At 69.3% G+C, this 56175-nt stretch carries 56 protein-coding genes and 1 rRNA gene (1 of these 57 only partly in view); 28 read left to right on the top strand and 29 right to left on the bottom strand.

Going from position 1 to position 56175, the window contains the following annotated elements; translation table 11 throughout:
* Nucleotides 1–15 precede the first annotated feature (15 nt).
* Nucleotides 16–132: ribosomal RNA gene (gene rrf, locus AB0I38_RS34375) — 5S ribosomal RNA — on the top strand.
* A gap of 47 nt (nucleotides 133–179) precedes the next feature.
* On the opposite strand, the gene AB0I38_RS34380 is transcribed toward rrf, so the two are convergent.
* The gene (locus AB0I38_RS34380; RefSeq protein ID WP_358490448.1) at nucleotides 180–632 is read right to left on the bottom strand and encodes an Lrp/AsnC family transcriptional regulator; all 453 of its coding nucleotides are present in this window, start codon (nucleotides 630–632) and stop codon (nucleotides 180–182) included.
* Between the two features lie 123 nt (nucleotides 633–755).
* On the opposite strand from AB0I38_RS34380, the gene AB0I38_RS34385 reads away from it, so the two are divergent.
* From AB0I38_RS34385 to AB0I38_RS34400, 4 genes are all read left to right on the top strand, one after another.
* Nucleotides 756–1643 (top strand): phenylalanine 4-monooxygenase, encoded by an 888-nt coding sequence (locus tag AB0I38_RS34385; protein ID WP_358490450.1) that lies wholly within the window; start codon nucleotides 756–758, stop codon nucleotides 1641–1643.
* 180 nt (nucleotides 1644–1823) lie between these two features.
* Complete coding sequence (locus tag AB0I38_RS34390) at nucleotides 1824–2603, top strand: serine hydrolase (RefSeq protein ID WP_358490454.1); 780 nt, start codon at nucleotides 1824–1826, stop codon at nucleotides 2601–2603.
* 87 nt (nucleotides 2604–2690) lie between these two features.
* Complete coding sequence (locus AB0I38_RS34395) at nucleotides 2691–3164, top strand: low molecular weight protein-tyrosine-phosphatase (RefSeq protein WP_358490458.1); 474 nt, start codon at nucleotides 2691–2693, stop codon at nucleotides 3162–3164.
* Nucleotides 3151–3936, top strand: a complete 786-nt coding sequence (locus AB0I38_RS34400) for a fructosamine kinase family protein (RefSeq protein ID WP_358490462.1) — start codon at nucleotides 3151–3153, stop codon at nucleotides 3934–3936. Before AB0I38_RS34395 ends, AB0I38_RS34400 begins: the two co-directional genes overlap by 14 nt.
* A 36-nt stretch (nucleotides 3937–3972) precedes the next feature.
* Here the strand turns inward: AB0I38_RS34400 and AB0I38_RS34405 are convergent, their stop codons facing one another.
* A complete protein-coding gene (locus tag AB0I38_RS34405) occupies nucleotides 3973–4830 on the bottom strand; it encodes a TetR/AcrR family transcriptional regulator (RefSeq protein ID WP_358490467.1) in 858 nt (285 codons plus the stop codon).
* A gap of 68 nt (nucleotides 4831–4898) precedes the next feature.
* Here AB0I38_RS34405 and AB0I38_RS34410 point away from each other — a divergent pair, with 68 nt between their 5' ends.
* Nucleotides 4899–6653, top strand: a complete 1755-nt coding sequence (locus tag AB0I38_RS34410; RefSeq protein WP_358490470.1) for a right-handed parallel beta-helix repeat-containing protein — start codon at nucleotides 4899–4901, stop codon at nucleotides 6651–6653.
* Here AB0I38_RS34410 and hisN read toward each other — a convergent pair.
* From hisN to aroA, 3 genes are all read right to left on the bottom strand, one after another.
* Nucleotides 6625–7452, bottom strand: a complete 828-nt coding sequence (gene hisN, locus AB0I38_RS34415) for a histidinol-phosphatase (protein WP_436838804.1) — start codon at nucleotides 7450–7452, stop codon at nucleotides 6625–6627. The two genes, AB0I38_RS34410 and hisN, sit on opposite strands and share 29 nt — an antisense overlap.
* Before the next feature lie 111 nt (nucleotides 7453–7563).
* On the bottom strand, nucleotides 7564–8601 hold the full coding sequence (gene rsgA / locus AB0I38_RS34420) for a ribosome small subunit-dependent GTPase A (RefSeq protein WP_358490859.1): 1038 nt from the start codon (nucleotides 8599–8601) through the stop codon (nucleotides 7564–7566).
* A gap of 105 nt (nucleotides 8602–8706) precedes the next feature.
* The gene (gene aroA, locus AB0I38_RS34425; RefSeq protein ID WP_358490472.1) at nucleotides 8707–10020 is read right to left on the bottom strand and encodes a 3-phosphoshikimate 1-carboxyvinyltransferase; all 1314 of its coding nucleotides are present in this window, start codon (nucleotides 10018–10020) and stop codon (nucleotides 8707–8709) included.
* A gap of 140 nt (nucleotides 10021–10160) precedes the next feature.
* On the opposite strand from aroA, the gene AB0I38_RS34430 reads away from it, so the two are divergent.
* Nucleotides 10161–10940: an SOS response-associated peptidase gene (locus AB0I38_RS34430; RefSeq protein WP_358490476.1), complete on the top strand. Its 780-nt coding sequence runs from the start codon at nucleotides 10161–10163 to the stop codon at nucleotides 10938–10940.
* Nucleotides 10941–11095: 155 nt separating this feature from the next.
* On the top strand, nucleotides 11096–11428 hold the full coding sequence (locus tag AB0I38_RS34435; protein WP_358490479.1) for a TraR/DksA family transcriptional regulator: 333 nt from the start codon (nucleotides 11096–11098) through the stop codon (nucleotides 11426–11428).
* On the opposite strand, the gene AB0I38_RS34440 is transcribed toward AB0I38_RS34435, so the two are convergent.
* Nucleotides 11425–12165 (bottom strand): class I SAM-dependent methyltransferase, encoded by a 741-nt coding sequence (locus AB0I38_RS34440; RefSeq protein ID WP_358490483.1) that lies wholly within the window; start codon nucleotides 12163–12165, stop codon nucleotides 11425–11427. The two genes, AB0I38_RS34435 and AB0I38_RS34440, sit on opposite strands and share 4 nt — an antisense overlap.
* A 233-nt stretch (nucleotides 12166–12398) precedes the next feature.
* Here AB0I38_RS34440 and AB0I38_RS34445 point away from each other — a divergent pair, with 233 nt between their 5' ends.
* From AB0I38_RS34445 to AB0I38_RS34475, 7 genes are all read left to right on the top strand, one after another.
* Complete coding sequence (locus AB0I38_RS34445; protein WP_189123164.1) at nucleotides 12399–13004, top strand: sigma-70 family RNA polymerase sigma factor; 606 nt, start codon at nucleotides 12399–12401, stop codon at nucleotides 13002–13004.
* Between the two features lie 35 nt (nucleotides 13005–13039).
* The gene (gene rsrA / locus AB0I38_RS34450; protein WP_436838805.1) at nucleotides 13040–13267 is read left to right on the top strand and encodes a mycothiol system anti-sigma-R factor; all 228 of its coding nucleotides are present in this window, start codon (nucleotides 13040–13042) and stop codon (nucleotides 13265–13267) included.
* Between the two features lie 10 nt (nucleotides 13268–13277).
* Complete coding sequence (locus tag AB0I38_RS34455; RefSeq protein WP_358490491.1) at nucleotides 13278–14216, top strand: NAD-dependent epimerase/dehydratase family protein; 939 nt, start codon at nucleotides 13278–13280, stop codon at nucleotides 14214–14216.
* 235 nt (nucleotides 14217–14451) lie between these two features.
* On the top strand, nucleotides 14452–15807 hold the full coding sequence (locus AB0I38_RS34460; protein ID WP_358490494.1) for an HD-GYP domain-containing protein: 1356 nt from the start codon (nucleotides 14452–14454) through the stop codon (nucleotides 15805–15807).
* Entirely contained in the window at nucleotides 15804–17069 is a 1266-nt protein-coding gene (locus AB0I38_RS34465) for an HD domain-containing phosphohydrolase (protein ID WP_358490499.1), read from the top strand. The genes AB0I38_RS34460 and AB0I38_RS34465 overlap by 4 nt, the downstream gene beginning before the upstream one ends.
* A gap of 142 nt (nucleotides 17070–17211) precedes the next feature.
* Complete coding sequence (locus tag AB0I38_RS34470) at nucleotides 17212–18579, top strand: acetyl-CoA carboxylase biotin carboxylase subunit (protein WP_358490504.1); 1368 nt, start codon at nucleotides 17212–17214, stop codon at nucleotides 18577–18579.
* A gap of 69 nt (nucleotides 18580–18648) precedes the next feature.
* Nucleotides 18649–18861: a biotin/lipoyl-binding carrier protein gene (locus AB0I38_RS34475; RefSeq protein ID WP_358490507.1), complete on the top strand. Its 213-nt coding sequence runs from the start codon at nucleotides 18649–18651 to the stop codon at nucleotides 18859–18861.
* Here AB0I38_RS34475 and AB0I38_RS34480 read toward each other — a convergent pair.
* Nucleotides 18851–19231, bottom strand: a complete 381-nt coding sequence (locus AB0I38_RS34480) for a thioesterase family protein (protein ID WP_358490510.1) — start codon at nucleotides 19229–19231, stop codon at nucleotides 18851–18853. The two genes, AB0I38_RS34475 and AB0I38_RS34480, sit on opposite strands and share 11 nt — an antisense overlap.
* A gap of 296 nt (nucleotides 19232–19527) precedes the next feature.
* Between AB0I38_RS34480 and AB0I38_RS34485 the strand changes: the two genes are divergently transcribed.
* Entirely contained in the window at nucleotides 19528–21090 is a 1563-nt protein-coding gene (locus AB0I38_RS34485; protein WP_358490512.1) for a serine/threonine protein kinase, read from the top strand.
* A 5-nt stretch (nucleotides 21091–21095) separates the two neighbouring features.
* Here AB0I38_RS34485 and AB0I38_RS34490 read toward each other — a convergent pair whose 3' ends face one another.
* The 4 genes from AB0I38_RS34490 to AB0I38_RS34505 all read right to left on the bottom strand — a co-directional run bounded on the left by AB0I38_RS34490 (nucleotide 21096) and on the right by AB0I38_RS34505 (nucleotide 25439).
* On the bottom strand, nucleotides 21096–22742 hold the full coding sequence (locus AB0I38_RS34490; RefSeq protein ID WP_358490516.1) for an acetolactate synthase: 1647 nt from the start codon (nucleotides 22740–22742) through the stop codon (nucleotides 21096–21098).
* A 122-nt stretch (nucleotides 22743–22864) separates the two neighbouring features.
* Nucleotides 22865–23638, bottom strand: coding sequence for a hypothetical protein (locus tag AB0I38_RS34495; protein ID WP_358490518.1), 774 nt, complete (start codon nucleotides 23636–23638; stop codon nucleotides 22865–22867).
* The gene (locus AB0I38_RS34500) at nucleotides 23635–24288 is read right to left on the bottom strand and encodes a response regulator transcription factor (protein ID WP_358490519.1); all 654 of its coding nucleotides are present in this window, start codon (nucleotides 24286–24288) and stop codon (nucleotides 23635–23637) included. The genes AB0I38_RS34495 and AB0I38_RS34500 overlap by 4 nt, the downstream gene beginning before the upstream one ends.
* Nucleotides 24279–25439 (bottom strand): sensor histidine kinase, encoded by a 1161-nt coding sequence (locus tag AB0I38_RS34505; RefSeq protein ID WP_358490523.1) that lies wholly within the window; start codon nucleotides 25437–25439, stop codon nucleotides 24279–24281. Before AB0I38_RS34505 ends, AB0I38_RS34500 begins: the two co-directional genes overlap by 10 nt.
* A gap of 548 nt (nucleotides 25440–25987) precedes the next feature.
* On the opposite strand from AB0I38_RS34505, the gene AB0I38_RS34510 reads away from it, so the two are divergent.
* Nucleotides 25988–26569 carry a hypothetical protein gene (locus tag AB0I38_RS34510; RefSeq protein ID WP_358490527.1) on the top strand — a complete coding sequence of 194 codons (582 nt, stop codon included), beginning with the start codon at nucleotides 25988–25990 and terminating at the stop codon, nucleotides 26567–26569.
* Nucleotides 26570–26584: 15 nt separating this feature from the next.
* On the opposite strand, the gene bioD is transcribed toward AB0I38_RS34510, so the two are convergent.
* Both bioD and AB0I38_RS34520 read right to left on the bottom strand, forming a co-directional pair.
* Nucleotides 26585–27307 carry a dethiobiotin synthase gene (gene bioD / locus AB0I38_RS34515; RefSeq protein WP_358490531.1) on the bottom strand — a complete coding sequence of 241 codons (723 nt, stop codon included), beginning with the start codon at nucleotides 27305–27307 and terminating at the stop codon, nucleotides 26585–26587.
* Between the two features lie 34 nt (nucleotides 27308–27341).
* A complete protein-coding gene (locus AB0I38_RS34520) occupies nucleotides 27342–28061 on the bottom strand; it encodes a GntR family transcriptional regulator (RefSeq protein WP_358490536.1) in 720 nt (239 codons plus the stop codon).
* 647 nt (nucleotides 28062–28708) lie between these two features.
* On the opposite strand from AB0I38_RS34520, the gene AB0I38_RS34525 reads away from it, so the two are divergent.
* Entirely contained in the window at nucleotides 28709–30217 is a 1509-nt protein-coding gene (locus AB0I38_RS34525; protein WP_358490543.1) for a histidine kinase N-terminal domain-containing protein, read from the top strand.
* A 261-nt stretch (nucleotides 30218–30478) separates the two neighbouring features.
* On the opposite strand, the gene AB0I38_RS34530 is transcribed toward AB0I38_RS34525, so the two are convergent.
* Together AB0I38_RS34530 and AB0I38_RS34535 are read right to left on the bottom strand one after the other, a co-directional pair.
* On the bottom strand, nucleotides 30479–30733 hold the full coding sequence (locus AB0I38_RS34530; protein ID WP_358490548.1) for a WhiB family transcriptional regulator: 255 nt from the start codon (nucleotides 30731–30733) through the stop codon (nucleotides 30479–30481).
* A 276-nt stretch (nucleotides 30734–31009) separates the two neighbouring features.
* Nucleotides 31010–31975, bottom strand: a complete 966-nt coding sequence (locus AB0I38_RS34535) for a diacylglycerol/lipid kinase family protein (RefSeq protein ID WP_358490554.1) — start codon at nucleotides 31973–31975, stop codon at nucleotides 31010–31012.
* A 113-nt stretch (nucleotides 31976–32088) separates the two neighbouring features.
* Here AB0I38_RS34535 and AB0I38_RS34540 point away from each other — a divergent pair, with 113 nt between their 5' ends.
* The gene (locus AB0I38_RS34540; protein WP_358490558.1) at nucleotides 32089–32472 is read left to right on the top strand and encodes a hypothetical protein; all 384 of its coding nucleotides are present in this window, start codon (nucleotides 32089–32091) and stop codon (nucleotides 32470–32472) included.
* On the opposite strand, the gene AB0I38_RS34545 is transcribed toward AB0I38_RS34540, so the two are convergent.
* The 3 genes from AB0I38_RS34545 to sodN form a co-directional block, all read right to left on the bottom strand.
* Nucleotides 32469–33248, bottom strand: a complete 780-nt coding sequence (locus AB0I38_RS34545) for an RNA polymerase sigma factor SigF (protein ID WP_189123185.1) — start codon at nucleotides 33246–33248, stop codon at nucleotides 32469–32471. The two genes, AB0I38_RS34540 and AB0I38_RS34545, sit on opposite strands and share 4 nt — an antisense overlap.
* Before the next feature lie 17 nt (nucleotides 33249–33265).
* Nucleotides 33266–33691 carry an anti-sigma factor gene (locus AB0I38_RS34550; protein ID WP_372459688.1) on the bottom strand — a complete coding sequence of 142 codons (426 nt, stop codon included), beginning with the start codon at nucleotides 33689–33691 and terminating at the stop codon, nucleotides 33266–33268.
* Between the two features lie 129 nt (nucleotides 33692–33820).
* Nucleotides 33821–34222, bottom strand: coding sequence for a superoxide dismutase, Ni (gene sodN / locus AB0I38_RS34555; RefSeq protein WP_358490566.1), 402 nt, complete (start codon nucleotides 34220–34222; stop codon nucleotides 33821–33823).
* Nucleotides 34223–34312: 90 nt separating this feature from the next.
* Here sodN and AB0I38_RS34560 point away from each other — a divergent pair, with 90 nt between their 5' ends.
* The gene (locus AB0I38_RS34560; RefSeq protein WP_436838806.1) at nucleotides 34313–34609 is read left to right on the top strand and encodes a S24 family peptidase; all 297 of its coding nucleotides are present in this window, start codon (nucleotides 34313–34315) and stop codon (nucleotides 34607–34609) included.
* Here the strand turns inward: AB0I38_RS34560 and AB0I38_RS34565 are convergent.
* From AB0I38_RS34565 to AB0I38_RS34580, 4 genes are all read right to left on the bottom strand, one after another.
* A complete protein-coding gene (locus AB0I38_RS34565) occupies nucleotides 34579–35001 on the bottom strand; it encodes a CGNR zinc finger domain-containing protein (protein ID WP_358490570.1) in 423 nt (140 codons plus the stop codon). The two genes, AB0I38_RS34560 and AB0I38_RS34565, sit on opposite strands and share 31 nt — an antisense overlap.
* 170 nt (nucleotides 35002–35171) lie before the next feature.
* The gene (locus AB0I38_RS34570; protein WP_358490578.1) at nucleotides 35172–35915 is read right to left on the bottom strand and encodes an amino acid ABC transporter ATP-binding protein; all 744 of its coding nucleotides are present in this window, start codon (nucleotides 35913–35915) and stop codon (nucleotides 35172–35174) included.
* Entirely contained in the window at nucleotides 35912–36724 is an 813-nt protein-coding gene (locus tag AB0I38_RS34575; RefSeq protein WP_358490584.1) for an amino acid ABC transporter permease, read from the bottom strand. Before AB0I38_RS34575 ends, AB0I38_RS34570 begins: the two co-directional genes overlap by 4 nt.
* Nucleotides 36725–36743: 19 nt before the next feature.
* Complete coding sequence (locus AB0I38_RS34580; protein ID WP_358490590.1) at nucleotides 36744–37598, bottom strand: ABC transporter substrate-binding protein; 855 nt, start codon at nucleotides 37596–37598, stop codon at nucleotides 36744–36746.
* A 281-nt stretch (nucleotides 37599–37879) separates the two neighbouring features.
* Here AB0I38_RS34580 and AB0I38_RS34585 point away from each other — a divergent pair, with 281 nt between their 5' ends.
* Together AB0I38_RS34585 and AB0I38_RS34590 are read left to right on the top strand one after the other, a co-directional pair.
* A complete protein-coding gene (locus AB0I38_RS34585; RefSeq protein WP_358490594.1) occupies nucleotides 37880–39070 on the top strand; it encodes an NAD(P)-dependent malic enzyme in 1191 nt (396 codons plus the stop codon).
* A gap of 275 nt (nucleotides 39071–39345) precedes the next feature.
* Entirely contained in the window at nucleotides 39346–40704 is a 1359-nt protein-coding gene (locus tag AB0I38_RS34590) for a hypothetical protein (protein WP_358490596.1), read from the top strand.
* Nucleotides 40705–40748: 44 nt separating this feature from the next.
* Here the strand turns inward: AB0I38_RS34590 and AB0I38_RS34595 are convergent, their stop codons facing one another.
* The 6 genes from AB0I38_RS34595 to AB0I38_RS34620 all read right to left on the bottom strand — a co-directional run bounded on the left by AB0I38_RS34595 (nucleotide 40749) and on the right by AB0I38_RS34620 (nucleotide 50219).
* Nucleotides 40749–42233, bottom strand: a complete 1485-nt coding sequence (locus tag AB0I38_RS34595; protein ID WP_358490600.1) for a trypsin-like serine peptidase — start codon at nucleotides 42231–42233, stop codon at nucleotides 40749–40751.
* Between the two features lie 176 nt (nucleotides 42234–42409).
* Complete coding sequence (locus AB0I38_RS34600; protein WP_358490607.1) at nucleotides 42410–43912, bottom strand: trypsin-like serine peptidase; 1503 nt, start codon at nucleotides 43910–43912, stop codon at nucleotides 42410–42412.
* 459 nt (nucleotides 43913–44371) lie between these two features.
* Nucleotides 44372–45901, bottom strand: coding sequence for a trypsin-like serine peptidase (locus tag AB0I38_RS34605; protein WP_358490612.1), 1530 nt, complete (start codon nucleotides 45899–45901; stop codon nucleotides 44372–44374).
* Between the two features lie 458 nt (nucleotides 45902–46359).
* Nucleotides 46360–47526 (bottom strand): trypsin-like serine peptidase, encoded by a 1167-nt coding sequence (locus AB0I38_RS34610; RefSeq protein WP_358490615.1) that lies wholly within the window; start codon nucleotides 47524–47526, stop codon nucleotides 46360–46362.
* 189 nt (nucleotides 47527–47715) lie between these two features.
* A complete protein-coding gene (locus AB0I38_RS34615; protein WP_358490619.1) occupies nucleotides 47716–48798 on the bottom strand; it encodes a trypsin-like serine peptidase in 1083 nt (360 codons plus the stop codon).
* Between the two features lie 308 nt (nucleotides 48799–49106).
* Nucleotides 49107–50219 carry a trypsin-like serine peptidase gene (locus AB0I38_RS34620; protein WP_358490622.1) on the bottom strand — a complete coding sequence of 371 codons (1113 nt, stop codon included), beginning with the start codon at nucleotides 50217–50219 and terminating at the stop codon, nucleotides 49107–49109.
* 319 nt (nucleotides 50220–50538) lie between these two features.
* Between AB0I38_RS34620 and AB0I38_RS34625 the strand changes: the two genes are divergently transcribed.
* The 6 genes from AB0I38_RS34625 (at nucleotide 50539) to AB0I38_RS34650 (ending at nucleotide 55578) form a co-directional block, all read left to right on the top strand.
* A complete protein-coding gene (locus tag AB0I38_RS34625; protein WP_358490626.1) occupies nucleotides 50539–51978 on the top strand; it encodes an acetyl-CoA synthetase in 1440 nt (479 codons plus the stop codon).
* Between the two features lie 97 nt (nucleotides 51979–52075).
* On the top strand, nucleotides 52076–52333 hold the full coding sequence (locus AB0I38_RS34630) for a hypothetical protein (RefSeq protein ID WP_189123199.1): 258 nt from the start codon (nucleotides 52076–52078) through the stop codon (nucleotides 52331–52333).
* Entirely contained in the window at nucleotides 52320–52745 is a 426-nt protein-coding gene (locus AB0I38_RS34635; protein ID WP_358490633.1) for a type II toxin-antitoxin system VapC family toxin, read from the top strand. The genes AB0I38_RS34630 and AB0I38_RS34635 overlap by 14 nt, the downstream gene beginning before the upstream one ends.
* A gap of 47 nt (nucleotides 52746–52792) precedes the next feature.
* Nucleotides 52793–53680, top strand: coding sequence for a hypothetical protein (locus AB0I38_RS34640; protein WP_358490636.1), 888 nt, complete (start codon nucleotides 52793–52795; stop codon nucleotides 53678–53680).
* Nucleotides 53681–53689: 9 nt separating this feature from the next.
* Nucleotides 53690–54646, top strand: coding sequence for a zinc-binding dehydrogenase (locus AB0I38_RS34645; protein ID WP_358490640.1), 957 nt, complete (start codon nucleotides 53690–53692; stop codon nucleotides 54644–54646).
* Between the two features lie 74 nt (nucleotides 54647–54720).
* The gene (locus tag AB0I38_RS34650; RefSeq protein WP_358490647.1) at nucleotides 54721–55578 is read left to right on the top strand and encodes an oxygenase MpaB family protein; all 858 of its coding nucleotides are present in this window, start codon (nucleotides 54721–54723) and stop codon (nucleotides 55576–55578) included.
* Nucleotides 55579–55752: 174 nt separating this feature from the next.
* Here AB0I38_RS34650 and AB0I38_RS34655 read toward each other — a convergent pair whose 3' ends face one another.
* Nucleotides 55753–56175 carry the 3' portion of a PadR family transcriptional regulator gene (locus AB0I38_RS34655; RefSeq protein WP_358490653.1) on the bottom strand. 315 nt of this gene lie beyond the right edge of the window, so only the last 423 of its 738 coding nucleotides appear in the window; its start codon lies off the right edge, out of view — the gene reads right to left on this strand; it ends in the stop codon at nucleotides 55753–55755.

A 56175-nucleotide genomic window follows, 5' to 3' on the forward strand; every position in this document is an offset into this window, starting at 1 on the left:
TTTGTTTCATGGGGTTACGGCGGTTATGGCGGGAAGGAAACACCCGGTTACATTCCGAACCCGGAAGTTAAGCTTCCCTGCGCCGATGGTACTGCACTCGGGAGGGTGTGGGAGAGTAGGTCACCGCCGGACAATTGTTTGAGGAGGGCTCCACCGTTTGGTGGGGCCCTTCTCGCGTTTCAGGGTGCTTGCAGAAGTGGTTCGATGCGATATGGGATCTGGGTGGACAGCGAGATCGTCGTGTCGGTGCGTTGTACGGCCGGCGAGGCCAGGATGTGGGCGATGATGTCCTGCAGGTGATCAGTGCTCCGGGCGACCACGCGGCAGAACAGGTCATGCTGACCGCTGGTCCCGTGCACCTCCAGGATCTGCGGCACGGCGTCCAGCGCCTGCACGGCCTCGACCAGCCGCCCTTGGGCGATCTGCAGCCAGACGAACGCCAGTATCGGATAGCCGGCGTGCGCGGGCGAGACCGTGGGGCCGAAGTCCTCGATCACTCCCCGGGCGGTCAGCTTCTCGACGCGAGCCTGTACGGTGCCCCGCGCGACGCCCAGCACCCGGGCGAGTTCGGTGAGACCGATCCGCGGATGCGCTCGCATGGTCACGAGCAACCGCGCGTCCAGCTCGTCCACCACTCCTCCTCGACTATGCGATGTGACCAGAAAAAGCGATCATTTGCGTACCGAATCCAGCGTATCGCGCAGTAGAACTGAGCGCTCTTGCCAGGAATCTCCGGAGTTGCTGTTATCTAGGACATGTTCGAGGAAGCACAGTATTTCGCCCCGATCGCGGCGCAGGATGACGGCTCGGTCGTGGTCGAGCTGGCGTCGTCGCATCCAGGTTTCGCCGACCCGGTCTACCGGGCGCGGCGCAACGCGATCGCCGGGCTGGCGGTGAACCATCGCAGGGGGACTCCGATTCCCGTCGCGGCGTACACCGAGCAGGAGCACGAGATCTGGGCGCTGGTCACCAAGGAGCTGGCGGCCAAGCACAGCCGGTATGCCACGGCCGAGTATCTCGCCGGCACCGCGAGGCTGGGGCTGCCAGAGGCACGGATCCCGCAGTTGGAGGAGGTCAGCCAGCTGCTGGAGCCGCTGACCGGGTTCCGCTATCTGCCGGCCGCCGGGCTGGTGCCGTTGCGGGACTTCTACGGCGTCCTGGCTGACGGATACTTTCACTCGACTCAGTACATCCGCCACCATTCCGTGCCCTTCTACACTCCGGAGCCGGACATCATCCACGAGGTCATCGGGCACGCCAACGCGCTGGCCAGTGACCGCTACGCGGCGCTCTACCGGCTGGCCGGGGCCGCCGCGCGCAGGGTGGAGAGTGTGGAGGCGCTGGAGTTCGTGTCCAAGGTGTTCTGGTTCACGCTGGAGTTCGGCGTGATGCGGGAAGGGGCGGAGCTCAAGGCGTACGGGGCGGGGATTCTGTCGTCGTACGGGGAGATCGAGGAGTTCAGAGGCATGGACATCCGGCCTTTGGATATCCAGGCGATGGGCACCACTCACTACGACATCACGAAATATCAGGATGTGCTGTTCCAGGCCGACTCGCTCCAGCACCTGGAGGACGTCGTGGGCGGCTTCTGGGACACCTGTGACGACGACTCGATCGCGAAACTGCTCGCCGTACGCGCCTAGCGGGCATTGGCGCTTTGTCGTGATAATTCATGAGTGATCGCGGGGAAGGCGACATGTTGGTTCCTGGCGCTCGCCCTCCTGTTGTCCATAGCGGCCTGGCCGCTGGCCGGGCGGGCGCCCGTGGCCCAGTCTCGGCCGCCCGCTCAGGCGAGAGCGCCGGTAAGGCTCCAGGAGCACGGCATGGAGATGGTCAAAGAGGCGCAGGCCGAGCCCAGCTCGCCCATCGCCGCCAAGGAGATCACCAAGCGCCTCGACGGCTTCCTGTCCGGCCGGTCGCTCCGAATCAGCGCCATGGTGAAGGATCTCGCCACCGGTCGGCTCTACCGCTACCACCGTGGTGAGCTTCTGATCACCGCCAGCTCCGCCAAGATCCTGATCCTGATGGCGCTCCTCCTCGAAACCCCGTGGCGCGAGCTCTCCCCCGCGATCCGGCGCGACGTCGAACTCATGATCCGCTACAGCGACAACCACGCCGCCGACCGCCTCTGGCTCCGCATCGGCGCCGCTCCCGGCTTCACCAAGGCAGGCAGAAAGTACGGCCTGCGCCACACGCGGGGGGTCGCCGGTAGCTGCGTCGACCTCTACTGCTGGGGCATCACCCCCACCTCCGCCGACGACCAGATCCGCCTGATGCGGGCGCTGGTGTCGGACGGCAGCCCGCTTCCGGCCAAGGAACGCGCGCGGGTTCTCCGGCTGATGGGCGGCGTCGTCGAGGGCCAGGACTGGGGAGTGAGCGCCGCCGCCTGCGAGGGTGACCGCGTCGCGCTGAAGAACGGCTGGCTGAAGCGCGTGTCGACCAAGCGCTGGGCCGTCGTCACCGTCGGGCTGATCCGGGGCCGGGGCCACGACTACGCCGTCGCCGTGCTCAGCGAGGGCAGCACCGACGTCGACCAGGGCATCGCGACCGTGGAGGGTGTCACCACGCGCATCATGAAGTCGTTCCGGCACTGCTCGGCGTGACCTTGGGGCCCGCCTTCGGCGTGCCGATAGATGAGCGGTGCGGGTGCGGGTGCCGACGGCGCCCGGGGGGCCCTCATGATGGAAGGTATGACCTATCGCGTATGCCTCGTGTGCATGGGGAACATCTGCCGCTCGCCGATGGCCGAGGTGGTGTTGCGCCACACGCTGACCGAGCACGGGCTGGCCAAGCGGGTGATGGTCGACAGCGCGGGCACCGGGGGGTGGCACGCGGGCGATTCGATGGATGAGCGGGCGCTGCGGACCCTGACCGACCACGGCTACGACGGCTCCGCTCACCGGGCGCGGCAGTTCACCGAGGACTGGTTCGACCGCTATGACCTGGTGCTGGCCATGGATCGGGACAATCTAGCGTTTCTGCGGAGGATGGCTCCGCTCGGCAGCGAAGTGCGGCTCTTCCGGTCGTTCGACCCCAACGCGTCGGAGGGCGCCGAGGTGCCCGATCCCTACTACGGCGGGACCGAGGGCTTTGAGGAGGTGCTTGAGCTGGTCCGGGCCGCCTCTGAGGGCATCGTCAAGCACATCGCCGATGAGATCGACTGAGGACCTCGGCTCGTCGCACGGCTGGCGGCTGAGCCGCGGCGTGACGGAGGACGGGCGTGCGGTGTTCGCCAAGACCGGGGCCGCGTCCGAGCTGTTCGCCTCCGAGGCCGCCGGGCTGCGCTGGCTGGGCGAGGCGATCGCCGTGCCGGAGGTGATCGACGTGGCCCGCGACCGGCTGGTGCTGTCGTGGGTGGAGGCCGAGCGCCCCACTCCCGAGGCCGCCGAACGGTTCGGCCGCGACCTCGCCCGGCTGCACCGTGCGGGGGCGCCCGCCTTCGGCGCGCCCTGGCCCGGCTTCATCGCCGAGCTGCCGATGGACAACACGCCCGCGGACGACTGGCCGGAGTTCTACGCGGCCCAGCGAGTTCTCCCCTTCGTACGGCAGGCGCGACTGCCCTCGGGTGATGTGCGGCTGATCGAGCAGGCGGTGAACCGGTTCGGCGAGGTCGCCGGGCCGCCGGAGCCTCCCGCTCGCATCCACGGCGACCTGTGGAGCGGCAACGTGCTCTGGTCGGGCGGCTCGGGGGTGCTGATCGACCCCGCGGCGCACGGCGGTCATCGGGAGACGGATCTGGCCATGCTGGCGCTGTTCGGCGTGGCGTACCAGGATCGGATCTTCGGCGCCTACCAGGAGGAGAGTCCGCTCGCCGGGGGCTGGCGGGACCGGGTCCCGCTGCACCAGCTTCATCCGCTGGCCGTTCACGTGGTCCTGTACGGGGAGACGTACCGGAGTGGTCTGATGGCGGCGGTCGAGCGGGTGCTGGCGCTGTAGCCGGGCGCGTTCTGAAGCCGGGTGTGAATGTTGTGGTCAGGCGGGGCCGCGTTGCCGGTAGGCGCGCTGGCGGCAGGCGTGTGAGCAGTATTTACGGGGACGTCCGGAGGCCGGGGTTTCCACCGGCTTGCCGCAGATCTGGCAGATTCCGTCACGCGTTTCGTCACGCTTCTGAATGAGCAGTTCGATGCCGTCGAGGATCCGTGCCAGGCCGAACTCGAAGGAGTCCTCGGGGTGGTCGTAGCCGCCGGCCTCCCAGAGATAGGTGAGCGTCGGGTAGCGGTCGAGGCGTTCGAAGAGGGAGTCGCGGGAGCCCCACCACTCCTCCTCGCTGACGCCGCTCTCGCGCTCCTGCCGGGCGGTCTCGACCAGCAGCAGGGCCTCGGCGTCGAGGAAGCGGCCGACCAGGCCCACGGCGGCGATCATCTCGGCGGGTGTCAGGCCGGTGTGCCGGACCGCGCTCAGCATGTGTTCATAGTGCGCGACGCCGTTCGGGCCGGGCAGGTGCCGGCTGCCACGCACCTCCGCCAGCCAGGGGTGCCGTCTGCGCAGTTCCCATGACGCCCGCGCGCAAACCTCCAGCGTCGCCCGCCAGGCACCCGGGACGGGTGCGGCCGCTGCCGGAGGCGTCAGGGGCTGTTCGGCCATGACGGCGTCCCGCATGAGGTCGACGAGCTGGTCGCGGCCGGGGACGTGGCGGTAGAGCGACATGGTGGTGAAGCCGAGCCGATCGGCGACCTTGCGCATCGACAACCCGGCCAGGCCCTCGGCGTCGGCCACCTCGACGGCGGCGCGCACGATCCGCGCCAGGCTCAGACCCGGCCGCGGCTCCGCGCCCGCGCCGCGCCACAGCAGCTCGACGCCGTGGTCGGGATCTTCGGCTCTGCCTCTCATGGACACTCCCTTCGTGTTTATGCTGTAGTACTACGTGTACGTCGTAAACAGCAAAGGCAGGGGCTTTCGTGTTCCATTTTCATGTTTCGCCTTCAGGTGACGACGCGTGGCCGGGCACGCCGGAGCGCCCGTTCGCGAGTCTCGGCCGGGCCTGGTCGGCGGCGCGCGAGGTGGCCGGCGATGTCGTCGTGCACCTGGGCGGCGGCACGTACCCGCTGACGGCCCCGCTGGAGTTCGCCGAGGCCGACTCTGGCCGGACCAGCTTCCAGGCACGCGGGTACGGCACTCCCGAGCAGGAGGAGGTCGTGCTCAGCGGCGGCCGCGAGATCACCGGTTGGCGGGAGGACGGCGGCGTCTGGGTGGCCGACGTCGGCCCGCTGGACACGCGCCAGCTCTACGTCGACGGGCGCCGGGCCGAGCGGGCCGCCATCGACGGCCTGCCCGGCACGGCCACCATGACCGAGACCGGTTACGTCACCGACAGCACCGCCCCAAGAGACTGGCACAGCCCCGGCGACGTCGAGTTCGTCCACCGCGGCGTCTACCCGTGGACCGAGGCCCGCTGCGGGGTGGCCGCCGTGTCCGGCGACGACCGGGAGACCGTGATCACCATGGCCCAGCCCGCCTTCCGCTGGGCCGCCGACCTCTACAACTCCACCTGGGAGGGGCAGACGTCGCGTGGCCCCGGCCTGCCCACCCGCGTGGAGAACGACGCGAGCTTCCTCACCGAGCTCGGTACGTTCGTCCTGGACCGTTCGCGTCCCGGCCGTCACGTCCTGCGCTACCTGCCCCTGCCCGGACAGCGTCCGGAGCGGACGCGGGTGGTCGCCCCGGTGCTGGAGACGCTGGTGCGCGCCACCGGCACGCGCGGCATCTCCTTCAGAGGGCTGGTCTTCGCCGACGCCACCTGGCTGCGGCCGAGCCGTCCGGAAGGGTTCCTGCACTATCACGGGAGTGGCTACCACGACGGCGGTGCGATCGACGTGGTGACGTTCGGGGAGGGTGCCTCGGTGACGATTCCCCTCGAATCAGTCACGATCCCTGCCTGCGTCGTCTTCGACGGCACGTCCGGCGTGGCGATCGAGGGGTGCCGGTTCGTCCGGCTGGGCGCGACGGCACTCGGTCTGTCGGGCGGCGGCGACGCCGTCGTGCGCGGGTGCGATTTCGAGACCCTGTCCGCCTCCGCCATCGCGGTCACCGGTAGCCACGGCGTGCTCGTCGAGGACAACCGGATCCACCGGGCCGGGCTCGACTACTCCGGTTCGCCCGGCATCGCCCTGCTGAGCACTCGCGACGTGACGGTCGCGCACAACCAGATCACCGACGTGCCGCACTGCGGGATCACGGCCGGGCCGGGCGCGGGCACCCGCGTGCTGCGCAACGTCGTCTCGGGCAGCATGAGCGTGCTGGCCGACGGGGGAGGCGTCTACCTGTCGGGAGTCCAGGGCGACACGTACGAGAACGGCGCCGTCGTCGAGGGCAACGTGATCAAGGACACGCGTACGCCCTACAACTTCGCCCTCTACACCGACTACGGCGCCGCCTGGGTCACGGTCGAGTCGAACGTCGTCGCAGGCGCCGACAACACGGCCGTCCTGCAGGTCAGCCCGCCGCTGGAGAACGTCGTCTACCGGGGCAACTTCTGGGACGCCGATGCGTTGGGCCACGACGCCCCGCCGCCCGGCGTCACCTACGAGGACAACACGACGATCGCCGACGAGCGCGAACTGGACGCCGCCACGGCCGCCATCCAGGCGCGGGCCGGGCTGCTGACCAGGCGGGGCGGGGCCGTCGCTAGCGAGCGGTGCCGTTCAGGCGGCTGAGCACCTCGTCGTGCAGGAGGCCGTTGGTGCAGACCAGGCTGCCGCCTTCGAGGCTCGCCACCCCGGCGACGTCGGTCCAGACGCCGCCGGCCTCCTCCACGATCACCGTGAGCGCCGCCATGTCCCACGGCGACAGCTCCGGCTCGGCCGACACGTCCACCGAGCCCTCGGCGACCATCATGTGCGACCAGAAGTCGCCATAGGCCCTGGTGCGCCAGCAGGCACGGCCCAGGTCGAGGAAGTGGTCGAGCCTGCCGGTCTTCTCCCAGCCGCCGAAGCTGGAGTAGGAGAACGACGCGTCGCCCAGGGTGCCGATCGATGACACGCGCATCCGGCTCGCCTTGGTCAGGCTCTTGCCGGTCCACGCCCCGCCGCCGGTGGCCGCCCACCAGCGTCGCCCGAGAGCGGGGGCCGACACCAGGCCGACGACGACCTTGCCGTGCTCCATCAGCGCGATCAGCGTCGCCCACACGGGCACGCCACGCACGTAGTTCTTGGTGCCGTCGATCGGGTCGATGATCCATGACCTGGCACCCCAGCCGGTGCGGCCGAACTCCTCGCCGACGACCGCGTCACGCGGCCGGGCCCGCCGGAGGGTCCCGCGGATCGCCTCCTCGGCCGCGCGGTCGGCGTCGCTGACCGGGGTCAGGTCGGGCTTGGTCTCGACCTTGAGGTCGACCGCCTTGAACCGTCGCAAGGTCAGGTCATCGGCGGCGTCCGCCATGACATGCGCGAGGCGTAGATCATCGGTGTAACCCTGCACGGTCAGCCACGCTATCGTGCCGGGGATGCCGAGCATCAGTGCGGCATCACCCCATTTCTGGTGAGCCGCTGCCAGTTCCCCGTCTGTAGCGGGTCTGGACGGGCCCTGGGATGATTTTCCGCAGGGCCGGAATGTCCAGAACGTGGATCAGGAGTCGTCGGGGGTGCCGTCGCGACTGGACAGCAGGCGGCGCAGCGACTCGAGGCGGACCCGGTCGGCGTGACCGGCCGCCACCCAGGCGTCGAGAGCGCAGCCGTCGCCCAGGTGGGTGCAGCCCTTCGGGCAGTCGACCGTGCCTTCGACCAGGTCGGGGAAGCCGGCCAGGACGGTTTCGACCGAGACGTGGGCCAGGCCGAAGCTGCGCACGCCGGGTGTGTCGATGATCCAGCCGCCCCCCGGCAGCTCCAGCGCCACCGCCGAGGTGGAGGTGTGCCGGCCGCGGCCCGTCACCGCGTTGACCTGAGACACGGCCCGGTTGGCGTCGGGGACGAGGGCGTTGACCAGAGTGGACTTGCCCACGCCCGAGTGGCCGACCAGCACGCTGATGCGCCCCTGAAGGAGCTCCCGGAGCTCGTCGAGCGAGCCGCCCTTCTGCACGGTCACGTGGGAGACCCCGAGCGGTTCGTACAGGGCCACCAGGTCGTCGGGCCGGGCCAGGTCGGGCTTCGTGAGGCAGAGCAGCGCGTCGATCTCGGCGTCGAACGCGGCCACCAGGATGCGGTCGATCATGCGCGGCCGGGGTGGCGGGTCGGCCAGCGCGGTGACGATGACGAGCTGGTCGGCGTTGGCCACGACCGGGCGCTCGATGCCGTCGGTGTCGTCGGTGTCGTCGGCCGAACGGCGCAGCATGGAGGTGCGCGGCTCCACTCGCACGACCCTGGCCAGCGTGTGCGGGTCGCCGGACACGTCGCCCACGAGGGCCACCCGGTCGCCCACCACGATGCCCTTGCGGCCCAGCTCGCGCGCCTTCATCGCGACGACCAGCCGCCGCTGCGGCTGCCTGCGTTTCTGCGCCGACCCCTTGGGCCGCTCCGGCTCGACCAGCGTGGTGTAGCGGCCGCGGTCGACGGCCACCACGAACCCCTGGACGGCGTCCTCGTGCGCAGGACGGATGCGGGTCCGGGGCCGTGATCCCTTGCCCGGCCTGACCCTTACATCGTCCTCGTCATACTCCCGCTTTCTCAGCGGCCTACTCCCATGCGATCGCTTGCCTGCCTCGCGGGCCGGACATGCCCGTGGCTCCCGCCCCCACACGTACCCGTCTCACCGGCCCCCGCACCGCCGGCCGTCTCATCGGGCTTCCAGCATGGCCGTCCACATCTGGACGAACTCCGGCAGCGTCTTGGCCGTGGTCGCGATGTCGGGCACCTTGATGCCGGGGACCCTCAGGCCGATGACCGCGCCGGCCGTGGCCATGCGGTGGTCGTCGTAGCTGTGGAAGACGCCGCTGTGCAGGGGACGCGGGCGGATGATCAGCCCGTCGCCGGTCTCCTCGGCGTCGCCGCCCAGCCGGTTGATCTCGGTGACCAGCGCGGCGAGGCGGTCGGTCTCGTGGCCGCGCAGGTGGCCCACGCCGCGGATGCGGCTCGGCGAATCGGCGAGGGCGGCCAGCGCGGCGATGGTCGGAGTCAGCTCACCCACCTCGCGCAGGTCGGCGTCGATCCCGTGGATCGGGCCCGTGCCGGTGACCGTGAGCGGGCCGGAACCCGTGGACCGGCCGGCGTCCGGCTCGGAGCCGCCGGACAGGTGGACCGTGGCGCCCATGCGGGCCAGCAGGTCGCGCAGGGTGTCGCCGGGCTGGGTGGTCTGGTGCGGCCAGCCGGGGATCGTGACGGTGCCGCCGGTGACCATGGCCGCGGCGAGGAACGGCGCGGCGTTGGACAGGTCGGGCTCGACGGTCAGGTCCATGGCCGCGATGGGGCCGGGCTCGACGCGCCACACGTCGCGGTCGCCGTCGTCGACGGTCACGCCGGCCGCCCTGAGCATCTGGACGGTCATCTCGATGTGCGGCTGGGACGGCACCGGCGGCCCCACGTGGCGGATCGTGACGCCCTTGGCGAAGCGCGGAGCGGTCAGCAGCAGGCCGGAGACGAACTGGGACGAGCCCGAGGCGTCGATCGTGACCTCGCCCCCCGTGAGCGGGCCGCGGATGGTGAAAGGCAGGGCGTCGTTGTCGACGTGGGCGCCCAGGGCGCGCAGCGCGTCGAGGATGGGGCCCATCGGGCGCTTGCGGGCGTGGGGGTCGCCGTCGAACGACACCGGCCCGTCGGCCAGCGCGGCCACCGGAGGGACGAACCGCATGACCGTGCCCGCCAGGCCCGCGTCGATGCTCGCGCCGCTCCGCACGGGGCCGGGGGTCACCCGCCAGTCGACGGCCGCGGCCGTCTCGGCCGTGGCCTCCAGGGTCGCGCCCAGGGCACGCAGGGCCGCCACCATCAGGTCGGCGTCGCGGCTGCGCAGCGCCTGACGCACGGTGCCGGGACCGTCGGCCAGCGCCGCGAGCACCAGGGCGCGGTTGGTCACCGACTTGGAGCCGGGCAGGCGGACGGACGCGACGACGGGAGCGCTCGCGGTCGGCGCGGGCCAGTGCGGTGCTGAAGCCATGGTCAAAGCCTACTGGCAGCCGGTACGCCCAGCCCCGGCCTGTGGACGACCACCCCGTCCCCCCTCGCGACCTGTGGAAAACGGCATCGGCCCGTTGTGGCGGACACGCGGGCGAAAGCCGTACGTGGCAGTGTGGGGTCATGTGCGGTAGATACGCCTCGGCGCGCAAGAAGCACGAGCTGCTGGAGGAGTTCCAGGTCGAGCTTGACGGCGACCCCGACCAGGAGCTGGGTCCCGACTACAACGTCGCGCCGACCAAGAACGTCTACGCCGTCCTCAGCCGCGTGCCCAAGGAGGCCGACCGGGCGGTGCGGCAGCTGCGGATCGTGAAGTGGGGCCTGGTCCCGGCCTGGGCGAAAGACCCGTCGATCGGGTCACGCATGATCAACGCCAGGATCGAGACGGTGGCCGAGAAGCCGGCGTACCGGCAGGCGTTCGCCAAGCGCAGGTGCCTCCTGCCCGCCGACGGATACTTCGAGTGGATGCCGATGGCCGCGGAGGGCTCGGGCAAGCAGGGGAACTCGGGCAAGCAGGGGAAGAAGAAGCAGCCGTACTTCATCCATCCCGCCGACGGCGGCGTGCTGGCGATGGCGGGCCTGTACGAGTTCTGGAAGGACCCCTCGCGCGCCGACGACGATCCGCTGAAGTGGCTGGTGACCTGCACCGTCATCACCACCGACGCCGAGGACGACCTGGGGCGCATCCACGACCGGATGCCGATGATGATCGAGCGCGAGCGCTGGGCCGAGTGGCTCGACCCCAAGCTGACCGACACCGAGGAGGCTTCGGAGCTGCTGGTGCCGGCCGACCCCGGGCGGCTGACCGCCGTTGCGGTCTCCACGGACGTCAACAACGTCCGCAACAACGGGCCGGACCTCATCAAACCCATCGCTTCCGAGCAGGAAAGCGGTCTTTTCTGAAGGTTAAAAACTGTGCCAAGTGGGCATCCGGTGAGGAAAGCGGTGCATCCGTGCACTCGGAGTCACCGCTATACACATTGCCCTCTCTCGCGCCGGGCGGGACCACCGGGGAGTTCCGTCGCGGTTCGCATTCCTTTACCCGGAGGTGCGGAGTCGTGGATGACACGTCCGCTCGTGAACGGCTGGAGACGATGCTCGCCGACCTGGACCGGTCGATCGGGGTGCTGCAGGGCGACCCCGCCGCGGTCCGCGAGTATTCCGCGGCCGACGCGGGTTCAGACCTGACCGACGCCGACCGCGCGCAGGCCATGCTGACCGTCGCGACCGCCCAGCGGCACGCGGTGGTCGCCGCCCTCAAACGGCTCGACGAGGGGTCCTACGGCAGCTGTGTCGACTGCGGCAAGCCGGTGCCGGAAGGCAGGCTCGAAGCACGTCCCGAGGCCGCCCGGTGTGTGCAGTGCCAGGGCAAGCGCGAACGCCGGCGTTAGGACTTGCGAGCGCTCGCGACGAGATGGATGCCGACCGTGTCGTCGTCGTCGGGGTGCGCCTCGAGCTCGGTGCGCACCAGCCAGGTGAGCGCTCTGCTGTCGGAGCTGAGCACGTGATCGACCGTCGACGGTGACAGCACCGTGCGCGGGCGCATCCACTCGACCTCGAGCCCCGCGCCCACCAGCAGCTCGCGCAGCTGGCCGCTGCTGAAGCACCGCGTGATGCCGCCGTCGGGCCAGGGCACCAGCATGACCTCGCCCGTCTGCCGCAGGTGCTGCCACTGACCCTGCTCGGCCAGGATCGCCATGCCCAGCACCAGCGAGTCGACGCAGACGAGGGCCCGGCCGCCCGGCCGCAGTACGCGCGCCACGTCGCTCATCACCGACTCGGACATGAGCTCGATCGACATCGCGCGTTCCTCGGCGACCACCGCGTCGACGCTCTCGTCGGGCAGGAACGACAGGTCGTCGGCGCGTACGTGGTGCACCCGGCCGGCCTCGCGCAACCGCGCCTGGGCGTCGACCGTGCGCCGGAAGTCGAGCAACTCGATCACCCGGTGGCCGGCCCGGGCGGCCTGGCCGGCCCAGCGCCCGCGTCCACCGGACAGATCGAGCACCACGGAGGGCTCGCCGGGTAGCCAGCGGCTCAACTGCTCGGCGGCGACCGCGCGGTAGAAGTTCCAGTACGGTCCGAGCGTCCCTGAGCCGTTCAGTTCCTCGGCCGGAATGGGCAGCACACGCGACTCCTGGGTTCCGGGAAATGGCTACCAGCCGGTACGTATGGTTTTCCCCGCACCGGGTCGTTCGTCACCTTCTATCTTGCGGGAACAGACAATGGCGCGGGTGTGTTGCGACGAGCATGCTCACATTGCTCGACCCCCTCCCCCATGACCGGCCGGTCACCGACAAGCGGGTATTCTCCCCTGAATACGGTGTACCGCCACAGTCGGCCACCGGTGATCTTAGGGGGGTGGGCCCGGTGCCCGCGACAGGCGCGGAGACTCTGGAACAGCGGAGTGAGCGGTTCGAGCGCGAAGCCATGCCTTTCCTCGAGCAGCTCTACTCGGCCGCGCTCCGGATGACCCGGAATCCAGCGGACGCGGAGGACCTGCTACAGGAGACCTTCGCCAAGGCGTTCGCGTCGTTCCACCAGTTCCAGGAAGGCACCAACCTCAAGGCCTGGCTCTACCGGATCCTGACCAACACCTTCATCAACAGCTACCGCAAGAAGCAGCGCGAGCCCAAGCAGTCGGGCACCGAGGAGATCGAGGACTGGCAGCTGGCGCGGGCCGAGTCGCACACGTCGAGCGGACTGAAGTCGGCCGAGGTCGAGGCGCTGGAGCATCTCCCCGACGGCGACATCAAGGAGGCGCTCGCGGCGCTTCCCGAGGACTTCCGGATCGCGGTCTACCTGGCCGATGTCGAGGGGTTCCCGTACAAAGAGATCGCCGACATCATGGGCACCCCGATCGGCACCGTGATGTCGAGGCTGCACCGTGGACGAAGGCAGTTGCGGGCACACCTTGAGGACTATGCTCGCGAGCGTGGCCTGGTCCCGACGGAGGGATCCAAATGAGTTGTGGCAACCCGCACGACACCGACTGTCGCGAAGTGCTGGACAAGGTCTACGCCTACATCGACGGCGAGCTGGCCGAGGGCGTCGTGAGCGACATCCGCGTGCATCTCGACGAGTGCGACCCCTGCCTGAAGGAATACGACCTCGACAAAGTGGTCAAGCAGTTGGTGGCCAAGCACTGTGGGTGCGACCCGGTGCCGGACGACCTGCGTTCCAAGGTTCTGGCGCGCATCGCGCAGGTAAGGGCCGAGCTCTCCGACTAGGATCTCCCCCATGCGCGTCCTTGTCACCGGTGGTGCCGGGTTCATCGGGTCCAATCTCGTCGACCGCCTGCTGGCCGAAGGCCATGAAGTGGTGGTCGTCGACGACCTGTCGTCCGGCGACCGCGCCAACCTCGCCACCGCGTCGACCCATGACCGGTTCCGGCTCGAAGTGCTCGACGTGCTCGACCCGGCGGTGATCCGGCTCGCCGCGGAGGTGCGGCCCGAGGTCATCTGCCATCTCGCCGCGCAGATCAGCGTCCGCAGGAGCGTCGCCGACCCGGCGCACGACGCCCGCGTCAACGTCGAGGGCACCGCGTCCGTGCTCACCGCGGCCCATGAGGGCGGCACGCGCAAGGTGGTCTTCGCCTCGTCGGTCGCGGTCTACGGCCGGCCGGCCACGATCCCGGTGCCGGGCGACGCGCCCACCGATCCCCGCTCGCCCTACGCCGCCTCCAAGCTGAGCGGCGAGACCTACCTCGCGACGTTCCGCGCGCTGCACGGCATCGAATACACCACGCTCGTGCTCTCCAACGTGTACGGCCCGCGCCAGTCGCCCGAGGGCGAGGCCGGGGTCGTGGCCATCTTCACCGACGGCCTGCTCGGCGGCACCCCCACGGTCCTCTACGGCGACGGCACCCAGACGCGCGACTACGTCTACGTCGACGACGTGGTCGACGGCTTCGTCAAGGCGTGCGGCGCGGGGGGCGACGGCCGTAGGTTCAACCTCGGCACCGGCATCCAGACGCCCGACCGCAGGCTCCACTCGCTGATCGCCGACGCGGCCGGCGCCCCTGACAAGCCGGGATTCGCCCAGCCCCGGCCGGGTGACCTGCCCGCCATGGCCGTCGATCCGGTGCCCGCCTACGAGGGGCTCGGCTGGGAGCCGCGCACCGACCTGTCCACCGGGCTGAAGAACACCGTCGAGTGGGCCAGGAGTCGCCGCAGGTAGTGGGTTGATTACGCTTTGCTTGCGATTCGTGACTCCGCCGGTGTGACAAGGCCGTCTTCTGTAGCGTGACCTCCAGGACTCGACCAGGAGGCAAGCGGATGTCAAAGATCATGATCGCGCGGCTGTTCACGTTCATGGTGCTGGTCGTCCCCGTCGTGATGGTGCTGGCCGGGGGTGGCACGACGGTCTTCCCTCCAGGGGTCTCGTGGACCTGAGCTACCCGTAGGGGGCCGCAATGCGTGATCTGCCGTGGCCTGCGAGGGGCTACCTGGTCGTCGTCATCGGCACGGCGACGGTGCTCCTCTGGCACAGTCTGTTCGGCTCGGCACGTCCGGTGACCACGGCGGAGCTGGGCACCCTGCTGGTGCTCGCTCTGCTGTTCCTGGTCTGCGAGTCGATGCCGACGCTGCTCAACGTGGAGCAGTTCGCGGTGTCGGTCAGCTTCTCGGCCGCGCTGGCCGCGATCGTGCTGATCGGTCCCGAGGGCGCGGCGGTGGTGGGGTTCACGGCGACGCTGAGCGTGCGGCCGGGCCTGCCACTGATCAAGCGGCTCTTCAACGGGGCGCAGTTCGCGATCTGCGGTTACGCGGCCGGGCTGGTCTACGCGTCGCTGGGCGGCGAGTCGGGGGTGCCCAAGGTCAACGCCTTCGAGGATCTGATCGGCCCCTACATCGCGGCGACCGCCGTGTTCGTGCCGCTCAACATCGTGCTCACGCTCACCATGATCCGCCTCGCGACCAGGGAGGGGGGCGTGGAGGTGCCGATGCGCGGCATGGTCCAGTTCCTGCTCTCCTACCTGGGCTACGGCACGTTCGGGCTGCTGGTGGCGGGGCTCTGGGCGACCGTCCAGTCGATCTCCGCCGTGCTGGTGCTGCTGCCGCTGTTCGTGGCGCGCTGGGCGTTCGGCCAATACCACGCCCAGCAGCGCTCGTACGACGCCACGATCGCCGCGCTGTGCCAGGCCGTGGAGACGAAGGACTACTACACCAGGGGCCACTGCACCCGGGTGTCGTCCGCCTCGACCATGATCGCTCAGGAGATCGGCATGGGCCTGGAGCGGCTGCGCGCCATCGGCTACGCGGGCATGCTGCACGACGTGGGCAAGCTCGGCGTGCCGACCAAGGTGCTGCAGAAGGACGGGCCGCTCACCGAGGAGGAGTTCGCCGCGATCCAGCTGCACCCGATGCGCGGCCTGGAGATCGTGCGCGGCATCGACTTCCTCGACGAGGCCTACGCCGGGATCATGCACCACCACGAGCGCCACGACGGCACGGGCTACCCGATGGGCCTGGCCGGTGACGAGATCCCGGAGTTCGCCCGGGTGATCGCGGTGGCCGACGCGTTCGACTCGATGACCTCCGACCGTTCCTACCGGGGCGCCCGGCCCGTCGAGGTGGCCGTCGAGGAGCTGCACAAGTGCGCGGGCACCCACTTCGACCCGGTCATGGTGACGGCCTTCGTCCGGGCGCTCGAACGCCGGCCGTGGCAGCCGCCCCGCCGGGTCGACCTGCCGCCTCCCGAGGCCGACGACAAGCCCACCAAGGACCACGACGACCCGACCATGCCGATCGAAGTGGTGAGCGGGCCGTGACCCGCGCCTTCCAGGGGCTCGACTCGGGGCAACTGCTGCTCATCTGCGCCGCCGGGCTGGTGGCCGTGGCGGGCGTAGCGCACACGGCCGCCGTCGGGCTGGACCGTCCCGAGATCGCGGTCGGGTTCGGCGCGCTGATCGCGGTCGGCGAGCTGGCCAGGCTGACCATGCCGGGCAACAGGGAGGTCGCGCCCATCGGCGCCGCCGCCGCCCTCGGCTACACGCTGCTGCTCGACCTCAGCCAGGAGCGGCTCCAGCACCCGGCGCTCCAGGTGGTGGCCGTGATCGCGGTCGGGATGATCGCGGGAGCGCTGCCGCATCTGGCCGTCGGCCGCCCGCCGCGGCTCGACGCGATGGCCCGCCGGCTGCTGACCGGGGCGCTGCTCGCGTTCGCCTTCCGGCCGCTGGTCGACCCGCTCTACCTCTACACCCAGCCGCCGGACGAGAACTGGTGGCCGGCGCTCGCCGTGATGATCGTCCTGATCGCGCTCTCGCTGCTCGTCGACGTGCTGATCGCGGCCATGCTGAGAGCCGAGCAGGTGCGCACCGCCTTCAGGGTGGCGGTCCGCGACGAGATCAACATGGCGTTCCCGCTCGGCGCCGCCGTGGGCGCGTCGGGCGTGCTGCTCGCGCTCGCCACGCACAGCATGGACCTGGTGGCGCTCCTGGTCTTCGCCGCGCCGCTGCTGGTCACGCAGGTGGCCTTCCGCAAGTACGCCGGCATCCGTGCGACCTACCTGCAGACCGTACGCGCGCTGTCGCGCGTCACCGAGGTCGGCGGCTACGTCGAGCCAGGCCACTCGCGCCGGGTGAGCCGCCTGGCGGTCGCGGTCGGCAGGGAGCTGGGCATGGCCGAGCCGGAGCTCCTGGAGCTCGAGTACGCGGCGCTGATGCACGACATCGGCCAGTTGTCGCTGCGCGACCCCATTCCCGGGGGAGCCACCGTGCTCACCGATCCGGACCAGGCCCGGCGCATCGCCGAGCTGGGCGCCGCGGTGATCAAGCAGACGGGGGTCCTCGACCGGGTGGCCGACCTGGTTCGGCGGCAGTGCGATCCGGTCGCCGCCGACCCGCCGCTGTCGAGCCGTATCATCAAGGTCGCCAACGCCTACGACGACCTCGTCGGCGGCTCGACCGACCGTGACCGGGCGGGCGCCGCGCTAGAGCGACTGCGGCTCGCGGCGGGCACGGCCTACGATCCCGCGGCGATCGAGGCGCTGGCCCGCGTGGCCGACCGCTACGCCGCCGCCCATCGCCCCTGACGTAGGGCGAATCCGCTAGAAGCAGAGGCCGTTACCGGGCTTCTCGCGGCTCACAATTGTGGGATTCCTACAGATCGCGCTCTCCGGATCGGTGGTTTAGGAGGAAAGGGGTGAGCCCCCTCGCGGCCTTAGTGTTGGCGGCGTGCCTATTGAGACGCTCGGACCCGTCCTGATCGCCAACCGAGGTGAGATCGCACGGCGGATCATCCGCACGGTCAAGCAGATGGGGCTGCGCGCCATCGCCGTTCATTCCGAGGCCGACGCCGGTCTGCCCTTCGTCCGCGAAGCCGACGAGGCGGTGCTCCTCGGCCCGGCCGACCCGGCGCAGAGCTATCTCGACGCCGGCAAGGTGCTCGAGGCCGCCCGCGCCACGGGGGCGAGGTCGATCCACCCGGGCTACGGGTTCCTCGCCGAGAACTCCGCGTTCGCCCAGGCGGTGGTCGACGCCGGGCTGGTGTGGATCGGCCCGGCGCCCGAGGCCATCGCCCGGATGGGCGACAAGATCAACGCCCGCAACCTGATGGAGGACGCGGGCGTGCCGGTGGCCGCCGGCACCCGCGAGCCCGTCACCGATCTCGAGCTGGCGGTCAAGGCGGCCTACGAGATCGGGTTCCCGGTCATGGTCAAGACCGCGGGGGGCGGTGGCGGCATCGGGATGAGCGTCGCCCATGACGAGACCGGCCTGGTCAAGGCGTACGAACAGGCGTCGAGGGCGGCGGCCAGGTTCGCGGGAGCGGCGACCGGCGAAGGGCCGGCCGGCCCGGCGATCCTGCTGGAGCGCTTCATCGAGCGGGCCCGCCACGTCGAGGTGCAGATCCTCGGCCTGCCGGACGGCCGGGTCGTGGCGCTCGGCGAGCGTGACTGCTCCGTGCAGCGCCGCCACCAGAAGGTGGTCGAGGAGTCGCCGTCACCTGGCATCACACCGGAGTTGCGCGAGAGCATGCTGGCCGCGGCGGTGCGGGCCGGTGAGACGGTCGGCTACCTGGGCGCGGGCACCGTGGAGTGCCTGGTCGACACGGACCGGCAGGACTTCGTGTTCCTTGAGATGAACACCAGGCTCCAGGTGGAGCACCCGGTCACCGAGCTCGTCACCGGGCTCGATCTGGTCGAGCTGCAGCTTCGGGTCGCGGCAGGGGAGAGCCCCGATGTGCGGCCCGTGACGGGCGGCCACGCCATCGAGTTCCGTGTCTACGCCGAGGATCCCAAGCGCTTCTTCCCCGGACCTGGCAAGATCACCGCATGGCGGGAGCCCATCGGCGAGGGGGTCCGCGTTGACTCCGGCTACGCCGAGGGCGATATGGTCACGCCGTTCTACGATCCGCTCATGGCCAAGCTCTGCGTCCATGCGGCCACCAGGGCCGAGGCGTTGGGCAGGGCGCGCAGGGCGGTCGCGGAGTTCGTCGTCGAGGGGCCGAAGAACAACCTGCCCTTCTGCGCCGAGCTGCTGGACCACCCGGAGTTCGGCTCAGGCGACTACGACACCGGCTTGGTCGGGCGGATGCGCTCGTAGCGACATGACATTCTTAATCACTGAACGTTAGTTCGCCGAACGTTAGTTCGCTGAAAGAGGGGAGTCGCGGTGGCTGAGGTGCGAGCCGAGATGGTGGCCAATGTCTGGAAGGTTGTCGTCCAGGAGGGGGACACGGTCTCCGATGGCGACACGCTGGTCATTCTCGAGTCGATGAAGATGGAGATCCCGGTCCTGACTGAGGACGACGGGGTGGTCACTCAGCTCAAGGTGAAAGAGGGCGACGTGATCCAGGAAGGCGATCTCATCGCCGTCATCGAGTAGCGCGTTCGATGAAGGCGGCCCGGTCGACGACCACGCGCTCGATCGTGCCGCGGCCGACGACCCGGTGCCGGTCGCGGGCTTCGAAGGTGAAGACCAGCCGCCTGCCGTCGGTCTCGGTGAGCTCGGTGGTGAACTCGACGTGCGTGCCGATGGGGCTCGGGGCCAGATGCTGGAGCTCGGCCCGGTTGCAGACCGAGGTCTCGCCGGGGGCCAGGTGCGGGCGCACGGCCTGGACGGTGGCCATCTCGGCGACCGCCAGCAGGCGCGGGGTGGCGAGCACCGGCACGTCGCCGCTGCCGACCTTGCGAGCCGTGTCCTCACTCTCGACCATGATGAGCAGTTGGGAGCGGAGACCCGGAGCGAGATTCATCTGGCCAGCCTACTGTGATCACTGTGAGCGCTGACGGGAGGCAGGGCCCGTGGGGTGGACGGTGTGACGTGGGAAGGATGAGCCCTGATCTTCCGGAAACGGGGGACAAGTGTCGGCAGAAGGCCGCAGGATAGAGTTTGTACGGCTTGCGGCATTTGAGTGGCATGTGGGACGGGTGGGGTCGTACACTCTCGGAGTTCCGTGACCTCTGCGTGACCTTGCCGCAACATAAGTCCGCTTTCTTGAGATCTCTGGGGTTGAAGAAGTCGGAAAGGTAGGGGGGTAACGGGGGAGTCATGGTGGCTCAAGGGACGACGCTGGCGGGACGGTATCGCCTGGATACCCGCATCGGCGCCGGTGGCATGGGCGAAGTGTGGAGAGGCGAGGACATCGTCCTGGCCCGCACCGTCGCCGTCAAAGTGTTGCTCCCGGGCCGCATGGATGATCCCGGTTTCGTCGCGCGCTTCCAGGCGGAGGCGCGGGCGATGGCGACGATCAATCATCCGGGTGTGGTCGACGTCTACGACTACGGGGTGAGTGGCGACACCGTCTACCTGGTGATGAAGTTCGTCGACGGTGAGCCGCTCGACAGGCTGCTCGCCCGGCTGGGCAGGGTCCCTCCGCAGCCCGCGATGGAGCTGATCGCGCAGGCGGCCTCGGCACTGCAGGCGGTCCACGATCGGGGGATCGTGCACCGCGACGTGAAGCCGGGCAACCTGTTAGTCCAGCGTGACGGCACGCTGGTGCTGACCGACTTCGGCATCGCCCGTTCCGACCTGGCCCACAAGCTCACCGACGCGGGCATGGTGCTCGGCACCGCCGCCTACTGCGCGCCGGAGCAGGCCGAGGGCGCGCCGGTGACACCCGCCGTCGACATCTACGCGCTCGGCGTGGTCGCGTACGAATGCCTCGTGGGCCAGCGGCCGTTCGACGGCGACAGCGCGGTCACGATCGCGCTCAAGCACATCCGCGAGGCGCCTCCGCCCCTGCCGGTGGAGATTCCGCCGCCGGTGCGCGCACTGGTCGAGTGCGCGCTGTCGAAGGACCCGGCACGGCGCTACCCGACGGCCAAGACGATGAGCGACGTGGCTCGCCAGATCGCCGCCGGCGAGGTGCCCGCCGCGTTGCCGCCGTCCACCGGAGCCACGATGGCGCCGCCGATGGCGGCCTACCAGACCGGTGCCCACCAGGCTCCCGCCGACCAGGCCACGGTGGCGGGGCCCAGGCAGGGCGGCAGGCGCGCGGCCAAGGGCTCCCGCCGGGGCGGCCTGGTCGCCGGGCTCGCCGCCGCGGTGGTGCTCGGAGTGGGAGCGGGCGCGGTGGCCCTGACGGGCATGCCCGCGGGTGAGGATCCGGCCCCCACGATGACCACGTCCGATGTCGGCGCGACCGGGAAGATCAAGACCCCCACTCCGCCACGGTCCAAGCACACCACCCCCGCCGCCAAGCCGTCCACGCGGGAGCCGATCGTCAGGCAGGAGCCCGAGCCCGAGCCTGAGGAGACCCGGGAGCCGTCCCGCACTCCAACGTCGCCGACCTCGCCGGCGCCGTCCACCGGCAAGTCGCCGTCCACGTCCCCGAGCCCTAAGCCGGTCGAGAAGAGGGAGGTGCCGCGCGTGGTCGAGCTGCCCTACCTTGAGGCGCAGAAGCTCATCAACGCCGCCGGCTTCAAGATCCTGACCGACGACCAGACGCAGGGCAAGGTGCCCCCCGAGTGCCTCAAGGTCGGCCAGTCCTTCCCCAACGGGGGCACGAAGCTGGACATCAAGCAGAAGGTCAAGCTGGTCCTCATCCCCGCCGGGGAATGCCCGTCGGTCACCCCCACCCCGACCGTCACCCAGACGGCCGGGAAGCAGTAGCCCTGTCAGACGCCCGTCGTGGTGCGGGGGTAGGCGATCTGCGGGTCGGTGGCGATGTTGACCATGTAGGGGATCCCGGAGTCGAACGCGCGGCGGAGCGCCGGCCCGATCTCCGACGGCTTGGTGACCAGCTCGCCGCCGCCGCCGAGCGCCGTCACCACCTGGTCGTAGCGGCACTGCGGCTGCAGCTCGGCGGCCACGTCGTAGCCGTACAGCATCTGCATCGGGTGCTTCTCCAGCCCCCAGATGCCGTTGTTGCCGCAGATCATGACGACCGGGAGGCGGTGGCGCACCAGCGTGTCGACGTCCATCAGCGAGAACCCCGCCGCGCCGTCGCCCAGGAGCAGCACCACCTGTGACGACGGTCTGGCCAGGCGGGCCGCGATCGAGTAGCCGAGGCCGGTGCCGAGGCAGCCGTAGGGGCCGGGGTCGAGCCAGTTGCCCGGCTGCCTGGGCTCGACGTACTTGCCCGCGTAGGAGACGAAGTCGCCGCCGTCGCCGATGACCACGGCGTCCTCGGCGAGAACCTTGCCCAGCTCGCCGTAGATGCGCATCGGGTGGATCGGGTCGCTGTCGGAGGTCAGCAGCTCGGCGTCGCCGGCGATGGCGGCAGTGGCCGTCTCGGCCAGTCTGGTCACCCAGTCGGCGTAACGCGCCGGCTTCACGCCGGCCTCGCCGCAGGCGGTGCCGAGGCCCCAGAGCACCACGGACAGGTCGCCGGCGGCGGAGGCGGCCGGCCGCATGTGCGTGGCCAGCTGCGACGGCGCGTCGGCCAGGTGCACCACCTTGGCCAGCGGGGCGCCATCCTTGCCGCCGAACCAGCCGTAGCCGAGGCGGAAGTCGAGCGGGGTGCCCACCACGATGACCAGGTCGGCCTGGGCGAAGGCGAGGCCGCGGGCGCGGGTGACGAGCAGTTCGTGGCCGGCGGGCAGAATGCCGCGGCCCTGGCCGTTGGGGATGACCGGCAGCCGAAGGCTCTCCGCGAAGTCGCGGGCGGCCTCCTCGGCACGGTCCATCCACACGTCGGAGCCGTAGACCAGCACCGGCCGCTCGGCCTCGGCGATCAGCCGGGCGATGTCGCGCAGCGCGTCGGGATCGGGCTCCAGCGGCGACGGCGACTGCGTCTGGACATCGTGTACGGCCGACGGGGCGAACAGGTGGTCCATGTAGAAGTCGAGGAAGACCGGACCCCGATGCGGCGCCACGGCCGTGCGGAAGGCCGACTCGACGTCCTGGCCGATCGACTCGGCGCCGCTGGAGGTGAACGCCAGCTTGGTGATCGGGGCGAGCAGCGGCGGGTGGTCCATCTCCTGCAGGGCGCCGCTGCCCCAGCGGGACTGCGGCGCGCGGCCGCCCATGACCACCACCGGAGAGCCGTTGAAGTGGGCCGTGGCGACGCCGCTGACCCCGTTGGTGATGCCGGGCCCGGCGGTCAGGACGGCCAGACCGGGTTTCCTGGTCAGCCGGGCGGTGGCCTCGGCGGCGAACACCGCGCTCTGCTCGTGGCGTACGTCGAGGATGCGCATCTCCTCGTGCACGGCCCCGTCGTAGAGCGGGAAGACGTGACCTCCGGAGAGGGTGAACATGGTTTCGACGCCATAGGCCTTGGACACGGCGACGGCGGCGTCACCGGCGTGCTTCGCAGACTCCATGCCGGGAACTTACCAACCAGTCACACGAGTAAACAGCCCGCCAAGCTCGCCGGCTCGTCGGCAGTCCATCAGCAGCTCTTCGACAGCCCACCCACAGCCCACCCACACAGCCCACCCACAGCTCATCGGCAGCAGAGGAAGACCTGCCCGTCCGATGTCGCCGCGGTGATCTTCCTCGGCGACTCCTTGTCGGTCAGGACGTCGGCATCGACCTGCAGGGCGTCGGTCGTCACGTCGTAGGTGAGCTCAGCGGGCACGAGGACGTGCACATCGCCCGCCGCCCTGGCGACCGCCCGCACGTCGGACGGCGACTCGCGGAACGACAGCAGCACCGCGGCCGACCCCACCTCCACGTCGACGTGGTCGCCGGTCAGCGCGTCGGCGTCGACGTCGCCGGTGCCGCTGCGGACCCAGAGGTCGCCCCGCGCGCCGGTGACGCGCACCTGGCCGGAGACCGAGGTCGCCCGCACGTCGCCCCGGAGGTCGGCCAGGTCGAGCCGGCCGTTGACGGTCGTGACCTCGAGGTCCGTCTCGGGGGGCATGAACAGGGTGTAGTCGGCCTCGCAGAGCGGCGGGTCGAACCGGTCGGAGCCGGGACAGACCGCGCTCAGCTTGAGGGTGCGTCCGTCCCAGTCCTCCGCGACCGCGGGCTTCTCGGCCGACCAGCGCAGCGAGCGTTCGAGCACGAGCTCGCCCGCCTCGCCCGGCAGGACCTGCAGGCTCACGTCGCCCCGCTCGGCGTCGAGCTTGAGCTTGGACAGGGAGAAGGGGATGGACCGGCGGGTCGACTCCTTTGGTGGCTTGGCCTTGGCGAATCCGTGCCACATGCCGATGCTGAACGCCATCAGGGTGAACGCCGTGGTCACCGCGCCCAGGACCAGCCAGACCTTCCTCACGCCAGGCTCCTGACCTTGAGGAAGCGCAGCACGGCCAGCACCCGCCGGTGGTCGCCCTCGGCTGGGGGCAGGTCGAGCTTGGTGAAGATGTTGCCGATGTGCTTGCCGACGGCTCCCTCGCTGAGCACCAGCTCCTGGCCGATGCCGGCGTTGGAACGGCCCTCGGCCATCAGCTTGAGCACCTCGCCCTCCCGAGGCGTCAGCCGGTCCAGCGGGTCGCTGTGGCCGCGCAGCAGCAGCTGTGCGACCACCTCCGGGTCGAGCGCGGTGCCGCCCGCAGCCACCCGGCGCAGCGCGTCCATGAACTCGGTCACGTCGGCCACCCGGTCCTTGAGCAGGTAGCCGACGCCGCCGGTCGCCGAGGCGAGCAACTGGGCCGCGTAGCGTTCCTCCACGTACTGCGACAGGACCAGCACGGCCAGGCCGGGGCGCTGTCGGCGCAGCACCAGCGCGGCCCGCAGCCCTTCGTCGGTGTGGGTGGGCGGCATCCGCACATCGGTGACGACCAGCTCGGGCTCGTGCTCCTCGGTGGCGCGCAGCAGCCCCTCGGCCTCGGCCACGGCCGCCACCACCTGCATGCCGGCCGCGTCGAGCAGCCTGATCAGCCCTTCGCGCAGCAGCACGGAATCCTCGGCAAGAACTACTCGCACGGCAGGTCCACCTCGATCGTCGTCGGCCCGCCGAACGGGCTGGTCAGCCGCAAGGTGCCGTCCACCGAGCGGATCCGCTGGGACAGGCCGCGCAGCCCGGTGCCGCTTTCGAGCGTGGCCCCGCCGCAGCCGTCATCGTAGACGAGCAGCCGGAGCCGATCGCCCTCGCGTCGTACGGTCACCTCGGCCCGGGTCGCCGCGGCGTGCTTGGCGATGTTGGTGAGTGCCTCGGACACGGTGAAGAACGCCACCGCCTCGATCGTGGGTGAGGTGCGGCGCTCGATGTCGACGCGCAGGCGTACCGGAAGGGGGGCGCGCGCGGCGACGCCGGAGAGCGCCGCGTCCAGGCCCTGGTCGTTGAGGACCGCCGGGTGCAGGCCGCGGACGAAGTCGCGCAGCTCCTTCAGCGCCTGCTTGGCCTCCTCGTGCGCCTGCTCGATGGCCGCGCGGGCGGGCTCGGGCAGGTCGGTCAGCGTGGCGCGGGCCAGCCCCAGGTTCATCGCCAGCGAGACCAGCCGCTGCTGGGCGCCGTCGTGCAGGTCGCGCTCGATGCGGCGGCGCTCGGCGTCGGCCGCGTCGACCATCCCGGCGCGGCTCTCGGTCAGAGTCTCGATGCGCCGGCCCAGCTCGTCGCGGCTGCGTTCGAGCATCGCGCGCGCCACCGCCAGGTCGAACGAGGCCATGGCCCTGGCCAGGATCGGCGCCAGCAGCAGCAGTGCCGCCCCGATCAGGAAATAGACGGCGGCCACGACCGGATTTCTGAGGTTGAAGGTGAACTCCAGTGGCTGCGGCTGGAACGCGGGCTGCGCGAACCCCGTCAGGCCCACCACGGACCCGCCCCACGCGCCGGCCACGATGAGCGCGCCCAAACCGCTCACCACGGGGGAGAGCAGGTGGTAGCCGATCTGCCGCCATGTGCTCGGGCTGCGCCAGGAGGCCGGTGACGGCACCGGCGGGATGCGGGCGCCGAGGAAGGCCGCGAACCGGGAGCGCTGCACCCGGGTGAACCACGGCACGCCGCGGCGCAGCATGGGCGGAGCCATGGCCAGCATGAGGGTCAGGCCGGCGAGGACCGTGGCGACCAGGGGACCGGTCATCACGTGGGCGGTGTCCTGCCAGGCCCGTGCCGACCACGGACGGGAGACTTTCATCGGGAACCTCCGAGGAGACCCCCACCTTCAGGTGGGGGGAAAATCGGATTCCTGCGGAGTAGAGCAGGGGCAGGCGATCCGCAGCCAGGCGGATCGCCGTCAGAACGCCGCACGACACCGCGCGTTTCGGTAGTGTGTTCGACGGTGGCGATGACCAAACCATCGGACGAACGATCGGAAACACCCTCGCCGCAGGGCTTGCGGAGAGGTGAAACGCCTGTGGAGCCGGTGTAAGACCTCAACGAGAGTCCTCTCGGGCGGGCGACTGGCAGTGAAGCAGGAAGACCAACCGGCGACGGTTGGAATCCCGGTCCTTCAGAGCTGGGAGGATGTCAAGTCCTCAACCGTATTGAGCGGCGGGTGATCCGCGACATGGGTCTGGTGTGCGGCTGCAGGGTGGGGCTAGCCCCACCCTCACAGCGACGGCAACGAGCAGCCGGACACCATGCCTGCATCATCACCCCATCGCACCAACAAGTCCTGATATATCCGAACGAATCCGCAGCGCCGGGCGTCCCATGTGGTGTTGCCACTATGAGGAGGTTCTGGTGTTCCAGATGGGACTGGCCGTGGTCACGGCGGCGGCGATGCTGGGCGGAGGAAGCGGGCTGCCGAAGGGCCTGTTGTTCATGGAGTCGCACCCTCCGGCCAAGGCGTGGGAGACGTACCGGACGAGCGACTCCCTCAAGCGGCAGATCCAGCTCAACCCCTGCTTCCGGAAGAAGGCGTGGGACACCGGCCGGATCGCGGCGCGGACGGTCACCTACAGCTCCGAGGACCGGATGAAGTACGAGCAGCTCGTCGTCTACAAGAACGTGCGGCAGGCGAAGAAGGCGATGAGCGGGCTGCGGGCCGAGCTGGCACGCTGCGCGGACGTGGGCAAGGGCTACCACCGCTACCGCTACTTCACCAAGCCGATCGCCGCGGGCGACGAGGGCCTGCGGGCGGGCGGCCGCTTCTTCGAGAACGGCGAGCACGCCGTGGCGGTGCGCAGAGGGGCCGCGGTCTACGTCGTCGGCGAGTCGGCCGTCCCTACCAAGAGCCTCCCCGTCAAGAAGTTCCGCGGACTGATCGCCCAGGCGGAGAAGATGACGGTCAAGGTCTGCGGCCTCCCCCGGGCGGCCTGCTGACCCGGGTGAGGGACGTCAGCGCGCGAGCCTGAGCGTCCTTCTGAAGTCGGCGGGGTCGAAGACGCCTCCCAAGGTGGCGGCCAGCCCTCTGCGCGCCTCGGCGGCGAACTCGGCCGCGTCCAGCGCCCCCGCACCCTCGGCCAGCGCGCCCGCCAGCGGACGCGCGGCCAGCATCTCCAGATCGGCCACGTTGCTCCGCTCGGCCGGGCCCGGCTCGGCGGGCCACGACCCGATCACGACGCCGGCCAGGTCGAGCCCGCGATTGGCCATCGCCTCCAGGGTGAGCGCGGTGTGGTTGAGAGTGCCCGCCCCGGCCCGGACGACGACCAGCGACTGCGCGCCCATCGACCGGGCCAGATCGGCCACGGTCGCTCCGTCCTCGTCGAAGCGCACCAGCAGCCCACCGGTGCCCTCGACCAGCACCAGCCGGTTGCTCTCGGCCAGCTCCCCGACCAGCTCTGCCGCCCCCGACAGCGACACGGGCGGCACGCCCGCCGCCCTGGCCGCCGCGGCGGGTGACAGCGCCGCCGGGTGGCGGGCCAGCTCGAAGGTGGTCGTCACGCCGGACAGCCGGATCACGTCGTCGACGTCACCGGGCTCGCCGGTCGGCACCCCGGTCTGCGCCGGCTTGACCACGGCCACGCTGGAGCCCCGCTCACGGGCCAATGCCGCCACGGCCGCGGTCACGACCGTCTTGCCCACCCCGGAGTCGGTGCCGGTGACGATGAGAACGCTCACCTGACCAGCCTAGACACCGGCGTCCGGCCGGAGGTCACGGCCGGCGCAGGCGGGTGACGAACTTGTAGCGGTCGCCGCGGTAGAGGGACTGGGCCCATTCGACGGGGTGGCCGTCGGCGTCGAAGGCGTGCCGGGTGAGCAGCAGCATGGGCAGGCCGACGTCGACGCCCAGGGCCTTGGCGTCGTACGGGGTGGCGAGCACGGTCTCGATGATCTCCTCGGCGTCCGTGAGGCTCACGTTGTAGGCGTTGTGCAGCGTCTCGTACAGCGAGGAGTGCACCTCCAGCTCCCGGCGCAGCCTGGGGAAGCGGCGCGCGGACAGGTGGGTGGTGTCGATGGAGACGGGCTCGCCGTTGGCCAGCCGCAGCCGGTGGATGCGCAGCACCCGGCCGCCGGGGTTGATGGCCAGCCGCCGGGCCAGCGCCTCGTCGGCGGTGATGTAGCCGATCTCCAGGATCTTGGTGTCGGGTTCGAGACCGGCGGTGCGCAGGTCGCCGATGTAGGAGGTCAGCTGCAGCACCTGCGCCACCTTCGGCTGGGCGACGAACGTGCCCTTGCCCTGGATGCGCAGCAGCCGCCCCTCGACGACCAGCTCGGTCAGCGCCTGCCGGACGGTGGTGCGGGAGGTCTCGAACTTCACGGCCAGCGCTCGCTCGGGGGGCAGCGCGGAGCCAGGGGACAGGCTCTTGGTGAGCTCCAGCAGGCTGCGCTTCACGTCGTAGTACTTCGGTACGCGAGGGCCGTCGTCCGTCACGCTCTCACCTTCACTTCTGCCACGGCGGTGAGGGCGTGTCTGATCACCGCGAGATCATCGGAACTCAGATTGGCCCGAGCGGTCAACCGCAAGCAAGAGCGGTCTGCCGGGACCGAGGGAGGGCGGGGGTGTCCCACACGCACTCCCGGCCGCGCACAGGTGGCGGTGGTCGGAAGTGCGGCCTCTGGCGGGCGGGGCGCCGTGGAGGCGACCGCGCCCACCGGCGCGCACGCACGCAGGCCGGATCCGCCGGCCACAGGGGACCGCGAACCCACCCTGGCACGCGCGTGTCCGGGCAGCTCAGGCTGATGGTGAAGGATATCCACTGCGGTGTCGGCCCCGGAAACCGAGGCGGGCTCCGGGCCCGGCTCGACGGCCGGTGACCTGCCGAGATCGGCCAAGGTTCGATCACCTCCAGTAGTCCGGCCCTGGGATCCGGGCGATGCGGGCGAAGCGGGCAGTGTGACGGTTCTCACAATGTGAGATTCCCGAAATAAGCCGGTTGACCGCACGTACGCGTACCCCCGGTGGCACGGGCGGCTGCGCCTGCCGGACCGGACTCCCGTGCGGCCTGCCAGGGGATCCATGCCCGCATTCAACCAGCCGCCGGTTTGGATGTTGCGGTGAGAACCACGCATGATGCACTCGTGCCGACTCTCAGCGACCTCGTCGTTCGTCACACCGCGCTCGACGCGGCGGACCTCGACTGGCTTCACTCCCTGGTCTCCGACTGGCAGTTGCTCGCCGACCTGTCGTTCGCCGACCTCGTCCTGTGGGCGCCGCTGGTCCCGCCGGGTGAGGAGCCCTTCGACGACCTGGGGCGGCAGCACGAGGGTGGCTGGATCGCGATCGCGCAGATGCGCCCGACGACCGGTCCCACCGTCTACCACGACGACATCGTCGGCACCGTCTCCGCCCAGGGCGAACGCCCGCTGCTCGACACGGCCTGGAACGAGCGGCGCATCTGCCGCGAGGGCGACCCCGACTGGTCGACCGGCGTGCCGGTGCGCGAGGAGACCATCCCGGTGCGCCGGGCGCTCCCGGGCGGCGAGGGCCGCTTCCTCGCGGTGATCCAGCGCTCCACCAACCTGTCCTCGGCCCGGACGCCGTCGCGCCTGGAGCTCACCTATCTGCAGAGCGCCTCCGACCTGGCGCAGATGGTCGCCGAGGGGCGCTTCCCGTTCTCCGGCGACGAGCCGATCCTGGTCCGCTCGCCCCGCGTGGGCGACGGGCTGCTCCGGCTCGACCGGGGCGGCCGGGTGACCTATGCCTCGCCCAACGCGCTGTCGGCCTACCGGCGGCTCGGCCTGCACGCCGACCTGGTGGGCGCCGAGCTGGGCAAGGTGACCGCGACGCTCTGCTACTCCGACGAGCCGATCAACGAGGACCTCATGGTCGTGGCCAGCGGGCGGGCGGCCAAGGAGACCGAGGTCGAGTCCGGCGGCACGATCGTGCAGCTTCGGGCGATCCCGCTGATCGTCGGCGGCGGGCGCATCGGCGCGCTGGTGCTCATCCGCGACGTGACCGAGCTGCGCCGCCGCGAGCGCGAGCTGATGACCAAGGACGCGACGATCCGCGAGATCCACCACCGGGTCAAGAACAACCTCCAGACCGTGGCGGCGCTGCTCCGGCTGCAGGCCAGGCGGTTGCAGGTGCCCGAGGGACGCGAGGCACTGGAGGAGGCGGTGCGCAGGGTCGGCTCGATCGCGATCGTGCACGAGACGCTGTCCCACGCGCCGGAGGAGTTCGTCGACTTCGACGACATCGCCGACCGGGTGATCGCGATGGCCGGCGAGGTGTCGTCGCCGGAGGCGGCGGTCATGCCGCGGCGGGTGGGCGCGTTCGGGGTGTTGCCGTCGTTGATCGCCACCCCGCTGGCGATGGCGCTCACCGAGCTGCTGCAGAACGCGCTCCAGCACGGCTGCCCGAAGCGGCTTCAGGTGGTGGTCGAGCCGTCTTCCGACCGGCTCAACGTGCTCGTCTGGGACGACGGGCAGGGCCTGCCGGAGGGGTTCGATCTCGACAGCTCCACCAGCCTGGGGTTGCAGATCGTGCGCACGCTGGTCGAGGGGGAGCTGTCGGGCAGGCTCGCGGTCTCGCCGCGCGAGGGCGGCGGCACGGAGGTCACCCTCTCGATCCCGCTTCCCGCCGCGTGACACGACGCGCGGTCCTTGCCCTGCCATCGATGAGGGCGCCGCATCCGGGCGGGACGCGGCGCCCTCTCGGAGTCCGTACGCCAGGTTCGCGGGTGGACGTCGGCGCTGTGCAGGAGCCTGTACGCCGCCTCCGGGGGATGCGGCGTGGTCCCGGCGGGAAAGCTGTCGCGCCAGGCGGGGCGGCTCGGTCAGGTCGGCTTCGGTCGGGGTGTGCCGGTCGGCGGGGGCAGGGCCGGTCGGCTGTCGACGGGGCGGTCAGGGTCAGGCGGAGGCTCGGGAGCGAGCACGCGCGGTGCGGCGCTTGAGCGCACGACGCTCGTCTTCGCTGAGCCCACCCCAGACGCCGGCGTCCTGGCCGGACTCCAGGGCCCACTTCAGGCAGGACTCGACGGCCGGGCAGGACCTGCAGACCTGCTTGGCCTCCTCGATCTGCATGAGTGCCGGACCGGTGTTGCCGATCGGGAAGAACAGCTCGGGGTCCACGTCACGGCAGGCAGCTCGGTGGCGCCAGTCCATGCGTCCACTCCTTAGTAGATGGGGCCTTGGGTCGGCCCCGTGCGGCTACTACTTTGTGAAGAGATTCACTAACTCGCGCGAACAACGACCCGGATCCTGGTGAAGATCGGGCCTTTGGTCGCTGACGCCGGAACGACCTCGGGGTTTGTCAAAGGTCCTACGTTCCGACGTCAGTCTTGAGCTTTTCAGCCACGGAGAGTGCACGCAAGAGGGTTGACACGAAGTTTTGTCGGTGATGGATGTCGGATGCGTCACACAATGACCGAATGTAACCGGCTAGACCAGAACTTGTAACGCGTTCGGTGTAGACCGAAACGTTACGGACTCGCGTTCGCCCAGGTAGTCCCCATCCAGTTCGAAGGCCACCGGGCGTCGCGCGGTGAGGGTGAACTCGGGCTCGTCGTGCAGTTGAACGAGGTGTTTCCCCGACGGAAGCGAGTCACGCTCCGTGAGAATCTGCCGGATGAGAGGCAGCAGGGCTATGGGTCCCATGCGCTGGAGCCCCAGTAGGTCGAGGCCGGTCTCGAAGCTCGCCCACGGTGTGGGATGGATCGGCTTGCTCCCCAGGTAGGTCCACGGCGAGGTGTTGGAGACGATCGCCATGAACACGTCCTCGACGGCCGGAATGCCGGGGCCGGTCAGGGTCATCGCCGGCTGTCGCTTGTCGGTCGCGAGATAGTGGCGCAACGCGGTGTTGACGTAGCGCGTGGGGGTCGCCTTGTGTCCCGAGCCGCGCAGTCCCTCGACCGCGCGGATGACCTCGGCGTCGTATCCCATCCCCGAGCAGAAGGTGAAATAGCGGCTCTGGCCGTTCCAGAGGGCCTGGCCCAAACCCACGGTCCTGCGACGGTTCTCCCGCAGCGCCTCCAGCACCGCCCCGGTGGCCTCGACCGGGTCGTTGGGCAGGCCGAGCGCGCGGGCGAACACGTTGGCGCTGCCGCCGGGGATGACGATCACCGCGGGGCGCCCGGCGCTGGGGTCGGCCGCGGGCCCGGCGGTCGTCCCGTCGACCGGGTTGAGCAGGCCGTTGACGGCCTCGTTGATCGTGCCGTCACCGCCGAGCACGGCCACCACGTCGTAGCCCTTGGCCCGCGCGGTGCTCGCCAGGGTCGCGGCGTGACCCCGGTAGCCGGTCTGCTCGACGGTCAGCTCGACGGCCGCGCCGAGGGCTCGGATGAGCACGTCGCGGGTCCGTGCATTCGTGGTCGTGGCCTTGGGGTTGACCAGGAGCATCGCGCGCATGACGCCAGCGTAGCCGCTGATCGATGTCTGCCTTGTCGCAAAGATCCCATTTGTGGGCAATAGGGAGACCAGCCGTCGGATGAAGCGCGGGGCTGGGCGGATAGGGTTTCGGTGTGCTGAAGCGTCCGCTGAGCTTGGTTGTCGCCGCCCTCGTCGTCGCCCTGGAAGGGCTGGTCGCCCTGGGGCTCGGGTTGTTCGTCGGAGTGGAGACGGCGCGCGGCGACGCGGAGAATCTCACGGCCGCGATCGCCGAGGCGGCTTTCGGAGTGCTGATCGGCGCGGGGCTGCTCTGGGTCGCCTGGGGCGGGCTGCTCAGAATGGAGCGGTGGGGGAGGTCGCCCGGCGTGCTGGCGCAGATCTTCATGCTCCCGGTCGCGTGGACGCTCATCCAGGCCGACCAGTTGCTCCTCGGGATCCCGGTGATCGTCGTGGCCCTGATCGGCCTCGTCGCCCTGCTGGCCCCTCCCACCACCCACGCTCTCTACGGCGAGGACTAGTCTTCGGCGGTCAGACCCTCGCGTAGCTGGGCCAGCGTGCGCGCGAGCAGCCGCGACACGTGCATCTGCGAGATGCCCAGCTCGGTGGCGATCTGCGACTGGGTCATGTTGCCGAAGAACCGCAGCAGCAGGATGCGCTTCTCGCGCGGCGGCAGGCGTTCGAGCAGCGGCTTGAGCGACTCGCGATACTCGACGCCCTCCAGCGACTCGTCCACGATGCCGAGAGAGTCGGACACGGCGGGCGCGTCGTCGTCACCGGAGTCGGGAGCGTCGAGCGAGACGGTCGAGTAGGCGTTGGCCGACTCGAGACCCTCGAGCACCTCCTCCTCGGTCATCTTCAGGTAGGCGGCGAGCTCGGCCACCGTCGGCGCCCGGCCCTCGCGCTGCGAGAGCTCGCTGATCGCCTTGGTCAGCGAGAGCTTGAGCTCCTGCAGGCGGCGGGGCACGCGAACCGCCCAGCCCTTGTCGCGGAAGTGCCGCTTGATCTCGCCGACGATGGTCGGTGTGGCGTAGGTGGAGAACTCCACGCCGCGGTTGAGGTCGAACCTGTCGATCGACTTGATCAGCCCGATGGTGGCGACCTGGGTGAGATCGTCGAGCCACTCACCCCGGTTGCGGAAACGGCGAGCCAGGTATTCGACCAGGGGAAGGTGAAGCTCGACCAGCTCGTCCCTGATGCGCTGGCGGCGCGGCTCCTCGGGACCCAGCTCGGCCAGCTCGGCGAAGAGCCTGCGAGCGCGCACCCGGTCGGGCACGGCGTGTTCGCTGGTGGCCATGGCTCCAGTCCTTTCCGTCACGCCGGCCTCGCCGCGCCTCGGCGCTTACGCAGGACGATCGCCATGCGGTCGGGGGAGTCGGTCACCGCGTCGACATCGTCGGCCAGAGCCGTCAGCACCATCCAGGCGAAGTCGTCACGCTTGGGGGCGGACGTGCCCGCCGTCGCGACCTCGACTCTGACCTGCATCTCCTGCCCGGTCAGCTCGAACTCGGCGGTCAGGTCGGTGCCGGGCACGGCTTCGCTCAGGAGCATGGCGCACGCCTCGTCGACCGCGATCCGCAGATCCTCGATCTCGTCGAGCGTGAAGTCGAGTCGCGCCGCGAGCCCGGCCGTGGCCGTGCGAAGCACGGACAGGTAGGCACTCGCCGCCGGGAGCCGGATGCTCACTACGTCACGGATGCCGGCCTCGCCCTCAACTCGCATCTCCGTTTCCTCGGTCACGTTCCTCCTCGCGTATACGGCGCTGACTGCAACTTACCGCCCCTGAGAGGTGCTTGGACGATTCAGACTCGCCATCAACGGAAAAGGCTCTGTGTGGCCTGGTAACCACACAGAGCCTTATATGCCGTTTTAGGCGGCCTTGGTCTCCCAGAAGATCTTGGAGATGTCGTCGATCTTGCCCAGCAGGTCGTCAGCCTTGGCGACGTCGACGGTGCCCTTGGCGCCGGCCGCTCCCGCGAGCTTCGTCGCGTCCCAGAACAGCTGGTGGAGCTGGGGGTACTGCTCAAGGTGCGGCGGCTTGAAGTAGTCGGTCCAGAGCACCCAGAGGTGGTGCTTGACCAGCTCGGCCCGCTCCTCCTTGATGGTCAGCGCGCGAGCGCGGAAGATCGGGTCCTCGTTGCCGGCGTACTTCTCCATGATCGCCTTGACCGACTCGGCCTCGATCCGGGCCTGGGCGGGGTCGTAGACACCGCAGGGCAGGTCGCAGTGAGCGGAAGCGACATGCTTGGGTCGTAGCAGTCGTGCGAGCATCGGAAAGTCCTTCCTTGATGCTGAGTCAGCTTGGTCCACTAACCGACCTTACTCGGCTCCGAAGGCCTGACGCGGAGGGGGTCACGGCCCATGAGGGTGCGTGTCGAGGGCGATTCCATGCGCCCCGCGCTGCTTCCCGGCGACTGGCTCCTCGTACGGCGAGGCGCCCCGGTCCGCCCGGGTGACGTGGTCGTGGCCAGACTGCCCGGCGAGCCCGGGCGACTGATCGTCAAGCGGGCCGCGTGGCGCGAGAAGGAGGGCTGGTGGCTGGAGAGCGACAACCAGCGGGCCGGCGGACGCCGCGACAGCTGGGACTTCGGCCCCGTCGACGACATCGTGGGCCGGGTGGTGCTCCGCTACTGGCCGCCGCGCCGGCGGGCCCGGTAGGCCGCGACGTTGGCCCGGCTGGCGCAGCGCGCCGAGCAGTAACGGCGCGAGCGGTTGGAGGAGGTGTCGAGGAAGACCCGCGGGCACTGGGGGTCCTGGCACCGGCCGAGCCGGTCGGCGCCCAGCTCGGCGACCATGGCGGCCAGCCCCATCACGGCGCTGGCCGCGGAGTCCTCGGCCAGGTGCAGGTGCCAGCGCTGCCCGTCGTGGGCCGACAGCCGGGGGCGCACCGGATAGCGCGCGAGCAGGGCGTTGAGCAGCGCCGCGACCTCGGCCTCGGAGGCGGCGGCGAAGACCTCCGCCAGCGCGTCGCGCAACTCTCTGAGGTGGGGCGGCGGCCCCGGGTCGTTGACCAGGTGGACCGCCCACTCGGCGTAAGAGGTCAGGTCCATAGTGGAGTATTACACGGCGGGCGGAAAAACCGCCTGGAGCGCCCGCTGGGGCGCCCCGGAAAAGCCGCTGGGTCGCCCGCTGGGGAGCGCCCGGGAAAGCCGCTGGGTCGCCCGTTCGGGAGCGCCCCGGAAAAGCGGCCGGGGCGCCCGTTCGAGGACGCCCCGGAGCCTCAGTCCTCGGGGTGCAGCACGCGGCTGAGGAACGAGCGGGTGCGCTCGTGCCGCGGGTCGCCGATGACCTGGGCGGGCGGCCCGTCCTCGACGATCACACCACCGTCCATGAACACCACCCGGTCGGCCACCTCGCGGGCGAAGCCCATCTCGTGGGTGACCACGAGCATGGTCATGCCCTCCTCGGCGAGCGTGCGCATGACCGCGAGCACGTCGCCGACCAGCTCGGGGTCTAGCGCCGAGGTGGGCTCGTCGAACAGCATCAGGTCGGGGTTCATGGCCAGCGCCCTGGCGATGGCCACCCGCTGCTGCTGCCCGCCGGACAACTGCGCGGGGAAGGCGTCGCACTTCTCGATGACGCCCACCTTGTCGAGGTTCTCCCGGGCGACGACCTCCGCCGCCTTCTTGCCGCGCTTGAGCACCCGTTGCTGGGCGATCATCACGTTCTGCAGCGCGGTCATGTGGGGGAACAGGTTGAACTGCTGGAACACCATGCCGATGCGGCGCCTGACGGCGTCGATGTCCACGTCGGGGTCGGTGACCTCGACGCCCTGCACCCGCACCTGGCCCTTGGTCGGCTGCTCCAGCAGGTTGACGCAGCGCAGCAGGGTGGACTTGCCCGAGCCCGAGGGCCCGATCACGCACACCACCTGACCGGGCTCGACCGTGACGTCGATGCCCTTGAGCACCTCGTTGTCGCCGAAGTACTTGTGCAGGTCCTTGATCTCGATGGCGTGGGTCATCGGCGGGTCCCCTTGCGATGCTCCAGCCGGGACGCGAGGTAGCCCAGCGGAATCGTGACGATGAGGTACGTCACACCCGCCACCAGGATGGGCGTGGCGTTCGCGTACTGGGAGGCCAGATCGTTGCCGAACTTGGCCAGCTCGACGTACTGACCGGAGACGCCGAGGAAGAACACCAGCGACGAGTCCTTGAGCAGGGAGACGAACTGGTTGGTGGTCGGCGGGATCACGATCCGGATCGCCTGGGGGATGACCACGGTGAGCTGGGCCCTGAACGCCGACATGCCCAGCGACCTGGCCGCCTCGGTCTGGCCCTTGGGGACGGCCTGCAGGCCGGCCCGGAAGACCTCCGCCTGGTAGGCGGAGCCGATCAGGCCGAGCCCCAGGATGCCCTGGCCGAAGGTGCCGCCCGGCACCTCGAAGCCGGGCAGCGCCAGGGGCAGGAAGGTGATCATCAAGAAGATCAGCAGCGCGGGCAGGCCGCGGAAGATCTCGATGTAGATCGTGGAGATCCAGCGGTACGGCCCGACGGTCGAGAGCCGCATCAGCGCGAGCAGCAACCCGAACACGAAGGACAGGACGAACCCGCCGACCGCGTAGATCATCGTGTTTCGCAGCGCGATCGTGAAGAGCTCGGGGAGAGCCTTCTCGGCCACGTCGAGCTTGGTGAAGTTCTGCGCGAGGCTCGGCCAGTCCGCGTACAGGACGACGCCCACGACGATGCCGACCAGCAGGACGTACTGGATGCCCCGGCTGATCCGCTGCTTCTTGCGAGGGCTGAGCCGGGCCTTGCCCGGCTCAGCCGTCACCGACTGGTCCGTCACTGGATCAGCCCAGCTCACCGGGCTTCTTGCCGAACCACTTCACGAAGATCTGCTCGTACGTGCCGTCGGCCTTGGCCGCCGCGATCGTCTCGTTGATAGTCTTGAGCAGGACCGGGTCGGCGCCCTTCTTCAGGCCGATGCCGTACTGCTCGCCGGTGTCGAGGCTGGTGATCAGCTCGAACTTCTCGGCGATCTCCGGCTTCTTCAGCCAGGTGAGCACCACGGGGAGGTCCTGGACGATCACGTCGGCCTGGCCGGACTGCAGGGCCAGCAGTTCCTTGGGGGAGTCGGCGTACTCGGTGGGGTCGAAGCCGTTCTTCTTGACGTAGTCGAGGCCGGTGGTGCTGGCCTGCGCGCCCAGCTTGAGGTTCATCGACTTGACGTCGTCGAGCGACTTGGCGCCGGTGCCCTTCTTGGCCAGCAGGGCCTGCGTGGCGTCGAAGTAGGGCTCGGAGAAGTCGATGTTCGCCTTGCGCTCATCGGTGATCGTCATGCCCGCGGCGGCGACGTCGCACTTCTTCGCCGCCATCGCGGCGCCACTCTTGATCACGGCGAAGTCGATGTCGACGATCTCCTGCGTCACACCGAGCTTCTTGGCGGCCAGGTCGACGATGTCGACGTCGAACCCGACGACCTTGCCGCTCTCGTCCTTGAACTGGAACGGCTCATAGGGGACGTTCGTGCAGGTGGTCAGCTTGCCGGGGTTGACGAGCTGGGCGCCGCCCGCCGCGGAGGCGCTGGCGCCGGTGGAGGCGGTGGTCGAGTCTCCCGAGCTGCCACAGGCGGACAAGGCGAAGACGGTGGACAAGGCGAGCGCGCCGAAGGCAGAAGCGCGGCGACTCTTGGTCCAGAGGGCCATCTAGGGGCCTCCTCGTAGTGATATGGCGCGAAAGTTGGTATTTGTGCAGTTTAAGTGCCCTTTAGCATCGGTCCGTCCACGAGGAAACAACAATGCTTGAACAGAACGGCGTCGGACCCGAGACCGCCGCTGTCTCACCATGTGGCACTATGGACCAACGGGTGACCCCCGTACCCCCTCACGAGACGATCGGGAGGGGACCCTGGCGGCTACCGAAGCCAGGCCTCTCGCGCCGTCTGACGAAGGTCTCTCGTCCGTCCGATGACTACTGGGGTCTCTCTGTGACTACCACACCCACTTCCGCGTCCGTCTCATCGCTCGACGCCGATCCCGCCTTCGCGCTGCACCGCGGCGGCAAGATCGAGATCCGCGCCACCATTCCCGTCCGTGACGCCGACGACCTGGCGCTCGCCTACACGCCGGGCGTCGCCCGCGTGTGCAGCGCCATCGCCGACACACCGTCGCTGGCCGACGACTACACCTGGGTCTCCAACGTGGTCGCCGTCGTCTCCGACGGCACCGCCGTGCTCGGCCTCGGCGACATCGGCCCCGCCGCGGCGATGCCCGTGATGGAGGGCAAGGCGCTGCTGTTCAAGGAGTTCGGCGGCGTGGACGCGGTCCCGATCTGCCTCGACTGCACCGACGTCGACGCCCTCGTGGAGACCGTCGTACGGCTCGCGCCCTCGTTCGGCGGCATCAACTTGGAGGACATCAGCGCGCCGCGCTGCTTCGAGGTCGAGGACCGCCTGCGCGAGCTGCTCGACATCCCGGTCTTCCACGACGACCAGCACGGCACCGCCATCGTGGTGCTCGCCGCCCTGACCAACGCGGCCCGCCTCACCGGCCGCTCCCTCGGCGACCTGCGCGTGGTCGTGGCCGGCGCCGGCGCCTCGGGCGTGGCCGTCGCCCGGATCCTGCTGGAGGCCGGCATCGGCGACATCGCGGTCGCCGACTCCAAGGGCATGATCTACAGCGGCAGGGAGGGCCTCAACCCCGTCAAGGAGGCCCTGGCCCGCGACACCAACAAGGCCGGTCACCTGGGCTCGACCGAGGAGGCCCTGGTCGGCGCAGACGTGTTCGTGGGCCTGTCGGGCTCGACCGTGCCGGAGGCGGCCATCGCCTCCATGGCCGCTGACGCGATCGTGTTCGCGCTGTCCAACCCGATGCCCGAGATCGAGCCGTCCGTGGCCGCCAGGCACGCCAGGGTCGTGGCGACCGGCCGGTCCGACTTCCCCAACCAGATCAACAACGTGCTGGCCTTCCCCGGCGTCTTCCGCGGCGCGCTCGACGTGCGGGCGACCACGATCACCGAGAACATGAAGGTCGCCGCCGCGGGCGCGCTCGCCGCCGTCGTGGGCGACGACCTCTCGGCCGACTACGTCATCCCCAGCCCCTTCGACGAGCGGGTCGCCCCCGCCGTGATCGCCGCCGTGGCCGAGCAGGCCAGGAAGGACGGGGTGGCCCGCAGGTAGCCGTCACCCCGAGCCGGCTCGAGCCGTCCCGAGCCGCCACCCCGAGCCGTCCCGAGCCGCCACCCCGAGCCGTCCCGAGCCGCCACCCCGAGCCGTCCCGAGCCGCCACCTCGACAGCGTCGCCCCGTGCCGTCGTTTTCCGTAGGAGCCGGCGCCCGATTTCCGCGAGAGTTCGGCTGAGGTTTAAGGAACTGGCAAAGATTCCTTTACTCAGCGTGCTATAACAGGAACTCTCTGTATCGATGTGGGCGCCGGCTCCTGTGACGAGGAAAGCGATGGTACGCGAGTCCAACCGACTGCTACAGCAGCTCATCGCGGAGGCGGGCTTCTCCCACAAGGGTCTGGCCAGACGTCTCAATGATCTGGGGGCCGCACGCGGCACACCCGGGCTGAAGTACGACCACAGCTCCGTGCTGCGGTGGATCGCGGGCCAGCGGCCGAGAGGCCCCGTGCCGTCCCTCCTCACCGAGATTTTCGCGCTCAGACTCGGCAGGCCGGTGTCCGCCGAGGACCTGGGCATGCCGGCCATCATCACGCCCCTCGATCTCGGGCAACACTTCACGCACACGTGGCAGGAGGGGATCGCGACCGTGACTGCGCTGTGGCGGGCCGATGTCGAGAGACGGAGGTTCCTGATCGACTCGACCTTCGCGATAGGAGCGGGTTCCGTAGGAGCGGTGCGCTGGCTGACGGCGCCCGCGGAGAGCCGGGTCGCCGGCGGCGGCTCGCGGCGGGTGGGCAAGGCCGACATCGCCGCGATCCGCGAGGTGACCCGCTCGTTCGGCGAGCTCGACAACCGGTTCGGCGGTGGCCGGGTCCGCTCGTCGGTGACCCGGTACCTCGACTCCGCCGTCTCACCGCTCCTCAAGGACGGCTCGTACGACGACGCGACCGGCAAGGAGTTAGCCGCGGCCGCCGCCGAGCTGACCAGGCTGGCCGGTTGGATGGCCTACGACCTGGAGCAACACGGCCTGGCTCAGCGCTACCTGATCCAGGCGCTGCGCCTGGCCAGGGGAGCCGACGACCACGCGCTGGGCGGCGAGATCCTGGCGGGCATGGCCCACCAGGCCGTCTACCTGGGCCAGCCGGGCCACGCGCTCGACCTCGCCAGGGCGGCCCAGGTCTCGGCCCGCCAGGCGGGCATCCCGACGCTGCTGTCCTCCAGCCAGGTGCTGGAGGCGCACGCGCACGCCGGGCTCGGTGACGCCCGTTCCTGCGCCGCCAGCCTCCACCTGGCCGAGACGACCTTCGACCGGCGTGCGGCCGGTCAGGAGCCGCCCTGGCTGAGCTACTTCGACGAGGCCTACCTGGCGGCCAAGTTCGCCCACTGTTTCCGCGACCTCGGCGACGGCCCGCGGGTGGTGCGCCAGGCACGCCGTTCGCTCGACATGGACAGGCGGTTCGTGCGGGGCCGGATGTTCAACCTGTCGCTGCTGGCGGCCGGGCTGCTGCAGTGTGGCGAGCTCGACGAGGCATGCAAGGTCGCCTCGACCGCGTTCAGCCTGGCCGGCGAGCTCCAGTCGGCCAGGTCGCGGTCCTACGCGGCCGACCTGCGCAGGCGGCTGGAGCCGTACAAACGGGAGCCGGCGGTGATGGCACTCCAGCAGCGCACGCGGGAGCTCGCCCTGGCATGACGAAGCCCGCCCCCTCGGTGGGGGCGGGCCTCACAGCGGGTGGCTCAGCTGGGGAGCTCGCCGTTGGGGCCGACGACGCTCTTCGTCGCCGTGTAGTTCGCCTTGTTGTAGACGTCGGCGACCTCGCCGTCGAAGTACGCGGAGCTGATGAAGTCGATCCGGTCGTTGCCGTCCTGGTCGTGGAACAGGCTCGTCACACCGTTGACGTAGCCGGTGCGCTTGTTGTTGTCGTACCTGAGCAACCAGGGGCCGCCGTCGGCGCCGCCGGTCATCGAGCACTTGAGCACCTGGTGCGTCTCGACCTTGAACGTGTTGACCTGGTACGTCTTGGTGCCGGTCTTGCCTGAGCACCACTTGGGCGTGGTGCCGGTGAAGGGGCGGTCACCGTCGGGGTGCGGAGCCGACGGGTAGCCGAAGACCGTGACCTGCTGGTTCATCGGCTGGTTCCAGGCGATGCCCTGGCCGCCGACCACGTCACCGAGCCGCCCGGCGTCCTTGGCCAGGCCGATGACGAACTCCGGCATGTAGTACTTGCGGGACGTGCCGGGCTTGACCCACTTCTGGATGTAGTACGTGGTGATCGTGTGGTTGCCGCGCTTGTCCACGGCCTTGGTGCCGAGACCCTTGTACGCGTCGTGCTCGGCCTTCGTGACCGGCACGGTGACCGGCTCGCCCAGCTTGAAGCCGTTGCCCTTGCCGATCTTGGCGTCCTTGTACGTCTTGGCGTCGACCTCTTCCTTCTCCAGGACCGCGCTGGGGAAGTCGGGGCCGACCTTGTCAGCGGGCGTGTCCTTGCCCTCGGACCAGCACTCGCCCAGGTCCAGCTGGCACTTGGCGTACTCGGCGGCGGTGATCTCGTGCGGCTTGACCCACTTGTCACCCTGCCACGCCTTGAACTCGCGGAAGGTCACCTTCTTCTCGCCCGCGAGGCGGAAGCCGTTGTGCACCGCGACGAAGGCGAAGTCGCCGTCGTAGTCGTCGTAGGTGTCGAGGTCGTAGGCGGTGAAGGCGTAGGCGCCCGCGTAGACGCCGTAGGGGGCCTTGCCCTGGTGGTAGCCGGGGACGAAGACCCACTTGGCGAAGACGTCCTCACCGTGCTCGTAGACGCAGTGGCCGGCGGTGGCGACCAGGTTGCGGTGAGTGGACTGGATGGAGGTCGCCGAGCAGTAGCGATAATCGCCCTTGCGGTCGAGGAAGAAGACCTTGCCGATGGTCTTCGGCAGGTTGACGTTCTTGGCCTTGGTGGCGACGGGCTTGGCGCCGGTGGGGGCGGTCATGCCCGGCTTGCCGTCGGCGGTCTGCGTCTGTGGACGGACCAGCTTGGGCACGTCCTTGGCGTCCAGGCGGTACTGGGTCGCCTTCTTCAGCGCGGCGCCGTTGGCGTCGAGCCAGAAGGAGGCGTTGCTGTAGGCGTCGGCGGCCTTGGGGGCCAGCGGGTCGCTGACCCAGGTGGGGGCCGCGGCTGCGGGGAGGGAAAGGGTGGCGGCGCTCAGGCCGAGTGCGGCGAGGGGGACGAGCAGGCGCTTCACTGGGGGACTCCACAAGGGGGACAAGTCTGGCGTAAAGACCCTATCGGCGCGTTGATCACACAGGTAAGGCTTTTTGGAATTTGAGTCCAATAACGGCCGAAGGGCCCGGCAGAAGCCGGGCCCTTCGGGTAAAGCAGGTGAACTCCGACCTAGGTCGTCGTTCGGTTCGCAGCGAACTACGGGATGAGCTTGCCGGACCACGAGGCCGCAGCGGCCTTGTAGATCGCGGAGGTCTCACCGTCGAACAGCGGCGAGGTGATGGTGTCGTAACGGCTGTTGCCGTCGGTGTCCACGATGAGGCTGGTGACACCGGTGACGTAGCCGAGACGCTTGGCGTTGCTGTACTTGTACAGCCACGGGCCACCGTCGTAACCGGCGGTCACGGCGCAACGGAAGCTCTGGTGCTCCTCGACCTTGCGGGCCGGGATCTGCAGCACCTTGCTCTGGGTCTTGCCGTAGCACCACTTCGGCGTAACGCCGGTGTAGGGCTTGTTGCCGTCGGGGTGCGGGCCCGCGGGGTAGCCGAAGGTACGGACGTACTTACCGGTCGGCTGGTTCCACGCGACACCCTGGCCACCGACGTTGTCGCCGAGGCGACCGACGTCCTTGACCTCGTGCACGGTGATGAAGAAGTCGGTACGGATGAACTTGTGCTCCGTACCGGGCTTGATCCACGCCTGCACGAAGTACTCGGTGATGAGGTAGTTGCCGCGAGCGTCCTTGGACTTCTCGCCCTTGCCGCGGTAGCTGTCCCACTCGTGCTTGGTCACCTGGGTGACGACCGGCTCACCGAACTTGTTGCCGTTGCCGGGGCCAACGCCAGCGCGGTAGTACTCCGACTTGGTGGCGGGGACCTTCTCAACGACAGCACCGGGGTAGTCGGGGCCAACCTTCTGGCTCCGGGTGCCCCGAACGGCGCTGTAGTAGTCGGAGGTCTTCGGGTCGAGGCGACCCTTCTTGTACTCGTCGAAGGAAACCTCGGTCTCCTTGACGCCCTTCTCGCCCTTGTAGGCGTCGAACTCGGCCTTGGTGACCTGCTTCGGCTTGTTCAGCGTGCCGCCGATGCCGTTGTACACGGTGACGAACGCGTAGTCGCGGTCGAAGTCCTCGTACACATCGAAGTCGTAGTGCGTGAACGCCTGCTTGCCGATGTACAGGCCGTAAGGAGCCTTGCCCTGGTAGTAGCCCGGGACGAACACCCAGCGCGACACGACCTCGTCGTTGCCGGCGATGTCGTAGACGCAGTGACCGGCCGTGGCGACCAGGTTGCGGTACTGCGACTGGATCGACGTGCCGGAGCAGTAGTAGAGGTTACCGTCCTTCCACTCGAAGAAAACCTTGCCGATGGTCTTCGGCAGGTTCACGTTCTGAGTCTTGACGGTGACCTTCTTCTCCTCGCCAATCGGGGCCGCAGCGCCCGGCTTGGTGTCGGAGCTATACCCGCCGCCGCTCTTGATCTTCTTGACCTCGAGGGCGTCGGGGTTGAAGGCGACGGCCTTCTTCAGGGCGGCGTAGTTCGACTTGGACCAGAAGTCCAGCGTCTCCGCAGCCTGCGCGGCCGTCTTGGCGAGCGGGTCGCTGGCGACGTCGCTCTGCGCCTGGGCGGTGCCGGCGAGGCCGGCGGCCAGGAGACCGGTGGCCAGAATGGCGCCACCGGCGGGGAGGAGGATGCGCTTCAAGGTAACTCCTTGGTCTGTCGTGGAACGCTTCTTGCGTCCCATGCGTCAGTAAAGGGATAGCCAGGAACTTACAGGGTGGATCTTGGGGTTCGGTAGCTGGTTTGGAAGGAAAAGCGGCGGCTCGTGGGGCGTTATGGTTCCGTGATGTTTAAGTAGCCATTGCTGGTGACTTGCCGGAAGTGCCTGACGCGCCCGTTTTCCCAGATCAACATAAGGAAGTTGTCAGTGTGACTGCCGTGACGGCAGCGGTGCCCATCGGGCGTCGGGCGGCATGATGTGACGCAGATCACACAGACTTGATGGCACCGGATCCGGGTGGCGTGCGTCCAACCGCCCTTCGCATTCGCTGGACCCGTTCCCTGGACACGACGAAGGGCCCGGCGATGCCGGGCCCTTCGCGGGAAACGCTCACACGATCGGCTCAGGCCGGTCGCGGTGTGTCACCTAGAGGATCTTGACTCAGAGGATCTTGCCGGACCACACGTTCGAGGCGGCCTTGTAGATCGCCGCGGTCTCACCGTCGAAGTACGGCGAGGAGATGTAGTCGACGCGGTCGTTGCCGTTCTGGTCGTTGAAGGTGCTGGTGACACCGTTCACGTAACCGAGACGCTTGGAGTTGCTGTACTTGTACAGCCAGGGGCCACCGTCGGCGCCCTCGGTCATCGCGCACTTGAGCGCGACGTGCTCCTCGATCTTCTTGGCGGCCGAACCGACCAGCTTCTTCGTGGTCTTGCCGTAGCACCACTTCGGCGTGATGCCGGTGTAGGGCTTGTTGCCGTCGGGGTGCGGAGCGGCCGGGTAGCCGAACACGCGGACGTACTTGCCCGTGGGCTGGTTCCAGGCCACGCCCTGACCGCCGACGTTGTCACCGAGCCGGCCCGCGTCCTTGGCGTAGCCCTCGATGATGAAGAAGACGGTCTTGTAGAACTTGGTGGCGGTGCCCGGCTTGTACCACTGCTGCGTGTAGTAGTGGGTGATCGTCCAGTTGCCACGGGCGTCCTGCTTGACGGTCGCCGGGTACTTCTCGGCGTTGCCCTCCTGCAGCTTCTTGTACTTGGCCGCGTCGGAGTCCGTCACGATCTCGGTGACCGGCTCGCCGAACTTGAACCCGTTGCCCTTGCCGACCCTGGCCGCCTTGTACTTCTCGGCGGACACCTCGACCTTGGTGACCTCGGCGCCGGGGAAGTCGGGGCCGGTCGGCTCCGCGTTGGTGCCGCGCTTGGCCCAGCACGCCTGGATCGACGTCGGGTCGAGCTTGCACTTGCGGAACTCGGCCCGGGTGATCTCGACGTCCTTGGCGTCCTTGACGCCCTGGTACTTCTCGAACTCGGCCTTGGAGACCTGCTTCGCCTTGCCGCCACCCAGGTGGATGCCGTTGTAGACGGTGACGAACGCGTAGTCGCGGTCGTAGTCCTCGTACACGTCGAAGTCGTAGTGCGTGAAGGCCTGCTTACCGACGTAGATGCCCCAGGGCGTCTTGCCCTGGTAGTAGCCGGGCACGAAGACCCACTTGGTCATGGTGTCGGCGTTGGACTGCGTGTCGTACACACAGTGGGCGGCCGTGGCGACCAGGTTGCGGTACTTCGACTGGATCGAAGTGGCAGAGCACCACTTCTTCTCGCCCTTGCCGTTGACGAAGAACACCTTGCCGATGGTCTTCGGCATGTTGACGTTCTGCGTCTTGGTGGAGGGCTTCTTCTCCTGGCCGATCGGCGAGGCCGAGCCGGGCTTGGTGTCGGCGCTGTAGCCGCCCTTGCTCTTGAGCTTGGCGACGTCCTTGTTGTCCCAGATGTTGGACTGCTTGGCAGCCTTGAGGGCCGCACCGTTGGAGTCGGCCCAGAACTGGGCGATGGCCTTGGCATCGGCCGCGCTCTTCGCCATCGGGTCGGAGGCGACGTCGCTGGCGGCCGTGGCAGTGCCGGCCAGGCCGGCAGCCAGAAGGCCGGTAGCCAGGATGGCGCCACCGGCGGGGATGAGGATGCGCTTCAAGGGAACTGCTCCTTGCTCTGTCGTGGGTCGCAACTTGCGTCCCATGCGTCAGTAAAGGGATAGCAAGGAACATAGCGCGGCGATCTTTGCAGGTAAAAGCCGGTTTGCGAGATCCGCATGGAGCCCCAACCGCCGTGACCATTCCGTTACCAGTCAGAGATCTTCGCGGACGGTGATCATTCCGCTGCGTTTCCGCTGGGCATGTCGGGGGTGCGGTCGAGGGTGCAAAAGTGACGTAGCCGGCGGGCTACTCAGAGCGAACAGTCAAATGTGACTTAGATCACAGGAACCAAAATGGGCCTTCGGTCCGTCTAACTTCGCCTCTCAGCGTTATCGATCTTGAAACTTCCGTGCCGTAAGGGGTTCGCAGCCCTTCCCGTGTGGTGCCGTACCCAAACAGACGCGCGAAAAAAAGGGGGGTCCGGCCGAAGCCGGACCCCCTGCGCGCGTGCTCGCCTCTACTTGTACAGCTCTCCGTTGGGGCCGACGACCTTGCCGGACCACACGTTCCTGGCCGCCTTGTAGATCGCGGCCGTCTCGCCGTCGAAGTACGGCGAGGTGATGTGGTCGATCCGGTCGTTGCCGTCCTGGTCGGCGAAGGTGCTGGTGACGCCGTTGACGTAGCCGAGGCGCCTGCCGTTGTTGTAGTCGCTCAGCCAGGGGCCGCCGTCGTAGCCGGGGGTCACGGCGCACTTGAGGGCGACGTGCTCCTGGATCTTCAGCCACGGCGCGCCCACGGCCTTGCCGGTGGTCCTGCCATAGCACCACTTCGGCGTCACGCCGCTGTACGGCTTGCTGCCGTCCGGGTGCGGAGCGGCCGGGTAGCCGAACGCGCGGACGTGCCTGCCCGCGGGCTGGTTCCAGGCCACGCCCTGGCCGCCGACGTTGTCGCCGAGGCGGCCCACGTCCTTGGCGGGCAGGATGTAGTAGCGCTTGCCCCAGCTGCGCTTCGGGCCGCTGAAGCGTTGGTACTCCTTGCGGTCCACCTGCTTGGCGCCGTCGAAGGCGATGCCGTTGTAGACGGTGACGAACGCGTAGTCGCGGTCGTAGTCCTCGTACACGTCGAAGTCGTGGTGGGTGAAGGCCTGCTTGCCCACGTAGATGCCCCACGGGGCCTTGCCCTGGTAGTAGCCGGGCACGAAGATCCAGTTGGCCAGGACGTCCCGGTCACTGTCGGTGTCGTACACGCAGTGGGCGGCGGTGGCGACCAGGTTGCGGTAGTTCGACTGGATGGACGTGGCCGAGCACCAGCGCTGCCTGCCGGATCCGTCGACGAAGAAGACCTTGCCGATCGTCTTCGGCAGGTTGACGTTCTGCACCTTGGCGACGGGCTTGCGCTCCTCGCCGATCGGGGCGGCGCTGCCCGGACCGCCGTCGGGGCTGACGCCGCCCTTGGAGACGACCTTTCGTACGTCCTTGGCGTCCCACGTGTAGGCCGAGGCGGCGCGGAGGGCGGCGCCGTTGGACGCGGCCCAGAACGTCGCGACCGAGGAGGCCTGTGCGGTGCCGCGGGCCATCGGGTCGGTGGCGACGTCGCCGCGCGCCTGCACGACGCCCGCGAGACCGGTCGCCAGCAGGCCGGTCGCGAGGACGGCACCACCGGCCGGGAGGGTGATTCGCTTCAAGGTAACTCCAGGCTTCGCCTTGTGCTGAGGTGACGTTCATGGTCAGCGAATGGTCAGCCGGAACCTACAGGCAGGTCTGTGATCTAGTGAATTTCGCCGGGAGCGCGCCGGTCGCCGGAAACGCGGCCGTGATCGACCCGAGATGTGATCGGGGCTGATCACCGGAGGCGGTGTGCAGCTCTGTGTAACTTACGTCACATTTGCCGGGGTGGTGAGGGAGGCGGCGTGCTTGTAGACCTCGCCAGTGGCCGCCGTGAAGTTGGGTGAGGAGACCGCGTCGTAGGCGCCCTTGGCATCGCGGTTCCAGGTCAGGCTGTTGACCCCGCTGAGGCTGCCGATCCCCTTGGCGGCCTGGTAGCCGATCAGCCAGGCGCCGCCACTGGCCCCCGCGCTGAAGTTGCACGGCTGGAGCTGCACCCCGTACTGCAGGTCGAAGTTAGGGGCGACGGTCCATCGGGTGCTGCCGGTGCACGACTGCAGGGTCCGGCCGTTGAACGGGCGGCTGCCGTCGGGCTGGGGGCCCGCCGGGTAGCCGAAGGCGGTGATCCGGTTGCCGATCCCGTTGGAGAGGGCGAGGCCCTGGCCGCCGACCTTGTCCTGCAGCCTGCCGGTGTCCTGCATGACCAGCCGGCCGCTCTTCGTCGCCCAGGTGAAGCCCCGGTGCACGGTCACGAACGCGTAGTCGTAGTCGTAGTCGCCTTTGCCCGGCCAGTGCTCGTGCATGCTGATCGCGGCGCCGACGTAGATCCCGTCGGGCGTTTCGCCGTTGGGGCCCGGGTTGGGGACGAAGATCCAGTATTCGGCGGCCTTGGCCTGCCGGGAGTCGTAGGCGCAGTGCCCGGCCGTGGCCACGACGCTGCGGTTCTTGGCCGCGACCGCGCTGGCGGAGCACCAGTACTCCTTGGCGCCGAACCGGAAGAAGACCTTGCCCATGGTCCGGGCGGCCGCTGCCTGATTCGGCACGACGGCGGGCACGGTGAGCGCGGTCTTGGACTTCTTGGTCGCGACGGTCTGGCCGCTGCCGGCCCCGCCCGCGGAGCCCGATGAGGCGGAGGCGGGCTGCGATCCCGGCGTCGCCGGGCTGTAACTGTCGGCCGCCTTGAGCCGGTCGGGCTTCCAGTAGGCGGCCACCCGCTGCACGTCGGCCGCGGTCTTGGCCAGTGTGACCGAGTAGACCCGGCTGTCCGCCGAGGCACTCCCCCCGAAGGTGGGCAACACGAGCAGCGCGCTGAGCGCGACTGCTACGAGGTGCCTGGCCCGGGGGATCATCAAATGTCTTTCTTTGGGGTTGTAAGGCTAGATTTTTGCAGATCAACACACTGTATTGCAGCCGGGATGAAGATTTGTTATCGGATCAAGAGTGACTTCCGTCCCATAAGGATGGCGTCAAGGCGTCCCTCCGGTTAGCTTCCGCCGATCTTAGGTAACCGGCGTCGCCACAGGTCAGGCCGCTGTTGGGGCGTTCTCGACGGCCATTCCCGCGCGGCATTCAGCCTCCTTTCTTGATCATTATTGGTTGCCGGTCTTCCTCGCGACAGGGTCCCGGCCCTATGCCAGAGCCGGGACCCCTGAAGAGCGGGTTACGGCATGTTGCCGGTCCACCGGTTCGCGGCGGCCTTGTAGACCTTGTACGTGTCACCGTTGAAGTACGGCGACGAGATGTGGTCGTACCGGTCGTTGCCGTCGGTGTCCCATGCCACGCTGTTGACGCCGATCAGGTAGCCGGTGCGCGTCGCGTTCTTGTAGTTGTAGAGGAACGGTCCACCGCTGGCCCCGGCCGTGAAGGCGCACCTGAAGCCGACGTGCTCCTGCAGGTTGTACTTCGGCGCGGCGGGCATCGCCGTCGTCTTGCCGTAGCACCATTTCATCGTGCGGCCGGTGAACGGCTTGTCGCCGTCGGGGTGCTCGCCGGCCGGGTAGCCGAAGGAGAAGACGTTCGCCTTGGTGCTGCGGTTCCAGGTGAAGCCCTGGCCGCCGACGTTGTCGCCGAGGCGGCCGACGTTCTGCTTCACCGGGCGCCACGTGTCGCCGACCTTCGTCCACTTGACCTTGATGCCGTTGTAGACGTTGACGAACGCGTAGTCGAAGTCGTAGTCCTCCTTCACCACGAAGTCGTCGTGCGCGTTGAACGTCTTGGCGGCGTAGATGCCGTAGGGGGCCTTGCCGTCCCAGACGTTCTTGCCGTCCCAGTACGACGGGATGAAGATCCAGTTGTCGTAGAAGCGGTTCGTCTTGATGTCGTAGACGCAGTGGCCCGAGGTGGCCACCAGGTTGCGGTACTTGCCCTGGACGGAACTCGCCGAGCAGTACCTCCAGCTCTTCGGGTCTCTCGGGTTGGCCCCCGGCAGCGTGAAGAACACGCGGCCGACCGTGTTGGGCAGGTTGACCTGCTTGCTCTTGACGGTCTTGGTCTTCTCCTCGCCGATCGGGGGGACGGATCCGGGCGGGCCGTCAGGGGTGGAGTTGGTGCCCTTGACGCCCCTGGAGGTCGCGTCGAGGGCGTGGTCGTAGTCGGTGGCCTGCTTGATCCGGTCGGGGGTCCAGAACTGCACGGCCTGGGAGGCGGGCGTAGCCGCGTTCTTGGAGACGACATCTGAGGGTGCCGTCGCGCTCGCGCTGACCGTGCCGGCGGTGAGTCCGACGGCCACCAGGCCGGCGAACGGAACCGCGATGCGCCTTGCTCGGGAATACATGGAGCTCCTCTCAGTTCTCGGCGGCCCAGAGCGGGGTACAGCGCCCCGGTGGGCCAGGAAAACGATCAGAACATTAATGAATGGCGCAAGGCGGTAGCCAGGAAACGACGTGAAAAAGCATGGCCCGGTTCCGTTCCGTTATATGAATAGCTAATTCGCATGTATTCTTAAAAAGCATTTCCGCAGGTCAGAAGAGCCTTGAGTGCCATCTAGCACCAATGGCAACTCTGCGGATCCAGGCGCATCAGGCAACACGGGTAACACTGATTATCAGTCGCCACTACTTATCAACCGAATCTTGTTCTGGTTAGATGGCGGCATGGACCCACGCACCCCCTGCCTCGTCGGCGCGGCCCAGCGCACCGTCCGCGACCAGCCCGGTCCCGAGCCACTCGACCTGTGGGAGGACGTCGCCCGCCAGGCGGCCCGCGACGCCCGGCTGCCCGCCGAGCGCCTCGACTCGATCCAGCTCGTCTACACCGACTCCTGGCAGTACGACTCCCCGGTCGACCGGCTCGCCGAACGCCTCGGCGCCGCCCCGCGCCACCGCGCCTACTCCCGCGTCAGCGGCACGGCGCCGCAACTGCTCATCGGCGAGGCCGCCGCCAGGATCGCGGCCGGTGAGCTCGACTCGGCCCTGGTCGCCGGGGCCGAGGCGCTGGCCACCCGCCGCTTCTACCGGAAGGCCGGCGAGCACGTGCCGTGGAGCCATCCGGCCGACCCCAAGCCGCCCTACGGCTGGGAACGCCCTCCGCACCCGGCCGAGCTGGCCCACGAGCTGTTCCTCCCGGTGCACACCTACGCGATCATGGAGACGGCCCGCCGGGCCGCGCTCGGCCTGCCGATGGCCGAGGAGATGGCCGACCGGGGGCGGATGATGGCGCCGATGACGGAGGTGGCCGCCGCCAACCCCTACGCGTGGCGGCGGACCGTCCGCACCCCGGAGGAGCTGGTGACCGGCAGCCGGTTCGTCGGCTGGCCGTACACCCGCGACACCGTGGCCGTCCTGGAGGTCGACCAGGCGGCGGCCGTCGTCCTGGTCAGCACCGAGCTGGCCGACCGGCTCGGCGTCCCGGCCGACCAGCGGGTCTACCTGCGCGGCTGGGCGTACGCGGAGGACACCTGGGAGGTGGCGGCGCGGCCCGCCCTCGGCGCGTCGCGGGCCATCGCGCGGGCCGCCGAGGCCGCCTTCGAGCGGGCCGGGCTCGGGCTCGACGACATGCACGCGCTCGATGTCTACAGCTGCTTCGCGATCGCGCTCCGCCAGGCCTGCGACGCGATCAAGCTCGATCCGATGGACTCGCGCGGGCTCACCGTCACCGGCGGCCTGCCGTACGCGGGCGGGCCGGCCAGCGGCTACGTGCTCCACTCGACCGCGACGATGGCCGGGCTGCTGCGCGCGCAGTCGGGCCACGGCCTGGTCACCGGCGTCGGCATGCACCTGACCAAGCACACCTACGCCGTCTGGTCGAGTGAGCCCGGCGGGGTTCTGGGCGACGCGGCGCCCGTCCACACGGCCGAGCCGGTGGAGATCGTCTCCCTGTACGACGGTCCGGCCGTCGTCGCCGGATACACCGTGATGCACGGGCGCGACGGGGCGGCCGAGAAGGGGATCGTCATCGTGGACCTGCCGGGCGGCGGCCGGGCCCATGCCCTCGTGCGGGAGCCTGGTCTGCTGGCCGACGCCGAGTCCCGCGAGCTGGTCGGGCAGGCGGTGACACTGACCTCCGACGGCAAGGTCAATGTGGCGCTCTGGTAAGTCGAAAAGTTGCGCAAAGATTGTGACCGCATGACTACGATCCGTTGTTGACATTTTTATGTCAGGCGCGGATGCTGGTGTCATGCGGAGGACCACGGTGCGGATCGACGAAGCACTCCTCAACGAGGCGAAGGCGTACGCGGCACGCAATGGACGCAGTCTCACCTCAGTGATGGAGGATGCCTTGCGGCAACTACTCAACCGCTCCGCCGATGCGGCCGAGCGTCCCCACGTCAGTCTTCCCGTCTCCGGTGCCGAGACCGGGCCCAAGCTGACGTGGGCCGAGATCGAGGCGATTCTCGAGCTCGAGGACCTCGAGCGTTACCTCGGGGGGCCGCAGCATGCGGATGCTTGACGTCAACGTGCTCGTCAACGCCCAGAGGCGAGACATGGAGCACCACGAGCCCTGCCACTCCACGCTCAAGGAGCTGATCTACGGCGACGAGGCCTACGCCGTGAGCGACTTCGTCATCAACGGCTTCATGCGCATCGTGACCAATCGCCGCATCCCAGGGGCGACCACCTTCGAAACCGCGAGAGGGTTCTCCGACACCGTCCGCCATCAGCCGCACGCCGTCATCGTCGCTCCTGGTCCGCGGCATTGGGAGATCTTCACGCGTCTTTGCCGTCAGATCGGGGCCACGGGCAACCTGGTGCCCGATGCCTACCTGGCCGCGCTGGCCATCGAGCATGGTTGTGAATTCGTGACCTGTGACAAGGACTTCACCCGGTTCGAGGGGTTGCGCTGCCGGTCGCCCCTCAACTGAACTGAGGGCCAGGGCGCAAACGCCAGGCACACTCGGCAAGGATCGTCGTGGCCGATCAGTTCGATGTCATCGAGGTGGGGGAGCGCGGCCGCCGCAAGTGGCTCGGGTTCGTGATTCTGCTGGCGCTCCTGGCGATCCCCGTCGCCGGCCTGCTCGCCAGCCGCGATCCCGCCCCCCGGCCGGACGCGGGGCTGGAGGCGGTGCCCGACCCCATCCAGTCGCTGCGCACGGTGCGAAACAACGCCCCCAATGTCCTCAACGCGAAATCCGAGCCCAAGGGCGACGACGAGATCATCCGGGTGGTCTTCCCGCACGGTGTCCGGGCCGAGATCCGCTACCCCGCCGGGCTCGCGCTCGACGAGCTGGGGTCCCGCCCGTTCCAGGGAGCCTGGATCGACGGCCAGTACCGCCGCCTCCTGGCGCCCTACGGCGGCGAGGTCGAGGTGTCCAAGGGGGGCGAGCCGATCAGGAAGCTCACCTCCAACGTCCAGCTGTGGCCGCGCCAACCGGGCAGCGGCTCGTACGGGCAGGTGTTGCTGTTCTCCTTCGGAACGTGGCGGCTGGCGCTCTACGACCGGCTGGACGGGCTGACCTTCGAGCAGCGCATGGCCATGGCCGAGGGCCTGCACGGCAGGCTCACCAAGGACGGCTACCTCGTTCTGACGGGCGACGGGCCGGTCCGGCTGGCCAAGCCCGGCGAGACCGTGCGGGGCGACCCGGTCGGACCGCAGCTCTGGTTCGGTGGTGTCATCGGCGACACGGTGGTGTTCACCCCGACGCCCGGCTGTGCCAAGGCGGCGGAGGCGCCGGCGCTGATGGAGCGGCGCGGCCGACCGGCCCAGAGCGTGTGCCGGGGCGACGTGCGGATCGCCGTCGCGGGATCGCCGTCGTTCGTTCAGCAGGCCGTCAAGGGGATCCGGATCACGCTGAAGTAAGGTGCGGCCATGTTCGCCGTAACCGCCACACAGACCGATCCCGACAATCCTCTCGCCGGGCTGACGCTCGGCGAGCACCCGGAGCCGCAGGTCCCTGACGGCTGGACGACCGTCTCGGTACGGGCGGCCGCTCTCAACCACCACGACCTCTGGACCCTCAAGGGTGTCGGCATCAGGCAGGACCGGCTGCCCATCGTGCTCGGCTGCGACGCGGCAGGCGTCGACGAGGACGGCAACGAGGTCATCGTGCACTCGGTGATCGGCAGCGGCGCCGACGAGACGCTCGATCCCAAGCGCACGCTGCTGTCCGAGGTGCACGACGGCACGTTCGCCGAGCGGGTCGCCGTGCCGCGCCGCAACCTGGTGCCCAAGCCGGCCGCGCTGACCTTCGAGCAGGCCGCCTGCCTGCCCACGGCCTGGCTGACCGCCTATCGGATGCTGTTCGACAAGGCCGGTCTGCAGCCCGGCGCGACCGTGCTCGTCCAGGGCGCCGGCGGCGGGGTCGCGACCGCCCTGATCGCGCTCGGCCGGGCGGGCGGCTACCGGGTCTGGGCGACCAGCCGCTCGGCGAGCAAGCGCGAGCAGGCGCTCAAGCTCGGCGCCGACCAGGTCTTCGAGACGGGCGCGCGACTGCCCGAGCGGGTCGACGCGGTCATGGAGACGGTCGGCCAGGCCACCTGGGACCACTCGCTCAAGTCGCTCAAGCCCGGCGGGCGCGTCGTGGTGTCCGGGGCCACCAGCGGCGCGGTGCCGTCGGCCGACCTCACGCGGGTCTTCTTCCTCCAGCTCTCGATCGTCGGCTCCACGATGGGCACCCGCGACCAGCTCCAGCGCCTGGCCGTCTTCCTGGAGCAGACGGGGGTGCGTCCGGCCATCGACCGGACGATGCCGCTGACCGAGGCGCGCGACGGGTTCGCCGCCATGCACGAGGGCGAGCTGTTCGGGAAGATCGTCTTTACCGCCTGATAAGTGAAGGGTTACTTCGACGCCTGCCGGGTGATACAAAAGAGGCGAGTTTGTATCACTCGGGAGGCGTCGTCATGGACGTTGAACCGTTCGGCCCAGGCTCGATGCACTGGGAGTCCGCCGGCGAATACCGCAACCTGCTGGTGGCAGGGAGCGCGCTGGTCATCCAGACCATGCACCCCGCCGTCGGCGCGGCCGTCGCCGAGCACTCCACCTACCAGCAGGATCCGTGGGGGCGGCTCAGCCGCACACTCTCCTCGATCCAGAAATGGGTGTACGGCGGGGCGGCCGGGGATGCCGAGGGAGCGCGGTTACGCGAGCTGCACAAGCCGATCAGCGGCGTGGACGAGCAGGGCAGGGCCTATCACGCGCTCAACGGCGAGGCGTGGGCCTGGGTGCACCTGTCGTTGTTCGAGCGCTTCGTCACGCTCAACCGCTACTTCGGCACGCCGTACACGCGAGAGCAGGAACGCGCGCTGTACGAAGAGGCGCGGCGGCTCGGCGCGATCCTGCGGGTGCCCGAGCGGGAGATGCCCGAGGACCTGGCGGCGTACTGGACGTACTTCGAGGCGATGGTGGCCGACCGGCTCGAACCCCATCCGACCGCACTGGAGGTGCTCGCCGTCATGCGGGGCACCCCCGCGCCGCCGGGGCTGCCGAAGCCGCTGCGCCGCGTCTGGACCCCGGTGGGCGTCGGGTCGGGCGGGTTCAACCACTTCGTGACCGTCGGCACGCTGCCGCCGGCCGTACGGAAGAAGCTGGGGTTGTCCTGGTCGGCGCGGGACGAACGGCGGCTGCGGCAGATCGGGCGGGCGGTGGCGGCGCTCACGCCGCGGCTGCCGGAGCGCCTCAGATACATGCCGATCGCCTATCACGCCCGCCGGACCGCCCGCAGCCGGCGGGGCCTGGAGCAGGCGCTCCGCTCGGCCTGACCCAGCACTCGGCCCGGTCCTGCGCTCGGCCTGACCCAGGGCTCGGCCTGACCCAGGGCTCGGTCTGACCCAGGGCTCGGTCTGACCCAGGGCTCGGTCTGACCCAGGGCTCGGCCCAGTCCTGCGGTCGGGCGGGTTCGCCGCGTGTGGATGGGCCGCCTCATCGCAGAGCGGTCAGCGAAGAATGTCGCGGATGCGGGTCGAGGCCTCGTCGAGCACCGTACGGACCTGGTCGACGGTCTCACGGGTGAGCCGGGTGTCCGACGCCTCCTCGCGGACCCTGGCCACGAAGTCGGCCAGCAGGCCGCCCAGCTCGGCGTCGAGCGCGGCCCGGTTGGCGGGCGCGCCGCCGACCGTGGCCCAGACCTCGGCCCAGATCCGGCGCCACTCGCCGGTGAGCCGCTCACTCTCGTTCTGCCACTGTGTGGCGTGCTCCGTCCACTGCCGCTTCTGCTCCTCCTTGATCCGCCTGAAGTGCGCCTTCTGCTCGTCGCCCAGCCGCTTGCCGTCCTCCTGGGCGCCGACGCGGACATCCTTGGCCATCTTGGTCAGCTCCTCGCGGAGCGACTTGACCGTGTCGCGCACGTCCTCCTTCAC

Origin of the sequence: Nonomuraea cavernae (assembly GCF_040655715.1) — a bacterium.
Taxonomy (GTDB): domain Bacteria; phylum Actinomycetota; class Actinomycetes; order Streptosporangiales; family Streptosporangiaceae; genus Nonomuraea; species Nonomuraea cavernae_A.

Excerpts from the sequence above, each read along its gene's own strand:
- AB0I38_RS34580 (WP_358490590.1), bottom strand. The coding sequence starts at position 37,598 with ATGGCCCTCTGGACCAAGAGTCGCCGCGCTTCTGCCTTCGGCGCGCTC.
- AB0I38_RS34625 (WP_358490626.1), top strand. The coding sequence starts at position 50,539 with ATGGACCCACGCACCCCCTGCCTCGTCGGCGCGGCCCAGCGCACCGTC.
- AB0I38_RS34405 (WP_358490467.1), bottom strand. The coding sequence starts at position 4,830 with ATGAGAGGCAGAGCCGAAGATCCCGACCACGGCGTCGAGCTGCTGTGG.
- AB0I38_RS34390 (WP_358490454.1), top strand. The coding sequence starts at position 1,824 with ATGGAGATGGTCAAAGAGGCGCAGGCCGAGCCCAGCTCGCCCATCGCC.
- AB0I38_RS34590 (WP_358490596.1), top strand. The coding sequence starts at position 39,346 with ATGGTACGCGAGTCCAACCGACTGCTACAGCAGCTCATCGCGGAGGCG.
- AB0I38_RS34400 (WP_358490462.1), top strand. The coding sequence starts at position 3,151 with ATGAGATCGACTGAGGACCTCGGCTCGTCGCACGGCTGGCGGCTGAGC.
- aroA (WP_358490472.1), bottom strand. The coding sequence starts at position 10,020 with ATGGCTTCAGCACCGCACTGGCCCGCGCCGACCGCGAGCGCTCCCGTC.
- AB0I38_RS34460 (WP_358490494.1), top strand. The coding sequence starts at position 14,452 with ATGCGTGATCTGCCGTGGCCTGCGAGGGGCTACCTGGTCGTCGTCATC.
- AB0I38_RS34480 (WP_358490510.1), bottom strand. The coding sequence starts at position 19,231 with ATGAATCTCGCTCCGGGTCTCCGCTCCCAACTGCTCATCATGGTCGAG.
- AB0I38_RS34620 (WP_358490622.1), bottom strand. The coding sequence starts at position 50,219 with ATGTATTCCCGAGCAAGGCGCATCGCGGTTCCGTTCGCCGGCCTGGTG.
- AB0I38_RS34645 (WP_358490640.1), top strand. The coding sequence starts at position 53,690 with ATGTTCGCCGTAACCGCCACACAGACCGATCCCGACAATCCTCTCGCC.
- AB0I38_RS34485 (WP_358490512.1), top strand. The coding sequence starts at position 19,528 with ATGGTGGCTCAAGGGACGACGCTGGCGGGACGGTATCGCCTGGATACC.
- AB0I38_RS34535 (WP_358490554.1), bottom strand. The coding sequence starts at position 31,975 with ATGCGCGCGATGCTCCTGGTCAACCCCAAGGCCACGACCACGAATGCA.
- AB0I38_RS34385 (WP_358490450.1), top strand. The coding sequence starts at position 756 with ATGTTCGAGGAAGCACAGTATTTCGCCCCGATCGCGGCGCAGGATGAC.
- AB0I38_RS34505 (WP_358490523.1), bottom strand. The coding sequence starts at position 25,439 with ATGAAAGTCTCCCGTCCGTGGTCGGCACGGGCCTGGCAGGACACCGCC.
- AB0I38_RS34530 (WP_358490548.1), bottom strand. The coding sequence starts at position 30,733 with ATGGACTGGCGCCACCGAGCTGCCTGCCGTGACGTGGACCCCGAGCTG.
- AB0I38_RS34560 (WP_436838806.1), top strand. The coding sequence starts at position 34,313 with ATGAGGGTGCGTGTCGAGGGCGATTCCATGCGCCCCGCGCTGCTTCCC.
- AB0I38_RS34545 (WP_189123185.1), bottom strand. The coding sequence starts at position 33,248 with ATGGCCACCAGCGAACACGCCGTGCCCGACCGGGTGCGCGCTCGCAGG.
- hisN (WP_436838804.1), bottom strand. The coding sequence starts at position 7,452 with ATGCTCGGCATCCCCGGCACGATAGCGTGGCTGACCGTGCAGGGTTAC.
- AB0I38_RS34635 (WP_358490633.1), top strand. The coding sequence starts at position 52,320 with ATGCGGATGCTTGACGTCAACGTGCTCGTCAACGCCCAGAGGCGAGAC.
- AB0I38_RS34565 (WP_358490570.1), bottom strand. The coding sequence starts at position 35,001 with ATGGACCTGACCTCTTACGCCGAGTGGGCGGTCCACCTGGTCAACGAC.
- AB0I38_RS34455 (WP_358490491.1), top strand. The coding sequence starts at position 13,278 with ATGCGCGTCCTTGTCACCGGTGGTGCCGGGTTCATCGGGTCCAATCTC.
- AB0I38_RS34395 (WP_358490458.1), top strand. The coding sequence starts at position 2,691 with ATGACCTATCGCGTATGCCTCGTGTGCATGGGGAACATCTGCCGCTCG.
- AB0I38_RS34430 (WP_358490476.1), top strand. The coding sequence starts at position 10,161 with ATGTGCGGTAGATACGCCTCGGCGCGCAAGAAGCACGAGCTGCTGGAG.
- AB0I38_RS34570 (WP_358490578.1), bottom strand. The coding sequence starts at position 35,915 with ATGACCCACGCCATCGAGATCAAGGACCTGCACAAGTACTTCGGCGAC.
- AB0I38_RS34650 (WP_358490647.1), top strand. The coding sequence starts at position 54,721 with ATGGACGTTGAACCGTTCGGCCCAGGCTCGATGCACTGGGAGTCCGCC.
- AB0I38_RS34490 (WP_358490516.1), bottom strand. The coding sequence starts at position 22,742 with ATGGAGTCTGCGAAGCACGCCGGTGACGCCGCCGTCGCCGTGTCCAAG.
- sodN (WP_358490566.1), bottom strand. The coding sequence starts at position 34,222 with ATGCTCGCACGACTGCTACGACCCAAGCATGTCGCTTCCGCTCACTGC.